At 61.2% G+C, this 57,671-nt stretch carries 52 protein-coding genes and 1 tRNA gene (1 of these 53 running past the window's edge); 23 read left to right on the top strand and 30 right to left on the bottom strand.

Features of this window, described 5'->3' with window-relative positions; translation table 11 throughout:
• Positions 1-219: 219 nt before the first annotated feature.
• The 5 genes from BXY39_RS18410 to BXY39_RS18430 all read left to right on the top strand — a co-directional run bounded on the left by BXY39_RS18410 (position 220) and on the right by BXY39_RS18430 (position 3,784).
• Positions 220-1,101, top strand: coding sequence for a class I SAM-dependent methyltransferase (locus BXY39_RS18410; RefSeq protein WP_147453640.1), 882 nt, complete (start codon positions 220-222; stop codon positions 1,099-1,101).
• A gap of 30 nt (positions 1,102-1,131) precedes the next feature.
• Positions 1,132-1,692: a SixA phosphatase family protein gene (locus BXY39_RS18415; RefSeq protein WP_121940383.1), complete on the top strand. Its 561-nt coding sequence runs from the start codon at positions 1,132-1,134 to the stop codon at positions 1,690-1,692.
• Positions 1,693-1,785: 93 nt separating this feature from the next.
• Positions 1,786-2,334: a tetratricopeptide repeat protein gene (locus tag BXY39_RS18420; protein WP_121940384.1), complete on the top strand. Its 549-nt coding sequence runs from the start codon at positions 1,786-1,788 to the stop codon at positions 2,332-2,334.
• A gap of 247 nt (positions 2,335-2,581) precedes the next feature.
• Positions 2,582-3,208 carry a hypothetical protein gene (locus BXY39_RS18425; protein ID WP_147453641.1) on the top strand — a complete coding sequence of 209 codons (627 nt, stop codon included), beginning with the start codon at positions 2,582-2,584 and terminating at the stop codon, positions 3,206-3,208.
• Positions 3,209-3,319: 111 nt separating this feature from the next.
• Entirely contained in the window at positions 3,320-3,784 is a 465-nt protein-coding gene (locus tag BXY39_RS18430) for a PAS domain-containing protein (RefSeq protein ID WP_121940386.1), read from the top strand.
• A 62-nt stretch (positions 3,785-3,846) separates the two neighbouring features.
• Here the strand turns inward: BXY39_RS18430 and BXY39_RS18435 are convergent, their stop codons facing one another.
• The 4 genes from BXY39_RS18435 to tsaD all read right to left on the bottom strand — a co-directional run bounded on the left by BXY39_RS18435 (position 3,847) and on the right by tsaD (position 6,829).
• Positions 3,847-4,227 carry a Rieske (2Fe-2S) protein gene (locus tag BXY39_RS18435; RefSeq protein ID WP_121940387.1) on the bottom strand — a complete coding sequence of 127 codons (381 nt, stop codon included), beginning with the start codon at positions 4,225-4,227 and terminating at the stop codon, positions 3,847-3,849.
• A 24-nt stretch (positions 4,228-4,251) separates the two neighbouring features.
• Entirely contained in the window at positions 4,252-4,560 is a 309-nt protein-coding gene (locus tag BXY39_RS18440) for a YciI family protein (RefSeq protein WP_121940388.1), read from the bottom strand.
• Between the two features lie 15 nt (positions 4,561-4,575).
• Positions 4,576-5,568 carry an NAD(P)H-dependent glycerol-3-phosphate dehydrogenase gene (locus BXY39_RS18445; protein ID WP_121940389.1) on the bottom strand — a complete coding sequence of 331 codons (993 nt, stop codon included), beginning with the start codon at positions 5,566-5,568 and terminating at the stop codon, positions 4,576-4,578.
• Positions 5,569-5,677: 109 nt separating this feature from the next.
• Positions 5,678-6,829: a tRNA (adenosine(37)-N6)-threonylcarbamoyltransferase complex transferase subunit TsaD gene (gene tsaD, locus BXY39_RS18450; protein ID WP_121940390.1), complete on the bottom strand. Its 1,152-nt coding sequence runs from the start codon at positions 6,827-6,829 to the stop codon at positions 5,678-5,680.
• Between the two features lie 122 nt (positions 6,830-6,951).
• On the opposite strand from tsaD, the gene hemC reads away from it, so the two are divergent.
• From hemC to BXY39_RS18480, 6 genes are all read left to right on the top strand, one after another.
• Complete coding sequence (hemC, locus tag BXY39_RS18455; RefSeq protein ID WP_121940391.1) at positions 6,952-7,908, top strand: hydroxymethylbilane synthase; 957 nt, start codon at positions 6,952-6,954, stop codon at positions 7,906-7,908.
• Entirely contained in the window at positions 7,905-8,603 is a 699-nt protein-coding gene (locus BXY39_RS18460; RefSeq protein WP_121940392.1) for a uroporphyrinogen-III synthase, read from the top strand. The genes hemC and BXY39_RS18460 overlap by 4 nt, the downstream gene beginning before the upstream one ends.
• 86 nt (positions 8,604-8,689) lie before the next feature.
• Positions 8,690-10,009 (top strand): COG4223 family protein, encoded by a 1,320-nt coding sequence (locus tag BXY39_RS18465; RefSeq protein WP_121940393.1) that lies wholly within the window; start codon positions 8,690-8,692, stop codon positions 10,007-10,009.
• The gene (locus BXY39_RS18470; protein ID WP_121940394.1) at positions 10,006-11,391 is read left to right on the top strand and encodes a tetratricopeptide repeat protein; all 1,386 of its coding nucleotides are present in this window, start codon (positions 10,006-10,008) and stop codon (positions 11,389-11,391) included. The genes BXY39_RS18465 and BXY39_RS18470 overlap by 4 nt, the downstream gene beginning before the upstream one ends.
• Positions 11,392-11,525: 134 nt before the next feature.
• A tRNA-Thr gene (locus BXY39_RS18475) sits at positions 11,526-11,601 on the top strand.
• A gap of 22 nt (positions 11,602-11,623) precedes the next feature.
• A complete protein-coding gene (locus BXY39_RS18480; RefSeq protein ID WP_121940395.1) occupies positions 11,624-12,412 on the top strand; it encodes an AbiJ-NTD4 domain-containing protein in 789 nt (262 codons plus the stop codon).
• A 217-nt stretch (positions 12,413-12,629) separates the two neighbouring features.
• Here BXY39_RS18480 and BXY39_RS18485 read toward each other — a convergent pair whose 3' ends face one another.
• Both BXY39_RS18485 and BXY39_RS18490 read right to left on the bottom strand, forming a co-directional pair.
• Complete coding sequence (locus BXY39_RS18485; protein ID WP_121940396.1) at positions 12,630-13,421, bottom strand: HAD-IIA family hydrolase; 792 nt, start codon at positions 13,419-13,421, stop codon at positions 12,630-12,632.
• Positions 13,418-14,230, bottom strand: coding sequence for a phosphodiesterase (locus BXY39_RS18490; RefSeq protein ID WP_121940397.1), 813 nt, complete (start codon positions 14,228-14,230; stop codon positions 13,418-13,420). Before BXY39_RS18490 ends, BXY39_RS18485 begins: the two co-directional genes overlap by 4 nt.
• A gap of 221 nt (positions 14,231-14,451) precedes the next feature.
• Between BXY39_RS18490 and BXY39_RS18495 the strand changes: the two genes are divergently transcribed.
• Entirely contained in the window at positions 14,452-15,285 is an 834-nt protein-coding gene (locus BXY39_RS18495; protein WP_121940498.1) for an SIS domain-containing protein, read from the top strand.
• A gap of 28 nt (positions 15,286-15,313) precedes the next feature.
• Here the strand turns inward: BXY39_RS18495 and BXY39_RS18500 are convergent, their stop codons facing one another.
• The 15 genes from BXY39_RS18500 to BXY39_RS18570 form a co-directional block, all read right to left on the bottom strand.
• Positions 15,314-16,804 (bottom strand): alanine/glycine:cation symporter family protein, encoded by a 1,491-nt coding sequence (locus BXY39_RS18500; RefSeq protein ID WP_121940398.1) that lies wholly within the window; start codon positions 16,802-16,804, stop codon positions 15,314-15,316.
• Between the two features lie 269 nt (positions 16,805-17,073).
• Positions 17,074-18,738, bottom strand: coding sequence for a sulfotransferase family protein (locus tag BXY39_RS18505; protein WP_121940399.1), 1,665 nt, complete (start codon positions 18,736-18,738; stop codon positions 17,074-17,076).
• A 2-nt stretch (positions 18,739-18,740) separates the two neighbouring features.
• A complete protein-coding gene (locus BXY39_RS18510) occupies positions 18,741-19,592 on the bottom strand; it encodes a phosphocholine cytidylyltransferase family protein (protein ID WP_121940400.1) in 852 nt (283 codons plus the stop codon).
• Positions 19,589-20,206, bottom strand: coding sequence for a gamma-glutamyl-gamma-aminobutyrate hydrolase family protein (locus BXY39_RS18515; protein WP_121940401.1), 618 nt, complete (start codon positions 20,204-20,206; stop codon positions 19,589-19,591). Before BXY39_RS18515 ends, BXY39_RS18510 begins: the two co-directional genes overlap by 4 nt.
• A complete protein-coding gene (locus BXY39_RS18520; protein WP_121940402.1) occupies positions 20,175-22,577 on the bottom strand; it encodes a PEP/pyruvate-binding domain-containing protein in 2,403 nt (800 codons plus the stop codon). Before BXY39_RS18520 ends, BXY39_RS18515 begins: the two co-directional genes overlap by 32 nt.
• 13 nt (positions 22,578-22,590) lie before the next feature.
• Positions 22,591-23,367, bottom strand: a complete 777-nt coding sequence (locus BXY39_RS18525) for a class I SAM-dependent methyltransferase (protein ID WP_121940403.1) — start codon at positions 23,365-23,367, stop codon at positions 22,591-22,593.
• Entirely contained in the window at positions 23,364-23,948 is a 585-nt protein-coding gene (locus tag BXY39_RS18530; protein WP_170163961.1) for an adenylyl-sulfate kinase, read from the bottom strand. Before BXY39_RS18530 ends, BXY39_RS18525 begins: the two co-directional genes overlap by 4 nt.
• A 406-nt stretch (positions 23,949-24,354) precedes the next feature.
• Entirely contained in the window at positions 24,355-25,002 is a 648-nt protein-coding gene (locus BXY39_RS18535) for a GntR family transcriptional regulator (RefSeq protein ID WP_147453642.1), read from the bottom strand.
• Positions 25,003-25,572: 570 nt separating this feature from the next.
• The gene (locus BXY39_RS18540; RefSeq protein ID WP_121940499.1) at positions 25,573-25,899 is read right to left on the bottom strand and encodes a HesB/IscA family protein; all 327 of its coding nucleotides are present in this window, start codon (positions 25,897-25,899) and stop codon (positions 25,573-25,575) included.
• A 35-nt stretch (positions 25,900-25,934) separates the two neighbouring features.
• Positions 25,935-26,507: an SUF system Fe-S cluster assembly protein gene (locus BXY39_RS18545; protein ID WP_211332343.1), complete on the bottom strand. Its 573-nt coding sequence runs from the start codon at positions 26,505-26,507 to the stop codon at positions 25,935-25,937.
• Between the two features lie 15 nt (positions 26,508-26,522).
• Entirely contained in the window at positions 26,523-27,779 is a 1,257-nt protein-coding gene (locus BXY39_RS18550; protein ID WP_121940406.1) for a cysteine desulfurase, read from the bottom strand.
• A gap of 3 nt (positions 27,780-27,782) precedes the next feature.
• Complete coding sequence (gene sufD / locus BXY39_RS18555) at positions 27,783-29,108, bottom strand: Fe-S cluster assembly protein SufD (RefSeq protein ID WP_121940407.1); 1,326 nt, start codon at positions 29,106-29,108, stop codon at positions 27,783-27,785.
• Between the two features lie 112 nt (positions 29,109-29,220).
• Positions 29,221-29,958, bottom strand: coding sequence for a Fe-S cluster assembly ATPase SufC (sufC, locus tag BXY39_RS18560; protein ID WP_121940408.1), 738 nt, complete (start codon positions 29,956-29,958; stop codon positions 29,221-29,223).
• A gap of 28 nt (positions 29,959-29,986) precedes the next feature.
• Positions 29,987-31,456 carry a Fe-S cluster assembly protein SufB gene (gene sufB, locus BXY39_RS18565; RefSeq protein ID WP_121940409.1) on the bottom strand — a complete coding sequence of 490 codons (1,470 nt, stop codon included), beginning with the start codon at positions 31,454-31,456 and terminating at the stop codon, positions 29,987-29,989.
• A gap of 75 nt (positions 31,457-31,531) precedes the next feature.
• Entirely contained in the window at positions 31,532-32,050 is a 519-nt protein-coding gene (locus BXY39_RS18570; RefSeq protein ID WP_211332344.1) for an SUF system Fe-S cluster assembly regulator, read from the bottom strand.
• A gap of 375 nt (positions 32,051-32,425) precedes the next feature.
• On the opposite strand from BXY39_RS18570, the gene BXY39_RS18575 reads away from it, so the two are divergent.
• Genes BXY39_RS18575 through BXY39_RS18585 form a run of 3 tightly spaced genes read left to right on the top strand, consistent with a single transcriptional unit; the run spans position 32,426 to position 35,088 of the window.
• Positions 32,426-33,385 carry a thiamine pyrophosphate-dependent enzyme gene (locus BXY39_RS18575; protein WP_121940410.1) on the top strand — a complete coding sequence of 320 codons (960 nt, stop codon included), beginning with the start codon at positions 32,426-32,428 and terminating at the stop codon, positions 33,383-33,385.
• Positions 33,386-33,393: 8 nt separating this feature from the next.
• Entirely contained in the window at positions 33,394-34,380 is a 987-nt protein-coding gene (locus BXY39_RS18580) for an alpha-ketoacid dehydrogenase subunit beta (protein ID WP_211332345.1), read from the top strand.
• An 18-nt stretch (positions 34,381-34,398) separates the two neighbouring features.
• Positions 34,399-35,088 carry a cytochrome b/b6 domain-containing protein gene (locus BXY39_RS18585; RefSeq protein WP_121940412.1) on the top strand — a complete coding sequence of 230 codons (690 nt, stop codon included), beginning with the start codon at positions 34,399-34,401 and terminating at the stop codon, positions 35,086-35,088.
• A 61-nt stretch (positions 35,089-35,149) separates the two neighbouring features.
• Here BXY39_RS18585 and BXY39_RS18590 read toward each other — a convergent pair whose 3' ends face one another.
• On the bottom strand, positions 35,150-35,623 hold the full coding sequence (locus BXY39_RS18590) for a c-type cytochrome (RefSeq protein ID WP_121940413.1): 474 nt from the start codon (positions 35,621-35,623) through the stop codon (positions 35,150-35,152).
• Positions 35,624-35,807: 184 nt separating this feature from the next.
• Positions 35,808-36,224 carry a GcrA family cell cycle regulator gene (locus tag BXY39_RS18595; protein WP_121940414.1) on the bottom strand — a complete coding sequence of 139 codons (417 nt, stop codon included), beginning with the start codon at positions 36,222-36,224 and terminating at the stop codon, positions 35,808-35,810.
• Between the two features lie 471 nt (positions 36,225-36,695).
• Here BXY39_RS18595 and BXY39_RS18605 point away from each other — a divergent pair, with 471 nt between their 5' ends.
• The 5 genes from BXY39_RS18605 to BXY39_RS18625 are packed head-to-tail and all read left to right on the top strand — an operon-like array spanning position 36,696 to position 41,981.
• The gene (locus BXY39_RS18605; protein WP_211332346.1) at positions 36,696-37,532 is read left to right on the top strand and encodes an ABC transporter permease; all 837 of its coding nucleotides are present in this window, start codon (positions 36,696-36,698) and stop codon (positions 37,530-37,532) included.
• A 52-nt stretch (positions 37,533-37,584) separates the two neighbouring features.
• Positions 37,585-38,778: an aspartate aminotransferase family protein gene (locus BXY39_RS18610; RefSeq protein ID WP_121940416.1), complete on the top strand. Its 1,194-nt coding sequence runs from the start codon at positions 37,585-37,587 to the stop codon at positions 38,776-38,778.
• A gap of 41 nt (positions 38,779-38,819) precedes the next feature.
• A complete protein-coding gene (gene argF, locus BXY39_RS18615) occupies positions 38,820-39,758 on the top strand; it encodes an ornithine carbamoyltransferase (protein WP_121940417.1) in 939 nt (312 codons plus the stop codon).
• A 60-nt stretch (positions 39,759-39,818) separates the two neighbouring features.
• Positions 39,819-40,826 carry an Hsp33 family molecular chaperone HslO gene (locus BXY39_RS18620; protein WP_121940418.1) on the top strand — a complete coding sequence of 336 codons (1,008 nt, stop codon included), beginning with the start codon at positions 39,819-39,821 and terminating at the stop codon, positions 40,824-40,826.
• 18 nt (positions 40,827-40,844) lie between these two features.
• Positions 40,845-41,981 (top strand): glycosyltransferase, encoded by a 1,137-nt coding sequence (locus BXY39_RS18625; RefSeq protein WP_121940419.1) that lies wholly within the window; start codon positions 40,845-40,847, stop codon positions 41,979-41,981.
• A 47-nt stretch (positions 41,982-42,028) separates the two neighbouring features.
• On the opposite strand, the gene BXY39_RS18630 is transcribed toward BXY39_RS18625, so the two are convergent.
• The 7 genes from BXY39_RS18630 to BXY39_RS18660 all read right to left on the bottom strand — a co-directional run bounded on the left by BXY39_RS18630 (position 42,029) and on the right by BXY39_RS18660 (position 51,756).
• The gene (locus tag BXY39_RS18630) at positions 42,029-42,340 is read right to left on the bottom strand and encodes a hypothetical protein (RefSeq protein WP_121940420.1); all 312 of its coding nucleotides are present in this window, start codon (positions 42,338-42,340) and stop codon (positions 42,029-42,031) included.
• A 98-nt stretch (positions 42,341-42,438) separates the two neighbouring features.
• Positions 42,439-43,809: a hypothetical protein gene (locus BXY39_RS18635; RefSeq protein WP_147453643.1), complete on the bottom strand. Its 1,371-nt coding sequence runs from the start codon at positions 43,807-43,809 to the stop codon at positions 42,439-42,441.
• An 87-nt stretch (positions 43,810-43,896) separates the two neighbouring features.
• Entirely contained in the window at positions 43,897-47,076 is a 3,180-nt protein-coding gene (locus BXY39_RS18640; protein ID WP_121940422.1) for a TonB-dependent receptor, read from the bottom strand.
• Positions 47,077-47,179: 103 nt separating this feature from the next.
• Positions 47,180-48,187, bottom strand: a complete 1,008-nt coding sequence (locus BXY39_RS18645) for a FecR family protein (protein ID WP_170163962.1) — start codon at positions 48,185-48,187, stop codon at positions 47,180-47,182.
• Positions 48,168-48,680 carry an RNA polymerase sigma factor gene (locus tag BXY39_RS18650; protein ID WP_170163963.1) on the bottom strand — a complete coding sequence of 171 codons (513 nt, stop codon included), beginning with the start codon at positions 48,678-48,680 and terminating at the stop codon, positions 48,168-48,170. The genes BXY39_RS18645 and BXY39_RS18650 overlap by 20 nt, the downstream gene beginning before the upstream one ends.
• Positions 48,681-48,926: 246 nt before the next feature.
• Positions 48,927-49,556, bottom strand: coding sequence for a M15 family metallopeptidase (locus tag BXY39_RS18655; protein WP_245999507.1), 630 nt, complete (start codon positions 49,554-49,556; stop codon positions 48,927-48,929).
• A gap of 235 nt (positions 49,557-49,791) precedes the next feature.
• A complete protein-coding gene (locus tag BXY39_RS18660) occupies positions 49,792-51,756 on the bottom strand; it encodes a carboxylesterase family protein (RefSeq protein ID WP_147453644.1) in 1,965 nt (654 codons plus the stop codon).
• 882 nt (positions 51,757-52,638) lie between these two features.
• On the opposite strand from BXY39_RS18660, the gene BXY39_RS18665 reads away from it, so the two are divergent.
• The 3 genes from BXY39_RS18665 to BXY39_RS18675 form a co-directional block, all read left to right on the top strand.
• Entirely contained in the window at positions 52,639-53,439 is an 801-nt protein-coding gene (locus tag BXY39_RS18665) for a hypothetical protein (protein ID WP_121940426.1), read from the top strand.
• Between the two features lie 554 nt (positions 53,440-53,993).
• On the top strand, positions 53,994-55,766 hold the full coding sequence (locus tag BXY39_RS18670) for an N-acyl-D-amino-acid deacylase family protein (RefSeq protein ID WP_211332347.1): 1,773 nt from the start codon (positions 53,994-53,996) through the stop codon (positions 55,764-55,766).
• A gap of 66 nt (positions 55,767-55,832) precedes the next feature.
• Positions 55,833-57,671, top strand: the 5' portion of a protein-coding gene (locus BXY39_RS18675; RefSeq protein ID WP_121940428.1) for a serine hydrolase domain-containing protein. The gene runs 222 nt beyond the window's last position; only the first 1,839 of its 2,061 coding nucleotides appear in the window; it begins with the start codon at positions 55,833-55,835; the stop codon falls past the right edge of the window.

Consider the following 57,671-nt stretch of genomic DNA (forward strand, 5'->3'; position numbering starts at 1 on the left):
GACAAGCTGCAGTTCACGCCCGGCCTGCCGAAGACCCGCTCCGGCAAGATCATGCGCCGCATCCTGCGCAAAATCGCCGAGAACAGCTTCGACACACTCGGTGACACATCAACCCTCGCAGACCCAAGCGTCGTTGACACGCTCATCGCAAACAGATTGAATCGGTGAAATGATATGTGGCCGGGCCAACCTGCTCCCGGCCTGATGGAGTGTGACCATATGGTATTGTCCCGATCCGGATTGTTGTCATCAAAAAGCTATGGCCGTTTTTTTGCGCTTGTTCTCATAGGGAGCCTGCTGGCGCTGTCCGTTGCCTCGGTACCGCGCGGGGTGTCGGCGGAAGAGGGTGATGCCGTCTGGCGGGCCGTGCACCGCAACACCTTCCGTGAACCCGAGGATGCCGCGCGCGACAGTCACCGCCATCCGGAAGACGTACTGCGGTTTTTCGGCATTGATGAGACCATGACCGTGGTTGAGGTCAACCCGGGTGGCGGATGGTACAGCCGTATTCTCGCCCCCCTGTTGAAAGACAGCGGACTGTATGTCGGTCTTGAGCACCACCCAAACCTGTATGAGGGCTATACCTATGCGGACCGGCTGCGGGCCTATCCGGAGACAATCGATTCCAATCGTGCGCTCTATGGGTCGAGGGCCGTTGCCGGATGGATCGGCAATGCCGGGGATACACCGCAACCGGCGGAAAGTGTCGATGTGGTTCTGGTCGTTCGTGCCATGCATAACTGGGTGCGGCGGGGCTTTTTCGATCACGCGATCGGGCAGTCCTGGGATATGCTGAAACCGGACGGTGTTCTGGCCGTGGTACAGCACCGCGCGGACCCTGACGCCCATGGTGATCGTCATGCGACAACGCGGCGCGGGCGGTGGAAACAGGCGGAACTGATTGCCGCTGTCGAGGCTTACGGTTTCAGGCTTGAGGCCGCATCGGACATCAATGCCAATCCGAAGGATGCCAAAAATTACTCACAAGGGGTGTGGACCTTGCCGCCCGTTCTGGCCGCGGGTGATGAAAACCGTGCAGCCATGCGCGCCATTGGCGAGTCGGACCGCATGACATTGAAATTCGTCAAGGTGGTGCCCTAAGCGCCGCCTGATCCGGCGGGGAGACCGCCCATGCTGCGTCTTTATCTTTTGCGCCATGCCAAATCGGCCTGGGACGATCCCGGTCTTGATGACCATGACAGGCCGCTGAATGCACGTGGACGGACGGCCGCGGCTCTGATGGGCCGTCATATGGCCGGGCTTATCGCCTGTGGCGACATGGACAGGCCTACGGTCATCTGCTCCAGTGCGCGGCGGGCCCGCGAAACCTGGAAAAGGGTGGCCCGTGCGGGGAAGCTGGACTGGCCGGTGCTTGAGGAACCGGCTCTTTACATGGCCGGTACCGGCAGTCTTGTCGGCATACTGAAGGCCCTGCCGACAGAGCTGTCATCTGTTATGCTGGTGGGCCATAATCCCGGCATGCAGGACCTGGCCCTGCTTCTGGCGGGCAGCGGTCCGCAGGCGATGCGTGCGCGCCTTCAGCGCAAGTTGCCAACCGGTTCCCTGCTTGAGATCGGTTTCAATCTGGACAGGTTTGCGCGGATTGCCCCGTCATCCGGGCGTCTGATCCGGTTTGACAGGCCCAAGGGACTGATGGCGGATACCGGCCTTTCAACATCCTGTGATGACTGATCGGCTGACAAGATACGCAACATTGTGCTAGCCTTGTGCCAAGGATAGGCAATAAAGCATCTTGTGCGAAGGGGGCAATGAAGGAGGATTGTCATGCGTTTTTTGAGCGCGGTTGCTGCGATGGCTTTCATTTTCTCCGTAGCGAGCGGTGGTATGGGAGCATATGCGGGTGAGCTTGCCAAACGCATGGGTATTGAGACCGGCCCCAAGCTGGAGGTGATTTTCCAGACGCCTGATATTCTGCGTCAGGCGCGTGAGGCCATTATCTATGGCGAGGTGGAAAAGGCACGCGAGCTTTACGGTCGGGCCCTGACCCGCGACCTGAGCGAAAACCAGCGGGCACGGTCGCACAATGGCATGTGTGTCGTGCATATTCTCGAGCGTGCTTTCGACGATGCGTTGGAACATTGCAATATGGCGATCCGCATTCGTCCCAACGATTGGCGCTTCTACAACAATCGTGGCAATATCTATCTGGAAACCGGCGCCCTTGAGGCTGCTATCGGCGAATATGAGCGTGGTCTGAAGCTGTCGCCGCAATCCGAGGTTATCCGCCGCAATCTGGCTTTAGCCAACAACCGGGTTCAGCCGGGTATGATGCCGGAAGCCGGCGGGGCGGGACTGGAAAAGAAAAATATCTAGATTCTGTCGATAGTTGCACCAAACGAAAGTTGACGTGCACAAGCCTTTCTCCAGTCTTCCCCCACCTGTGTGCAGGTGCTAAAAGCAATGGGGCGGGGGGCGCGCCATTCAGGTTGTTCCCAGGCGGTGGAACGAGTGTGATTGTATGACCACCGATGGGGACCATGGTTTCGGCGTGAACAGGCTTGGGAAGCGAAAGAAGGTGTCAGCCGTGCAGCGGGTGGTCCTTGCAGTCTTGACACTTTTTATGACGGCCTGTGACCCGGCGACGCGTCTGCCAGCCGAGCCGACCGCGCAAATCGGCACGCGCGCCCTGATCAAGCGGCACGGTCAGGAACTGGTTGCCGAGGTGACCAGGGTCCGTGGCAAGCTGGTTACGACCGAATTCAACTGGCGCGGCGAGCAGGTGGCCAAGCGCCGATACTATCGCGGTCTGTATCCGATCAGCGGCACGGAATACGGCTACCAGTTCGAGCTGGATTTCGACGACAGCCTGCTTGAGCAGATTTTTCCGCTTCGGGTCGGCAATCATGCCAGTTTTGACGGCAATCTGAAAATTATTGATCGAGGCACGGCAGTTGACGTTTTGGTGGACATGGTCGTCGTGGCTGAAAAAACCATCGACCTGTCCGAGAGCGCACATCGTGTTTTCGTGGTTGAGATCGAAACCGAGTATCGTTCGGCGGCGGGTGTCAAGCGCAAGAACAATACGGTTTATTACGCGCCGGACCTGTCGATGGTGCTGAAATCTGTCATGCATGAAGAAGGGCAACAGACTTTCTGGCGCGTGATTTCGGTTGAGCGTCCGGGCGCTGGCGGCAAGGTCAAATCACCAACCCTGCGGCAGCGCCGTTCCGGTACGGTGATGATCTGAAAGCTTGCCGCTTTTCGCGGCAGCGCTTCATGCCTGCGTATCGCTGTGCCTGACAGATTTATGTTCCCCCGTTATAGTTCCCGAGGATCATCCTGGGGACAATCGGTCTTTATGCAATTTATAAAACAGGCTGCGGACATACCGTGGGACGCGGCAGCCTCTCTTTACAGATGCTGGGACAGCAAGCGTCATGACCGCCGCTGGCCCGCTTACGGTGATTTTTCGGCCATTGACCTTGTGCCCTGGCTTTCGCGTCTCCTGGTGGTGGAGCGTGATCCCGCTGCGCCCGATATCTTTCAGTTCCGCATTATCGGTACCATGCTGACGGCAATTATGGAGTATGACCCGACAGGTTCCGATGTCCGCGGTATTGCCGGTGGCCGGGTTTATAACGCGCATTTGCTCGAAGCGGCCGAAAAGGGAGACCCCTATATCATTCCGGATCAGCCTTCGGCGTTTGCCCGCAAGGACTATCGCCGGTACAGGGCCATCAGTTTGCCCTTGTCCGACGACGGGGCATGGGTGAGCGGCCTGATGGTCATGATGGATTATCTGCCCAGGGCCGATCAGTCCTGATGGGCCAGCAGTCGTGGTGGACCAGTCCTGACCGACTCCCGGACAGGGGCGCCCCCTGTATTTCAGGCACTGACAATGCTGTCCCCGTCAATGTCTATGGCGATGCGGCGCAAATACTGACCTTTGCAGGGGCCGCGCCGGCATTGGCCGTCCGTGGGCTCGAAAAGGGCGCCGTGGGTGCGGCACAGCAACAGTTTTCCCGACTGGTTGAAAAAATCGGGACCATACAGGTTAAGCGGCGTGCCTGCATGCGGACACCGGTTTTCATATGCCAATATCTCATCACCGTGGACGATCAGGAATATCCTGACCTGATGGTCGCCACTGCGGAAGGTGATGTCCTGAGCACCCTTTTTTCTAAGGTCCTCCAGCGTCGCCAGCCGCGTCCCGGGCTCCGGACCCGCCATGGTGTCTTCAAGATGTAGGGGGGGCGGTGCGGCCATGGCGCGCGGGTCCTGTTTCTGATTTCAGCGATCGGTCTCTTTCGGGGCCCAGTCGCCAAGGACGGGGCGCCAGGGGTGAATGTCCACACGCTCGAAAACACCGGCCCTGGCGTAAGGATCGTTCTCGGCAAACAGTTTCACGGCGGCTTCGCTGGCGGCATCAATCAGGATCATGCTGCCGATAGGCTTGGGGTCATCCCCCGGGCACAGCAAGGGGCCGGCCAGCTTCACCCGTGTGCCCGCGTCGCGCAGATAGGCCAGATGCTCGTCGCGGACGCGGGCCCTGATGGCGCCACCGTCCGGCCCATCGTAACAAAAAAGGGTATAAAGCATTGGGTATCTCCAGTGTTAAGCGATTTCGCGGGTGAAAGGCCGTTCAAGCAGGTCCCGCACCACTTCGTTGACAGCGGCACCATCCTTCAGAATACGGAAAACCGAATGGGCGATGGGCATGCTGATGCCATGGTCCCGGGCGATGGTCTCAACCACTTCAACCGTGTGCGCGCCCTCGGCGACAGACCGCCGTTCCGCCATGATATCCTCGAAGCGCCGTCCTTCCCCCAGGGCCTTGCCAAGGGACATGTTGCGCGATTGCAGGCTGGAACAGGTCAGAATCAGATCCCCCAGGCCGGACAGTCCCATCAGGGTTTCCCGCCTGGCGTCAAAGGCCTGACCGAAACGCATCATTTCGGCAAGACCCCGGGTGATCACGGCGGCCCGGGCGTTTTCTCCAAGCTGCAGGCCCGCCACCATGCCGCTGGCAATCGCCATGACATTCTTGATCGCCCCGCCGATCTGGGCGCCGGGAACATCCGTGCTCGAATACAGCCGGAAGGTGGGCTGGCCCAGGCTGGCCGTGATCTGATCGGCAAGGGTCTCATCCGCGATGGCAAGCGTCAGGGCGCACGGCAGGCCGCGCGCCACCTCGCCGGCAAAGGTCGGGCCCGACAGGATGGCCGGAACGGCATCCGGAAGCGTATCCGCGATAACCACGCTCATCAGCTTGCCGGTTGCGACCTCGATCCCTTTTGAACAGATCAGTGCGGGTATACCGGGCGATACATGCTGGCGCAGGCGTTCGGTCACTGCCCGCATGTGCTGTGCCGGCGCGACCAGCAGCAGGGCTTCGCACACGGCCAGATCGGCCATGTCATGGGTGGCGGTAATCTCTTCACGCAGATGAATACCGGGCAGGAAGATGCTGTTCAGCCGGTGCCGATTGATATCGGTCGCAACATCGGGCTCATGGGCCCAAAGCGTGACCTGTCGTCCCGCCCTTGCGGCGGCATTGGCCAGGGCTGTTCCCCAGGCTCCTGCACCGACAACTCCGATCCTCTGCACGGCCGCCTCTCCATATTTGTTTAAGGTCCGATTTTTTTAAGGCTTGGTCGACTTTGGCCTTAAACCCAAGACCTTGGCAAGTCATCGCTGGGGGCGGCCGGTTGGACCTTCAGGCCTTTACACCCTTTTTGCCGCTGCCGATCCGTGCCGGCGCCCTGTCGTCCAGCGGCCAGCGCGGTCGCGCGCCGACGGCCATGTCGTCCCTGGCCGGGTCGGTTTTCAGGATTTCGACGCCGGCCCAGGCGATCATCGCGCCATTGTCCGTGCAGTATTCAAGCGGGGGCGCATGAAAGACCATATGCGCGGATGTCGCAACGTCTGTCAGGCGTCTGCGGATTGCCGTGTTCGCGGCCACACCGCCGGCGACCACAAGCGGGGCCGGTTTTGCGCGAAAGTCCGGATAGTCTTCCTGAAAGCGGGCAACGGCGTGGCCGACACGGTCCGCCAGACAGTCCGTGACCGCGGCCTGAAATCCGGCGCACAGGTCGGCCCTGTCCGCCGTATCCATGGCGCCCTTTTCGGCGACCAGCGCTTCGGCCGTCTGACGCACGGCGGTCTTCAGCCCGGAAAAGGAGAAATCGCAGCCGGGCGTCCCCATCAGGGGGCGCGGCAGTTTGAAGCGGTCGGGATTTCCCCGGCCGGCTTCCCGTTCGACCGCCGGCCCGCCGGGGTAGCCGAGGCCCAGCAGCTTTGCCGTTTTGTCAAAGGCCTCTCCCGCCGCATCGTCAATGGTGCTGCCATACCGTCTGTATCGGCCGACCCCTTCCACCGCCAGGATCTGGCAATGCCCGCCTGACATCAGAACGAGCAGATAGGGAAACGCGATCTCTTCCGTCAGGCGCGCCGACAGGGCGTGCCCTTCCAGATGATTGACCGCAATGAAGGGCAGGCCGGTGGCCGCCGCCATGGCCTTTGCCGTCATCACGCCGACAATCAGCCCGCCGATCAGGCCGGGACCGCTGGTTGCTGCAATGGCGTCAAGGGCGTCAAAACCGATCTTCGCATCGTCCAGGGTTTTGCGGATCAATCCGTCCAGGTGTTGAATATGCTGGCGCGCGGCCACTTCCGGAACCACGCCGCCATAGTCCGCGTGGGCCTGTACCTGGCTCAGCACGTGATGCGCCCGCACATGGCCGGCACCGTCAACCACGGCAACAGCGGTTTCATCGCAGCTTGTCTCCAGCCCCAGTACAAGCGGCGGATCGCCACGGTTTGTGCCGCCCGGTTTTCGGATTGGGTTTTCTGTTTTGGGATCAGCCATGATTGTCTATATAACCAGCCTGTAAGAAAGACATTTTCCTCACCCATGGCCGGCAGGTTCGTTAGTCCCGCCGGTGATTTTACCGCTGCCATATCCATGGGGCCTTATCATTGGGAGACACCGTGCCGCAAGCAGACATCGTCATTGGAACGCGGGGCAGCCCGCTTGCCCTGGCGCAGGCGAATCAGGTCCGTGACCGTCTGGTTGCCGCCCATGATGACCTGGAGGCTGACAGCATCCGCATTGAGGTGATCAAGACCACGGGCGACCGGATTCTCGACCGCAGTCTGATGACGGCGGGCGGCAAGGGCCTGTTTACCAAGGAAATCGAAGACGCGCTGCTGGATGGCTGTATCGACTGCGCGGTTCATTCGGCAAAGGACATGCCGACCGCCCTGCCGGACGGGCTGATGCTGGCGGCCTTTCTGGTGCGTGAGGACGTTCGCGACGCGTTTATCAGCCCGGTGGCTGACTGTTTTGAAAACCTGCCCGAGGGTGCTGTGCTCGGTACGGCATCCCTGCGGCGCCGGGCGCTGGCGCTCAGCCGCAGACCCGACCTGAGGGTCGTCACCTTTCGCGGTAATGTGCAGACGCGCCTGAAAAAGCTGGCGGCGGGCGAGGCACACGCCACATTTCTCGCCCAGGCCGGTCTGAACCGGCTGGGCGAAGCCGCCACCGCCACCGAAACACTGCCGCTCGAAGATTTTCTACCCGCCCCGGCACAAGGGGCGATCACGGTCGAATGCCGCGAAAACGATACGGCCATGCGTGCGCGTCTTACCCCTCTGCACCATGAAAAGACGGCTGTCTGCGTTCGTGCCGAGCGGGCGTTTCTGTCCGCGCTGGACGGATCGTGCCGCACGCCGATCGCAGCCCATGCCCACCTGCAAGGGACGGACCTGCATCTTGACGGTTTGCTGCTGTCTCTTGACGGACGGCATGTCATCCGCGATCAAGGGAACGCACCGGCGGAAGATGCCGGACCGCTGGGCGACGGACTTGGCCGTTCCATAAGGCAGACGGCCGGGGCCGGCTTCTTCGCGCAACTGGAAAAAGATATCGAGGCATTGCTGTTATGACCCGTGTGCTTGTCACGCGACCGCAGGATGAAGCGGAAAACACCGCCACCCTTCTCACAAAAATGGGGTTCGATGTTGAAATCTGCTCCATGATCAGGGTGATGCCTGTTTCCTTCGCCTTTCCCCACCCGTCGCGGTCGATCATCGTGACCAGCAAAAATGGCGTGCGTCACGGTCTGACCAATCTGCCGGACCGCGACAGGTCCATTTTTGCCGTCGGCGAAGCCACGGCGGCGGAAGCCCGGGCACTGGGCTACAAGAATGTCACCATTGGCCCCGGTACGGTGAAGGAACTGATGCCGATGCTGACTGAATGCGGTCTCGACCTGAAGCGGGCTTTTGCCTATCTGGCCGGTGAGGATATTTCTTACGACATCACCGGTGCCCTGCAAAATCAGGGTATCGATGCCGATACCGTCACCGTCTATCAGACGCGCCCGCTGGAGGCCTTGCCGCCGGCGATCATCGACCAGTTTGCCGCCGGTGAAATCCAGGTTGCCCTCTTTTATTCACCCCGCGCAGCCTCTATCTTTGAAGAGCTGCTGGCGGAAATCGGCAAATCCTACTGGCTTGAAAAGGTCGATGCGTACGGACTGTCAAGCCGGGTGACGCAGATGCTGCTTGGCAAATGGCACAGTGTTCAGCACCCCCTCATGCCGATGGAAAAGGCCATGCTGGCGATGTTGGCCCCCTGAACAGCCGCCGGGACACTTTTCCGGGCGGGGGGTGCGTGAAACTGGACGTTCGATGACCCAAAGCTTTCAATGATCAAGGGCTTGCAATGACCACCACGTCCGGCCCCGAAAAAACCGACCCGGCATCCTCTCCGGGCGATACGCCCGACAATGACGATGTTCTGGACGCGGAGGTCATCGCCGAGGAGACACCCGCACCCTCTCGCGGCGGTATCCGTGATACGGAAAAGCCCGGGGAGGAACGGCAGCGCCGGCGTGGCCCGGTCGGCCTGATCGCCTGGGGGCTGGTGCTCCTGATGGGCGGTGGTCTTGCCGGGGTTTACTTCGCTCCTGACTTTGACGCGGGATTGCAGCGGCTTGGCCTGCGGCAGGCGCCGGGGGCCGGTGATGCCGCCAGGGCGGAACGTGCCCGCCTTGAAGACCGTATCGCCCGGCTTGAAACCGTATCCGGCCGTCTGACCCGTGCACTGGCGGCGCTGGACGACGAAATGTCCGCCATGGGCCCGCGCCTGGACACGCTGGAAGCGCGGCCCGCGACCGGCGCCGGTGCTACTGCCGGAGCTACCCCCGGCGCCATATCACGGGTGGATGAGACGGCGCTGCGTGATACCGCGGCAGGTGTTGACCGTCTGGACACCGCGCTGACGGATGTCCGTGACCGGCTGGGCACCCTATCCGCCGATGTGGATAAGCTGCTGCCCCGTATCCAGCGGGTTGAAACCGTCACGGGCCGTGCCCTGGAAGAGCGGGCCGTTCTGGCCCGCCAGGTCGACGGCCTTTCAGGCACGCTGAATGCCCTCACGACCGAGATACGGCAACCGGCCGGCCTGTCCGCGCGTCCCGAGGGCCGCATGTCCCTCAGCCTTATCGCCCTGCAGGGCACGGCCCTTTCCGGCCGGGAGTATGGCGCCGCGCTTGATACCTTCCGTGCTGCCCTGTCCGACCTGCCGTCCCCCCGTGCCGACGGATTTGCCCGGTTTGTCGAGGTATTGTCCACCCACAGGCAGGGCGTTTTGCCCTTTGACAGGCTGGCGGCGGATTTTGACGGTGTCGCCAACGCCATCGTCGCCGCCCGCGACAAAACCGAAGGGCGCTTTCTGGCCGGCCTGTTTTCCGTTCGCAGAACGGATGCCGCCGCCGAAGGGCTGGATGCCACGCTGCGCGATGCCGAACGGCAGCTTGGCCGGGGCGATCTGAAAGGGGCGGTGGGCACCATTGCCGCTCTTGATCCTGCGGTGCGCAAGCCCGCGCAGGACTGGCTGGCAGCGGCGCGCGATCATATGGCGGTCAAACAGGCGCTGGACGGCCTTGCCGCCGAACTGGCCGTGGCCGCGCAAGCGGACGTTTCCGAGCCTGCCTTGCCGGCAATGGACCCGGAAACAGATAACGAAAGCAGCCTGCCGTGACACGTCTTGTCATCAGCCTGGCTCTGATCCTGCTCCTGGCGGCTCTGAGTGCCTGGCTGGTCGATCTGCCCGGTTCGGTCACCATGACGGTGGCGGGAAGGGTGGTGCAGACCAGTGTCGCCGGCCTTGCCCTGCTGGCCCTTTTGCTGGTGACGGTCGCGGGTGGGACTGTATGGCTGGTCGGCTGGTTGCGTCAGTGGGCACCGCTTATCGGGCGCGAGGCGGTTTTGAAACGCCAGCGCCGGGGCCTAAAGCGGCTGAATGAATCACTGGTTGCCCTGGCGGCGGGGGATCACAGCCTCGCCGGCCGGCTTGTGGAAGAAGCGGAAATTCTGCTGCCCAGCCAGCCCATGTTGCATCTTGTAGCTGCCGAAGCCGCCCTCAGGTCCGGCGATCACACCAGCGCCGCATCGCGCTACCGCGCCCTCAGCGACAGTGCGGATGGCCGGCTCGTCGGTCTGCGCGGTCTGATCGGGGAGGCACGCCATCAGGGGCGTGCGGCGGAAGCCCTGCGCCTTGCCCGCGAGGCGCTGCGGGAAAACCGGAAAAGCCCGTGGGTTCTGGAAACGCTTTTTGAACTGGAAGTCGCCGCGGGCGAATGGCTGTCCGCGCGGGCCACGCTGAAGAAGCGTCTGGACATGGGTTTTGTGGACAGGGATCAGTCGGCCCGCCACAGCGGCGCCCTGCATTTTGCCCAGGCGCAGGAAGCCCGCCTGCGCGGCGATATGGCGGCGGCGCGCAAAGGTTTTCGCGCCTCCCTGTCCGAGCGGACGGATTTTATCCCCGCCATTGCCGCCCTCGCCCGCCTCGATATGGAAGAGGGTAAGGCATCGCGTGCGGAAAAGCATTTGTCCGAGGCCTGGGCCAAAGCCCCCCACCCCGGCCTTGCCCGGGCCTGGGCCCGCCTTGATGAAGCAGAGTCACGCGCCGACTGGCTGAAGCGCGTGCGGCGCCTGATTGCGCGCAATGCGGACCATCTTGAATCCCGCCTGCTGCTGGCGACCGCCCTGACCCAGGCCGGTGACCTGGAGGACGCGCGCGGTCTTCTCGACCGGTTGACGGCGGAAAGCCCCTCCAGGCGTATGTGGTCGGCACGGCTGGCCCTGGCCAGGATGGCGGGTGAGCCCACAGCCTCTTTCGAGGCCGCGATGGACGGCGCGGCGCAGGCGGCCGTCTGGATATGCGGACGCTGCGGCGGCGCTATGGAGGCCTGGGCCCCGTCCTGCACCCATTGCGGCGGCTTCGATACACTGGACTGGGAGCCCGCACTGGCCATGCAGTCCGGTCTGGGCCCGCGTGCGCACACTTTACCGCAAGCCGACACCATCACCCTGATTGCCGGTGGCGCCCAGGCGGCGCCGTCCGATATCCTCACCCGTTAGGCTGCCAGTGGATGGCCGCATCCGCTACGGTATCCAAAAGGGCTTGTCGTTGCGCCCTTGCTCGGCTATAGAACGCCGGCACGCGGGGTCTGCCGTTTTATGACGGATCACCCGTGCCACCACACCGTGGCCATGCCGCACTAGCTCAGTTGGTAGAGCATCTCATTCGTAATGAGGGGGTCGCTGGTTCGAGTCCGGCGTGCGGCACCATCCTTCCAAATCGTTGGCGCGCATGACTTTCTCCAAACGGCACAATTTTGCGAAAACGCCTCAGATCACCGTCAGGACGGATGCGCCCGATGGTCTTCGCTATGCCGTCATTCAGAACGCCTACGACTGCGTACCGAGCTACAACGAGATTCGTTCTGTGGTCTGCCGTGTCCTGCTGGGCGCACCTGATCCGAACAACTGGAGCGAAGTTCCAAACATCCGCGACGAGGTACTCTACGACATTCGTCACTGCGATTGGTACAAGGTCTACGACGTTGCGGAGGCTCTGCTTGCCCATATCGAGAACACTCGCGGGTATGACAACGCGGTTCAGTACGCCCAGGCGATGAATGACTTCTTCATCGGCGCAGGTATCGGCTGGCAGTTCGCTCCGAACGAGGGAATCGTCTACCGAGGCGATGAGACCTTTCAGGTCGCAACTGCCGAAGCGGCCAAGACCCTTGATGCCACTGGGCGTAAGAATGCCGCGACTGAAATTGAAGAAGCTATCCGGGACATCTCGCGGCGTCCCGACCCCGACATTACAGGAGCGGTTTCGCACTCGATGGCAGCGGTTGAGTGCGTTGCTCAAGACGTGCTCGGCAGCGAGCAGACCCTTGGTCAGATCGTCGGGAACCTGAACCTGCCAAAGCCATTGGACGAGGCGGTGAGCAAACTCTACGGCTTTGCGTCTCAGCATGGACGGCACGTCAGCGAGCAGAGCAGGCCTGCGCCCGAGGATGCCGAACTGCTCGTCCAAGTCTCCTGCGCCGTCTGCACTTACCTTGCAAAAAGGACCGGCGGAGCTTAACGGGTTCTTGCAATATCCTTGCAACGTGACTCTACCACATCGAAAAACACTTATTTTTCAAGTAGGTTACAGCCTAGCCCTACGCATTCGTAATGAGGAGGTCGCTGGTTTGAGTCCGGCGTGCAGCATCACTTTTTTTTGCATCTTATAAATCATCGGATAGGAAATGGTGCAGCCGGCCTATGGTTTGAGGGACAGCGATACTGATGCCGCCAACCTAGGCCAGTGCTTGTCCTCCCACGAGGGGAGCTGCCATTTCCGTGATGCTGTTGATGCTCACCTCGCTGTTCCGGTCGACAAGAATGGACTGCAGACCGGCCGTTCGGGCGCCCTGAATATCGGTATCGGGGGAATCCCCGATCATGACAACCTCATCGGGACGGGCCCGGCATTTTGCCAGGGCCAGATCGAACAGCAGGCCGTGTGGTTTGCCGATGACTTCCAGCTTGGGCGTTCCTTTGGGCAGGCAGGCGGTTATGGCAGCCAGGAGGGCGCCGGTTTCCGGGGTCAGCACGCTGTTCTGTCCGGGATGTGTCCGGTCCGGATTGGCCACCAGCAAGGGGACCCCGGCGGCCACCAGATTGACCGCCGTGGTCAGCTTGTCATACGTCAGGGTGGTGTCGCGCAACAGTATCACCGCATCGGGTGTTTCCGCCGTCAGCGTCAGCCCGATACCATGGGCAAAGGCATGCATCTGCTGATTGCCCAGCAGGAAAACCTTGCTGTAGCGGGTACGTGCCTGGGTGATAGCACAGTGCCCGGCAAGAAAAATCCGGTTGACGGGGATATGGATACCCCGACGGTCGAGAAACGCACAGAGATCCTGCGGCAGGCGGGTCGAATTGTTCGACATGATATGGACCTTGCCGCCATAGGTCGCCAGAAATCTGCGGGCGCCGGGCAACAGATCGTTGCCCGCGGCAAGGCAGCCGTCCCAGTCGACGAAAAGGGCCTTCGCGCTGTCCACACGGGCAGCGGCATCCAACAGGGAAAGGGTTTGTACCGTCATCCGTCATGCTCCATGGACCGGGTGTCGAAAAAGCCCTGTGTGGTCAGCGCGAATGACGTGACCTGACCGGCGTTGACGTGGTGCAGGCTCAACCCCGGGGGTTCCATGGCCAGACTGGCCGTAGCGCCCGGTGCCAGGTCCAGATGAACCTGATGCGCTGTCGCGGCGGACGTTGTGCAGACGATGCCGGCCTGTTTTGTGGTGATGGTCCGGTGGACATGGCCGCTGATCACTTGCATCACATGGGGGGCCTGTCCCAGACAGGGCATCAGATCCGTCCACCAGGGCGGGTCTGACGGATCAAGCCAGCCGATGCCGGTATGAAACGGCGGATGGTGGGTGGCGATCAGCAGCGGCGTGTCGGTCGCCGCGACCTGTTCTTCCACCCAGGCAAGGCGTTTGCCGCAGAACCGGCCATGCCCCTCGCCTTCCCCGACCGTGTCCAGCATCAGGATCCGAAAAGTCTTGCAATCGATTGCATACTGCAGAAAAGGGTCTGGCCCGGTATCTTGCCCGGCATCTTGGAGACCGGGCGCGAATGCCGCCTTGAAGCTATCGCGCCTGTCATGATTGCCCATCAGTGGAAAGACCGGCATGGCAAGTGTTTCAAGCACGGATCGCAGGGCGCCATATTCCTCTGTCGCCCCATTTTGCGTCAGATCGCCTGTTGCAAGAACCAGGTCTGGACGGGGTTTCAGCCGGTTCAAAAGGGCGATCACAGCTTTCAGGCGCGGCAGCGGGTCCACATGCCCGTACGCCAGGGTTCTGGGGGCGGTGATATGACAATCAGTGATTTGGGCAATAATCATGAGACTTGTTCATTTGCAGGTTCGGCGGCTAGGTTTGCGGCCGTGACCATTGTGGATGGGCAGTGGGGCCGTTTCGTGTGTCCGACAGGGCCATAATCGGGAAAAACGGTTCCAACAACCGGGAGGGTGCCATGTCGGCCCGCATCAACAAGACAGGGGTATCCGGGGCCGCTTCGCCCCCTGCGCGGCGGGGACGGCGGCGTCACAAACCGGTTGAAGGTGTGCTGTCCCGCCTTCAGGCCGGTCTCGACAGTCTGAGCCCCACGTCCCGGCGTATTGCCGCCCATATCGTTGCCCACGCGCATGACGTGGTGCAGATGTCCATCACCGAGCTTGCCGACACCGTCGGCGCCAGTGAAGGCGCGGTTGTCAAACTGTGCCAGCAGATCGGCACCACCGGCTTCCAGCAGCTTAAACTGTCGCTGGCGCAGGATCTGGTCAATCCGACGCAATATATCCACGAGGATCTTGACCCCCGGGACACCACCGGGCGGGTTATTGAAAAGATTTTTGCCAGCGGTATGCAGGCGATGCAGGACACGTTGCGGGTTCTCGACCCTGATGAAATGGGCAAGGCGGTTGACGCGCTTCTGGCCGCTGACCGGGTGGAGCTGTATGGCATTGGTAGCGCGGCGCCCATTGCGGAAGATGCCTATTACAGGATGCTGCGCATCGGTATGAATTGCCGCCTTGCCGTTGATTCGCACGCCCAGGCCATTTGCGCATCCCTGACGGATGAGCGTGTCGCCGTGCTGACCGTATCGCATTCCGGCAGTACGCAGGAAACCATTGCCGCGACCCGTCTGGCGAAGGAAGCGGGTGCCAAAACCATCGTCATTACCAATTTCGGCAAATCGCCGATCCAGCGTCATGCCGACGTGGTGCTGCAGACGATGGCCCGCGAGACCCGGTTCCGTACCGAGGCCATGACAAGCCGTCTGGTGCAGCTGGCAATCGTCGACGCGCTGATTGCCTGTCTCGCGCTGGCCAATCATGATGATGCGGTTGAAACCCTGCGCCACACCTTTGATGTGTTGTCCACAAAGCGGATCTGACCGTGCGTTCATGGCGATACCTTCGCGGTCACGGCGCTTGTCGTTCCGCCAGGCGGCGGGCGGCGGCGGGCCGTGATGCGCCCGTGCCGTCTGTGCCGTGTGCGCGGACCTTCGCCCAATAGGCTTTCAGGTCGGCTGCGATCTCGCCCGAGAAAAGATACAGCGCGCAGATATTCGGAAAGGCCATGGCGAAAATCATCGCATCGAGAAAGCGGATCGCCTCGATAATGCTGAATGTGGGGGCGACGGCCACGATGCTGAGGAAAAGCGCCTTGAACAGAAGCCGCCGCCGCGGGGTTTCCCCGAACAGATAGCCCCAGGCCCGTTCGCCATAATAGGCCCAGGCGATCAGGGTCGATATGGCGAACAGGACGATCGTCAGCGCCAGCAGGGGCGGAAACCACGGAAACACGTTGGCAAAGGCGGCGGAGGCGATTTCAATGCCCTCCAGATCGCTTGCGGTGTGCAGACCGGTCGACACGATGACAAGGGCCGTCAGGCTGCAGACGACAACGGTATCGAAAAAGGGTTCGAGAAGGGCGACAAACCCCTGGGCAATGGGGTCCGATGTGCGTGCGGCCGAATGGGCGATCGCGGCGGACCCCAGGCCGGCCTCACCGGAATAGGCCGCGCGCTGGAAGCCGATGATCAGGCTGCCGACAAACCCACCGCCCACAGCGCCGAGGGAAAAGGCGTCCGCAAGGATAATGCCGACGACACCGGGCAGGTCGGCAGCGTGCGACAGGATCACGGCCAGCGCCGCCAGGATATAGCTGCCGCACATGATCGGCACCAGAATACCGGTGACTTTGGCAATGCTTCTGATGCCGCCGATGATCACCAGCCCGACCAGAACCGCAATGACAATGCCGAAGGCCAGGCCCCCTTCAAGACCGCTGACATATGAGAATTGCACATAGGCCTGATTGATGGGGAAAAGACTTGTCGAGCCGAATACGGTTGCCACGGCGAAGAAGCCCGCGGCGGCCACGCCGGCCCGGCGCAGACCCAGTTTGGAAAACGCGATCGGCAGAAAATACATCGGCCCGCCGGAAAAGCTGCCGTCCGCATTGCGCCGGCGGTATTTGACCGCCAGCGTGCACTCGACAAATTTGGTCGTCATGCCTAGAAAGCCGGCCACCACCATCCAGAATGCCGCCCCCGGCCCGCCCAGGGAAATGGCCAGCGCCACACCGGCGACATTGCCGACACCGACGGTGCCGGACAGGGCGGTTGAAAGGGCACCCCAGTGGGAGACATCGCCCTCGGCCGTGGCTTGCGAATAATCGCCGCGCACAAGCCTGACCGCATGGCCGAAGCCGCGCAGATTGATGAAACCAAGCCTTATGGTGAAGAAAACAGCCGCGCCGATCAGCCAGATAACGACGAAAGGCAGGGCGACCGTGCCGATTTCAACCGAAAAGAAAACAGTGTCATATATGACCCCGGTGATGGGGCCAAGGACCGCGTTTATCGCCGTTTCAATGGCCACAATTTCCCCCTCTGTTTCAATCGGCATGCAGCGTGTGTGGGTATCCGCAGGCCCTGCTTTCCGTCTTTCCCGTGGCCGTCATGAACGGTTGTCGCGGTGTTCGCTGCGATTGGCCGGCCCCTGCCTTTTATCGGGTTATGAGATTTATTCAATATTACATATAATATAAATGAGACAATTTTCTTTCAGGCATACATAAATCCTGCAGCCGCTTGCCCGGGGTAGGCTGGAACACTCATATCCACCATTTCAAAAAGAGAGCTTATCGATCTCCGCCGTGTCCGGCGGGCACCATATCAGGCGTCGGGTATCCGGGTCGATATGTCGCCCTCAGCCGGGTGCGGTGCCATATGGGGCAGTGTGTCCGCGATCCGTCTGCGCGACAGGATATGGGCTTTCATGGTCAGCCAGCGGACACTGATATAATCGGATACCGCCAGACAAAGCCGGGCGATGTCATAGAGGCCCGGCACCGGTCTTTGCCGCTCTGAAACGGCGGGGTTGATAACTTCGTCATCGAACCAGACACCGATTTCATCCCGCGCTGATTCCGTTCCCGATACCGGCAGGTCCTCATAGATCCTGCCTTTGTAGCCGTCTTCCTCAGGGCTCGTTTTATACAGGACGATCAGGCAGCGCACCGGATTGTGCTGGTCTTCCGGTTTCATGGCGCTTCGCAGTGTTTCCGTACCCCTCTGATAACTCAGATAGGTGAAACGGGTGGTCTCTCGTGTCATGTCTTCGTCGACGCGGGCGCGCAAGTCCGGCGGCAGCAGTTTCCTGACGCGCGACAGCATGTCCACAATCCGGTGTGCGGACGGTCGTTCCCGCCATTCCTGCCGCCAGGGCACCCACAGTGTTGTGTAAAAGGCGGTGGTGTACAGCGCGCTTTTCAGTGTTGACCGTTTGTCTTTTTCATACCCCCATTTCAGCCGTTTCGGTCTGGCGATTTCGCGCACGCGGAAACGGTCCAGCCTGGACAGGCAGGTGGTGACATTGCGTGACAGGTGCGTTGTCTGGAACCCTTTCAGGCGTGGGCTTTCCGGTCGGTTCCACCAGATCTTGCCGTCAAAGGTGCTTTCCAGCAGACAGGGGTGCCATGCAAGGCCAAGCCAGCCCGCAACCGTTTTCATCATATCCTGCGGCGCGGTGTGCAGGTCTTCCAGCCGGATGGCGCAGACCTGACCGTTCTCCGCCAGGCCTTTGTCGTAAGCGAAATCATTGTGCAGGGTGAAGCCCTTCTCCAGCGACCTTGCGGCATATTGCATGCGCAGGACGGACCAGACGGAAGGGTGCTTGTAAGTGCGGTTGGTGCCGCGCAGATGCGCGATGCTTGAGGCGAAATTGGCCACCGGTTCCCGCAATGTATGGATAAATCGGCTGTCGGGAAAATCCTCCAGCAGGGTGTCGGCGACCTTACGGCCGCGCCCGTGTACAGGGTAGAGGATCCACAAATCATCCCCCAGGTCGCCGCCGCGCCCCAGGGCAAGGGCATAGGCCAGATGCGCACCGATGAACAGAGTTCGGCGCGTCATCGCGTTCTTCTTGAAAAAGGCCGTAAGATACTGCGCGAACAGGTCCCGGTTCACACCGGCCACCTGATTCTGGTCCGGGCCTAGCCGGTGCAGTCCGGCGGTATGGTCCACAAGCGCCGGGTCGAACCACTGGCGGAACTTTTCCATGAAAGTTGCAGTTTTTTCCGGATCCGCCTTTTCCGCCAGCGCGTTTTCCCATATTTCAAAATAGGCGCGCGAATAGAAATTCGGTGTGCTCACAATATTCGGATGATTGTCCAGAAGGCTTTGCAGAAAGGTGGACCCGGACCGGCCCCAATTCTGTACCGCAACCACATTGATCACCCGGTAGCGATGGATGATATCCGGATCGATTGCGCCGGTGCCCGTCTTTTCCGTTTGTTTTTTCGCCGGGGTTTTCAAAGGCATGGTGTCGCCGTCGGCCATGATTACGATCCTTCCATAAGATGTGCGGGTCGGGACCCGGCGCCGGACCCTGTATCGGATTGCCTGCCGTTGACGGACGCAGTGCCGGCCGTGGGTCCGCCCAGCGGCAGCGCACCCTGCCGGACCATGGTTTCCGCCAGGTCCAGATCGCGTGCCTCATCGATTTCCATCCAGCCGCCCGTATAGGGCTGTCCGCTGATGGCAAGCCCGCCGCGGATCAAAAGGTCGAGTGCCCCGGTCATGTCCGTGCGATGCCGGCGCGCCTCGGGCAGGTCCGCCAGGGCAGTGAACAGTCTTTCCCGTGTCTTTGCCGTCAACCTGAAAAGACCGATGAAGCGGCCATCGATCGCCTCGCCCGCGATCGGCGGCCCGCTCAGGCCGGTGATGCGCCCGTGCCGGTCCAGGGCGAACCGCTCCACATCCGCGTCCGGGTCCTCCAGGCGCCGCTGCCACAGGTCGCGCCAGTTGGGGTCGTAAAGGATGGCGGCATCCGGTGCGGGCGTATCCAGCAGGGCCCGCACGGCGGCGGCCGGGTACAGAATATCGGCATAGCTGACCACGCAGTCCGTATCGCCCAGCCATGTTTGCGCCGCATACAGTGACATGGGCATTTCGCTATGGGCCCAGTCGGGGTTGTCGATACAGGTCACCGTGCCGGGCACGCTGTGAGGGTTCAGGCAGGCACCGGCATGGCCGCGCACCACGGCGATATCGTCAAGGCCCGCCTGCCGCAGGGCCTCCAGCTGCCATGCGATAAGGGATCTGCCCGCAACGGTCAGCAGGCATTTGGGACGCTCCGCCGTCAACCGGCCCAGCCGGCTGCCGCGCCCGGCGGCCAGTATCACGGCTTTCATGGCCGTTCTCCAAAAACATGGTCGAACAGGCGTATGTCGGATGTGCGGAAGGGGCTGATCCGTTCCGGGTGCCACATGATGCCGATGACGCAGCGGCTTTGATGACGCACCGCCTTGATAACGCCGTCATCCGCTATGGCCCAGGCTTCCAGGGGCGGCCGTGTTTCGACGGCGCCGTACTGGTGATAACTGTTGACCTGCTGCCGTGTGCCGGCAATGTCGATGTCCTGAAGGGCGGTGACATGCCCCTCCACCGTCTCCAGCGGGTTGTCGAAAAACTGCTGTATCATCTGCATGCCCCGGCAGACACCGATCACGGGCAGGGCCCGATCCAGGGCCGTGGTGATGAGACAGGTTTCCGTCCGGTCGCGTTCGGGCGCACCGCCGCCCAGCCCGTGCAGATCGTTGCCGCCGGTCAACAGCAGGCCCCGACAGCCTGTTTCGGTCAACAACGACACCGCCACGGCCGGATCGTTCGGCATGGCCACACCGAGACAGTCGCACGCTTTCAGGAACGCCGGCCAGCGCTGGTCGAGCGCATCGCGCCGTTCGCCGGTGGCGCCGTCCACGGTCACCCGCTGACTAACCGCGATGCGTTTGAGTGGAGCCGGCATGGGGCAGAACCGAAACAATATGATTGGCGCAGTCGATCCTCAGCATGGAGGCCCGGGACCATGTGTCGAACAGCCGCTCGCCGGCCCCGATCACGGCGGGCAGATCAAGTTCGCTGGCGCGGATGGCCATGTGCGAATTGGCCCCGCCATAGGCGGTGACAAGGGCGGCGATGCGGTGTGTGAAAAGCCAGTCAAAGCCCGGATCCGCATTGGGCAGCATGACGATGGCGCCGTCCAGTGGGCCCTGATCCGGTTCGGTCACGACGGGACCGACGGCCTGGTTTCTGGAGATATAGTTGGGCGTTGCCACCGGCAGCGTGAAGGTGCGCACGTCGTCAGGGCCGGCGATCAGCGGCGGCAGAACGGTTTGTGCCGTAATGGCGAAACGCTTGCGCCCCCTCAGGATACTGTCATGAAAAAGCGCCACCGGATCTTCGGCCGAGGCATGGCAGCGTGTGACCACATCAATATCGGCAAAGCTCAGATCCTCTGCCGTCAGGCCGACCGTCTCGCCCCAGTGGCGCAGCAGCGCAAGGGCGTCCGACAGGTTGCGCGTGAATTCGAACTTGGCCCATTCACGGTCGCGGATCGCTTTGGCCATGATGTCGAACAGTGTGGCCGTGTCCAGGTCCAGCCCCGCATCCCGCAACCGGTTGTCGATAAGACGTCCCTGTTCAGCCGACAGATTGACGCCGTGCGCGCCAAGGGGTGCGGAACGGACCGTCCGCCCGGTTTCGCCACCCTTGTCATCATTGAAATAAAGCTCCGGTGCTTCGTCATAGCGCGGCGACAGAATATCGTATGACCCGGGACGCAGATGCCCGTACCGTCGCAGAAAATCATGACGGCTCAGCGCTGTGAAATCCTGCTGCAGCTGGCTTGAAACAGTGTGCAGGTCCATCATGAAGGTCCGGTGATCTTCCGGACTGATCAGGCCGGCGGTCATAAGGGACCGCAGCATCTGCTGGGCGATGAAGCCCATCCGGGCAAGTCCGGCAAAGGGACGCGTACCCATGCGCCGGCAGTCGGCGATCAGCCAGTACACCCTGTCCAGGGGGCCAAGCGCATTGTCACCCATCACCTGCCGTCTGCGGTCATTCAGGCCCAGCAGGGCGGCTCGGTCCCTGTCCCACGGCCTGTCGGTTCCTTCCAGATTCCGCTTGGTCAGGGACAGAAGGCCGTTGCCGATCGCGTCCCTTTCCCGCGTTGTAAAGCCGGCATAGTCCAGCGCGGCAAGCCGGTCGCCCAGATCGAAGGTGAAACAGGACAACACAATGTCGAATTCCACTTTGTCATGCAGATCGGGGCATTCCAGAAGACGTTCCATGTAATGCTCGGCCAGCCGGGTGGCGGCCGCTGTATCCAGATCGGCGGGGATAAAGGATTCGAAACAGGCGCGAATATCCACGAAAGGCTGGCCGGCCAGATCCACCATCAGCGGAAACCCCCGCAGATCGCGGTAGCCATAGTCCCTGCGCTGCTGCGCCCAGACCTCGTCCATCACCAGCGTACGGTACAGCGAGAATGCCAGCGGTCGTGGCCGGGTGCCTATGATTTCCGCCGGGTTCCAGTCCGGCATGACCCCGAGCGCGGACCGCCGTCCCAGTGCCAGCGGATGCGCGGCGGTCAGGCGCGCCACCTTTTCCTGTACCCTGTGAAGGGTACGGTTGTGCTCTGCCGTGGCGACGCTGTGGCGTGGACAGTTGGCTATGGGGCGGGCCTGCAACAGGACGGGCAGGCGTTCGTCAGTGGTAAAGGCGAATTCGATATCGACGGCATTGCTGCCGGTCAGTTGCTCCACGTCCTGCAGCAGGCGGATCACCGCGCCAATCCGGCCTTCGGGCATTTCCACACTGCCGCGGAAATGATAGACGACCTTGGTATCGCCTGTGCGGCCGCCGGTGACGGCGGCAGAGTCGCCGTTCTCACAGTAATTGATCACATAATACGGGCGGCCGCTGCCGTGTTCACGGCTGACGGCCACGCCCGACAGCAGAACGCCGTTCAGCATGGGTTGGATCAGAACATGCTCATTGCCCTGCGTGGTGTCGCCGTAGGATGCAAAGACCGCCTCTATGGCGTCCGCCAGGGCTTGCCGGCCGCGCACGTCCGGCGCCGAATGAAACCGCCCGGCCAGCGACTGGGATGCCTGATCCTCAGCCGCCGCGCTGGAGCGGACGATCAGGCTTTTATCGCCCCAGGGCAGGGCCAGCACCTCGTCCAGACGTTCCCCCGGATCCGCCTGCCAGTCATCCAGTCTCAATGTCGCCTGATCAAGAATAATGCCTGATCGCAAGACCGGCGCCAGCCGTGCAAGGGTCCGGGATTTTTCTGCGAAAGCAACGGTGACGACGGTTTGGTGCAGGGTCATGAGCGGCTGTCCTTCAATCCTGTCTACGTACGGTCCAGGCGCGTGTGCGGTAGCGGACCATGATGGTGTCCCGCCCTGCCGTTTCTGTCTCCAGCATGCCCAGGATGTCGTTCCAGCGGTCTTCGCCCGCCTGCACCTGGATGTCGTTCACCGACTTCCAGACGCCCAGATAGCGTTCTCGCGACATGTTTTCTTCATGCGGGGCCTCAATGAACAGCAGGTCGCCGAAAAGTCCGTCGGCCAGAAGCGTATCTTCCAGTCCTTCCGTCCATTCCGGCCCCCCCGATGACCGCCGCTTCATATTCGGGATTTGCCGCCGGATCTCGCTGTCGATCCGGTTCTGCAGGGCATCCTTGTGGAGATCGCGCGGGTTCCACAGCACGGTCAGATAGCCCCCCGGGCGCAGAATACGGTGAAATTCCTTCAAGGCCGTCTCGCTGTCCGTCCAGTGAAAGGAGGAAGCCATCAGCACCCAGTCGACGGATTGGTCCTCAAGCCCGGTTTGTTCAGCCGAACCGGCCTGCCACTGGAAATCCGGTTCGACGCCTGCTGTCCGCCGGCCTTCTTCGCGCATGGCATCGTTGGGCTCCACGGCCACACCGTGCAGCTTCAGCCCGGCCAGCACTTCCGTCAGTTTGCCGGTGCCCGCACCGACATCCGCCACTGTGAACTCTGCTTCACGCGGCCCATAGGCGCCCGCATGCCGGGCAAGGCAGCCAAGGGCGTCCCGGGAATATCCGGGGCGATGCCGGTAATGACGCGCCAGCGCCGTGAAATCACCGTGTTTCATGCTGTATCTCCTGACGGTTCTGGGGTTCTGTCCTTGCAATCCGGCGCCGGCCAGTGGGCAAAAAAACACGCCACCGCATCCGATACCGATAGGGTGCCGTCATCATCGATGATCAGGTCGGGGTTGGCCGGTTCTTCCACCGCTTGGTCCATGCCGGGGATATGGGACGGGCTGCCGGTCCCTGCCCCGCCCTTGGCCGCGCCGTAAAGATTGTCGGGGTGCCTGCGCCTGCGAACCGCGACAGGAACGCGCAGATATATTTCGCGGTAGAGCGGAAGGTGCTGGCGGTTGGATCGCCGCACATCCTCGAACATCGACACGGTGGCGCAGACAACATCCAGCCCCTGGCCGCTCAGCTCCCGGCACAGGCCTGCATATGACATGGCCATGGCGTGCCGGTCCCGTCGGTCATAGCCATGGCGTTGTCCGAAGATGCCGCGCAGGCGGTCTCCGTCCAGGAAAACGGCGGGGCGTCCTTCCAGTCTGAGCCTCGCCCAGACACGGGCTGCCAGGGTGGTTTTGCCGGCACCCGGCAGCCCGGTGATCCAATAGACGCAGCCGGGCGGTATCTCCGACGACATGTCCCGGGGTATTTTCCGGGGCAGGCCCTGTGGATTTGCTTTCGGCTCAGCCGCCGTGACAGCTGGTGATCCTGCGGCGGCGATATCGCCCGAAGGCTCTTTCCGGGCTGTCGATCCATTTATACCCTTGATAGTATTCTGAGACCCGAAATCGTTCATGGCTAACTGTCTCTTTCCGTCGACAATAAAGGCTCAAATCCCAGAATATCTCGAAAAATCAAGGGTCCACAAATGATACTGTAAATTATATTTTTGCTTATTTTCCCCTAGGCCTGTTTCGGAAATAGGCAACTTTTATAATTTAAAGTTGTAATTAATATGCTAGGGACTATGCGCCGGCTCGGGGGTCGGCGTCATTCGGGGTGCCAGTGCACACCGTGGAACGGCTGTCTGACCGTCTTGTCCGTTATCCGGTATGAAGACGGTTGTAGAGCTCTTTCAAAAGAGCCGGAATATGATCGATGCGCCGCGTATGATAGCTGCTCAAACAGGCCCGCAGGTCATCATGTGTGCCGTCATGTATCGTCCGCGCCAGTGTCAGCAGTTCGCCTGTGATATCCGGCAATGCGGTCGCCTCGACCTTGCGGATACAATGTAGCTGGTCGCTGATGTTACCGATTGTGGCGTTGAACGGGCCGGCGTTGAAACCGGCGGCAATGCCGTGAAACAGCATTTCAGTATAGGAGACAATGGCCTCCGGCACGGGTGGGCGGCAGCGTTCCAGATGGGCGATCAGCCCTGTCAGACAGGTCTTTTGACGCGCTGAAAAGGCGAGGGACTCGGCAGCTAGTTTCAAAAGCCCTTCATTGATGGTGTACAGTTCTTCCAATTCGCTGTGCGACAGAATCTTCGGTGTGAAACCGCGCCTTGGCCCGGTTTCAATAAGCGCTTCGCTGGACAGGCGAATAAGCGCTTCGCGAACCGGGGTGATGCTGACGCCGATCATATCGGCGATTTCCGCCGCATGAAGGGGGACTGTCGGACGGACCCGGAAAGCAAACAGGCGGTTCTTGATCTGGCTGTAAGCGCGGCCTGCCGCAAAACTTTTCGTCATATCGTCGTCTACCAGGTCCACTTGGGCAGCCGTGGCGCACGCACTGTGCCACGAAGCACGGTTTCTTCACGGTATCCATATATCGGCGGCAATGCCGGCTGACGGGAAGGGACACGGGACCAGGTCCGGCACTATCGTACCGATGTGTATTGAAACCTGATCAGGTTTCAACCATGTCGGGTTTTCCGATTGACGGTCATTGCGGTTCAAGCTTGCTGGAAGCGATCCGGCGTTGAAAACCCGTAAGAATACGCGGTGTTGAAAAATGATTAAAAAGCAATGGATTATGTGAGATTCATGCTCAATAAGACAGCTCTGCAAAAAATGAGAAAAGAGTCTGGCCCGATTGGAATCGGAAGCGACAACAGTACGATCCACAACGTGGATCGTCCCAATTAAAACCTGAAAGTGTAATAATCTTATCTCTTCGTGTCATGACAGACACAAGAAACAGCCGGTGTGCTGTCTGGCCCTTGTGGCACAAGGGGATCATCCCGTCACATGGTGCTTGGGCATCGCCTTGGACAGCAGCGGCCAAGGCAGGCGAAATTTTACCGGTCGTGCTTCCATTCAGACGTGGAAGCTTTCGCCGCAGCCGCAGCGGCCCTTTTCATTCGGGTTGGAAAAGGTAAAGCCCGTGCTGAACAGCCCGTCTTCCCAGTCCATTCTGGTACCCAGCAGAAACAACAGGGACTTGCGGTCCACATATACCTTGCAGCCCTTGTCTTCGACCATTTCATCATCCGGATCGATCTCGGTGACCAGATCGACGGTATAGCCCAGACCTGAACATCCGTATTTGCTGGTGCCCAGGCGAATGCCCACCGCAGTGTCATCCTTGGCGATCAGGGCCTTGATGTGACCGGCCGCCTTATCGGTGATCTCTATGGCTGTCATGGTTTCCATCCTTGCATAACACAGTGAATGTGGGCTCACAGCATGCCGAGTTCAAGCCTGGCCTCGTCGCTCATCCGGTTCATGTCCCACGGCGGGTCCCAGACCAGATTGACCTCGGCCCCGTTCACGCCGGGAACCGAACAGACTTTCAGCTCCACTTCGCCGGGCATGGACTCGGCGACGGGGCAGTGCGGTGTGGTCAGTGTCATGGTCACGGTGACGCGGGCGGCATCGTCCACGTCCACCTCGTATACCAGACCCAATTCGTAGATATTGACCGGGATTTCCGGGTCGTAGATTTCGCGTAATGCTGCAATCACATCGGCCTCCAGATCGCCGCTGCTGGCGGTGGCGGGCTGAGGCTGATGGCGGATGTCGTCGCCGGTATTCGTCGTCGTCGGCGGTGCCGCGTCATGCGTGTCCTGCGGTTCTTCATCCGCACCGTCCAGAAACTTGTTCAGGAAATAGGTGCCTTCCTCCGCGTCCGAGACCACGGGACGGGCCGGTTTCGCCGGACTGGCATGCAGGGGCGTGTCGCTCTGATACGACGATGTCTGCGTATCCGTGCCGGGGGTGATGATGTCGCGTTTTTCGGTGCCGTCGGTCATGTCTGATCCCATGTCCTATCCAAACAGCTCAATCACTTTTTGCAGGCCGTCGGCCAGCTGGTCCACGTCCTTGCGTGTGTTGTAAAGGCCGAAACTGACCCGTACCGTGCCCGGTATGCCGAAACGGTCCATGACCGGCTGCGCGCAGTGATGACCCGCGCGCACCGCAACGCCCTGCCGGTCCAGAATGGTACCGATGTCATGGGGATGGGCGCATTCCATGACAAAGCTGATCAGGGCGCCTTTTTGCGTCCCTGTCAGCGGGTCCGGGCCGATAATTCGCAGCGAATTGAAACTGCTCAGCTTTTCCGTCGCATAATTGAGCAGATCCATCTCGTGGGCGTGCAGGGCGTCAAAATCCAGCTGCTTCAGATACTCGATCGCGGCGCCAAAGGCGATACCGCCGGCGATATTCGGGGTGCCGGCCTCGAACTTGTAAGGCAGATCGTTGTAGGTGGTGCCTTCAAAGCTAACGGTGGAGATCATATCCCCACCGCCCTGCCAGGGCGGCATGGCGTCCAACAGGGCCTCCTTGCCGTAGAGCACGCCGATACCCGTGGGACCATACATCTTATGGGCGGAAAAGGCATAGAAATCCGCCTCCAGGGCCTGCATATCAAGCCGCATATGCGGTGCGGCCTGGCAGCCGTCAATCAGGGTGACCGCCCCGGCGCTATGCGCCAGATCGATCATCTCCCCGACCGGCAGAACCGTACCGATGGAGTTGGAAATATGCGCCACCGCGACAAGTTTCGTACGCTCGTTCAGCAGGGCGCGGTAGGCATCCATATCCACGGTGCCGTCATCCATGAGGGGCACGACCCGGATCACTGCGCCTTTTTCCTCTGCCAGCATCTGCCAGGGGACGATGTTAGAGTGATGTTCCAGCCATGTCAGGATGATTTCGTCGCCGGCACCGATATTCTGACGGCCCCATGTCTGCGCCACCAGATTGATTCCCTCGGTCGCACCGCGCACGAACAGGCATTCGCTGGCTGAACGTGCGTTGATAAAGGCCCGTGCCTTTTCCCGTGCTCCTTCATAGGCCTCTGTGGCGTCCTGGCTGAACTTGTAAACGCCCCTGTGAATGTTGGCGTAACTGTGTTCATACAAATCCACTTCCGCCGCAATGACGGAGCGTGGTTTCTGCGCGCTGGCCGCGGAATCCAGAAAGCTCAGTCGTTTGCCGTAAACGGTTTCCGACAGGATCGGAAAATCCCGGCGGGCGGCTTCCACGTCAAAGGGCATGAATCTGGTCTGCGGCGCAGTCATGGTTTAGTGTGTCTCCTCTGGCGCGTCTTCGGGTGTATCATCCGCCTTTGGAATCGGCCGGTCGTGACGCGCCGCCATCCACGCCTCGATCCGGTCGCGGATCAGGGCGGCAAGGCCCGCGGGCGCTGTGCGGACAAGGGCATCGGCGGTAAAGGCTTCGACAAGCATTTGCCGGGCCGTGACCGGGGCGACCCCGCGCGAGGTCAGGTAAAAAAGCGCCTTTTCATCCAGCTGTCCGACCGTGGCGCCGTGACCGCATTTCACATCGTCGGCGAAGATTTCCAATTCCGGTTTCGCGTTGGCTTCGCCCGTCCGGTCGAAAACAAGCGCCTTGAAGGACTGGTTGGCATCCGTGCCCTGTGCGTCCCGGTCCACGCGAACCTTGCCCTGAAAGGCGGTCTTGCCGCGGCTGTCGGCGATGGCCCGCACCACTTGGTCGCTGGTGGCGTTGGGGACGGCATGCGTCACCCGTGTGATCATGTCATGGACCTGCCCTGTGGCAGCCAGCGTGATGCCGTCAATGGTGGCATCGGCCTCTTCGCCCAGAAGACGGACATGCGCCTCGAACCGGGCGGCCTTTCCGCCAAGGGAAACGGCCATCGACCGATAGGCGCCTTCCGCGTCGACGGAAACATGGATCTGTCCGGTGTGGAGGGCATTGGGACCGTCTTCGACAAAATGGGTATGGGTCAGGACCGCACCCTCTGAAACACGCGCCTGAAGAACACTGTTCGTCCAGTAGGCATCATCGTCACCGCTGAAATGTTCGATCACATTCAGTGTCGATCCTTCGCCCAGTTCGATGACATGGCGCGGATGAACGGCCGTGCGCCCGCTTTGCGTCATGATGTGGTGGATGAGCACCGGTTCCTCGATCTCGACCCCGGCCGGGATCGACAGCACCATGCCGTCGCGCATCAGCGCGGTGTTGAGCAGGGTGACGGCATCATTGCCGCGCATCAGTTCGCCGACGCGGGCTTCGTTGCTCATGAAATGATTGACCAGCGGGCGGATGCTCGCTGCCTGCCACAGGTCGCCGAGATCGCTCAGATCTTCGGAATAGCGCCCGTTGACAAAGACAAGACGCGCGGCAGCCTCGTCCACCAGCGGCGGGATGGCCGGTGCGTGGGCTGCTGGTTTGGCGGGGTCAAAAGCCGCCTCGCGAACCGGTGACAGGTCCATATAGCGCCAATCCTCGCTGCGGACCGACGGCAGGCCGATGGCGCGGATGGTTTTGAAGGCCTGCTGCCGCAGGGTATCGGCGCCGGGCACGATACCGTGCAGATCGGCGATTTGCTTTTCATAAGCGGTAAACACGGAATCTGGCATAAGTCGTCTTCTTCATTCTGATCATGGAAACCCTGGGCGCACGCCCCACCGCCGGCCGGGAGGCCCCGCCACGGATCGGCGGGCCGGTAAAGCGATGGTGTCGCGTACAGCTTCAGGCTACCGCCGCGTACCCTTTTTCTTCCAGTTCCAAGGCCAGGTCCTTGCCACCCGAACGCACAATGCGACCGTTCGCCATGACATGCACCCGGTCCGGCTGTACGTAGTCCAGCAGGCGTTGATAATGGGTGATCAGCAGAATGCAAGTATCGTCCCGCCGCTGGGCGTTGATGCCGCCGGCAACGACTTTCAGGGCGTCGATGTCAAGCCCCGAATCGGTTTCATCCAGAACGGCGAAGGCCGGATCCAGAACAGCCATCTGCACCATTTCATTGCGCTTTTTCTCGCCGCCGGAAAAGCCGACATTGACGAACCGTTTCAGCATCTCGGGGTCCATCTGAAGGTCCGCGGCCTTGGCGCGGATCAGCTTCATGAAATCGGCGGCCGACATGTCGTCCTCGCCGCGATACTTTCGTACCGAATTCAAAGCCGTGCGCATGAAGTTCAGGTTGGAGACACCGGGAATTTCCACCGGATACTGGAAGCCGAGAAACAGTCCTTCGCCGACACGCTCATGCGGTTCCAGATCCAGCAGGTCCTTGCCTTTGAACGTGATGCTTCCGTCCGTTATTTCATAGCCGTCGCGGCCCGCGATGGCCGCCGCCAGAGTGGATTTGCCGGCACCGTTCGGCCCCATGATGGCGTGGACTTCGCCCGCATTCATCTCAAGGCTCAATCCCTTCAGGATGGCCTTGCCGTCCACGGCCACATGCAGATTATCGATTTTCAACATCGCTCTTCAGTCCTTAAAACAATCAAAATCAGCCGACGCTGCCTTCAAGGCTGATGCCCAGCAGCTTTTGCGCCTCGACGGCGAATTCCATCGGAAGATGCTGCATCACATCCTTGCAGAAGCCATTGACGATCATGGCGACGGCTTCTTCCTCGTCCAGCCCGCGCGCGCGGGCATAGAACAGTTGGTCTTCCGAAATTTTCGAAGTGGTGGCTTCGTGCTCGATCTGGGCGGACGGATTCTTCACCTCGATATAGGGGACGGTGTGGGCGCCGCTGTCCGATGACACAAGAAGGGAATCACACTGTGTATAATTGCGCACATTGTCCGCGCCCGACATCACCTTGACCAGGCCGCGATAGGTATTGTCGGAGCGTCCGGCCGAAATCCCTTTCGAAATGATGGTCGAGCGGGTGTTTTTGCCCTGATGGATCATCTTGGTGCCGGTGTCGGCCTGCTGCAAATTGTTGGTGACCGCGACCGAGTAAAACTCGCCCACAGAATTGTCGCCGGCCAGGACGCAGGACGGATATTTCCAGGTGATCGCCGATCCGGTTTCCACCTGCGTCCAGCTGATCTTGGAATTGTCACCCTTGCACAGGCCGCGCTTGGTGACGAAGTTGTAAATCCCGCCCTTGCCGTCCTTGTCGCCGGGGTACCAATTCTGGACGGTGGAATATTTGATTTCCGCGTCACCCATGGCGACCAGTTCGACAACGGCCGCATGCAGCTGGTTTTCATCGCGCATGGGGGCCGTGCAGCCCTCCAGATAGGACACATAAGAGCCTTCATCGGCCACGATCAGGGTGCGCTCGAACTGGCCGGTATTTTCCGCATTGATACGGAAATAGGTGGACAGTTCCATCGGGCAGCGCACGCCCTTCGGCACATAGACGAAGGTTCCATCGGAGAAAACGGCGCAGTTGAGGGCGGCGAAATAATTGTCCCGTACCGGCACGACGGAGCCGAGATATTTTTTAACCAGATCGGGATACTCGCGCACGGCCTCTGAGATCGACATGAAAATCACGCCGGCCTTCTCCAGTTCCTTGCGGAAGGTGGTCGCGACCGAGACGGAATCGAACACGGCGTCAACGGCGACCTTTGCCGCGCCTTCGACACCGGCCAGCACTTCCTGTTCGGCGAGCGGAATGCCCAGTTTTTCATAGGTTCTCAGCAGCTCGGGGTCGACTTCGTCCAGGCTTTTGGGCTTGTCCTGGGTTTTCGGCGCCGCATAATAATAAATATCGTCATAGTCGATCTTCGGATAGTGCAGCTTGGCCCATTCCGGCTCTTTCATTTTCAGCCACTGGCGATAGGCTTTCAGGCGCCAGTCCAGCATCCAGGCGGGCTCATCCTTTTTCTCTGAAATGAAGCGGACGATGTCCTCGTTCAGCCCTTTCGGGGCCATCTCGATCTCGATATCGGTGACAAAACCGTACTTATATTCGCCGGTTGCCTCATCGATCTGCTGGCGGGCTTCTGCCGTTGCGGCCATGATCCATTTACTCCTTCAAAGTTCCGTGCCCGACCTTGACGGCCTGCACCGGATCACTGGAAATACAGTGCAAAATCACCGGGGCCCTGCGGCTCCGTTCTCCACCCCGTCGTCACTGTCCGGTGTGTTCGGTGCGGGCTGCCCCGCAGCGGGCATCGCCTCGAACATGGCCGGCGCAAAGGTGCCGGGCGCCGGGGGTGCCATCACATCCTTCAGCTTGACGGTATCAAGTGCGGTCCGGATGGCTGTGTTGATATGCTGCCAATGCGGCCTGACCTGGCAGAAACTGTCATAACAGCAGTCGTTCGAACTGGTGTCGGAACAGTTGGTCAGCGCGATGGGACCGTCAATCGCCTCGACAATATCGGCCAGCGAAATGGTGTCCGTCCCGCGTGTCAGTGAAAACCCGCCTTTCAGACCGCGATGCGACGTCAGAAGATCGGCGCGGCTGAGGGCATTCAATATTTTTGAAACCGTTGTCACAGGCATGCGGCTTGCCTCTGCCAGAGACTGCGCGTTGACACGCACATCGCTCCTGGCCACCTCGACCATGAGGACAACGGCATAATCGGCAAGATTGGTCAGCCGGATCAACTGGTTGCTCCCATTGTATCGCTTCCTGTGCCCGCAGTTTATCGCTCGCGGCAAAAAGCATTGTTTTCAGCCCGAAAATTCGGTGCTGGCTTAAACATGACTTGTTTAGTCGGAATTCATATGGTCGCTTCGCCGCCCAGAGTCAAACCTTTTGGCTTTTGAAGCCCGAAAAAAGGTTATGTCCGGAAATAGCGCGACGTGCTGCCGCAGAGCCCGCATCCATGCGGCTGTACCGTTGACCTTGGCCCGGTCAATCGATCAGTCTACACCCTGTCGGGGCGGACTGTCTGCCATGGCCCCGGCCAGCATGGCGGAAGACCGTATAAACAGGTGCCGCAGGCATGGCAAGGCATCGGATCGGGGGGGGGCCGGCGAATGGACGACAATCTTAGTCTGTACGAGAAGGCATATTTCCTGCGGGCGTTCGAAATGGCCGTTGCATCCGCCTTTGATGCAGGCCGTGTGCCCGGACTTGTTCATCTGTCCAACGGGTCGGAATTCCTGGCCCTGGCGGTTGCCGCCGCCCTGGACCGGAACACGGACCGGGTGACGGCGTCCCACCGCTGCCATGCCATTGCCCTGGCGCTGGGTGCCGATCCGCTGCGCGTGGCGTGTGAGATCCTTGGCCGGGCGGACGGTCTGTCCGGTGGCCTGGCGGGGACCCAGCACCTGATTGCGCCTGAAACCGGCCTGCTGGCTGCCAATGGTATCGTCGGCGGCCAGGTGCCGCTGGCCGCCGGCGCGGCGCTGGCCGCGAAAACCCGGAAGACAGGCGGTATGGCGGCGGTGCTTTTCGGCGATGGGGCGGCCAATCAGGGTGCCGTGATGGAAACCATGAATCTGGCCGCCGCGCTGCGGTTGCCGCTTCTGTTCATTCTGGAGAATAACGGCATTGCCCAGGCGACATCGGCGACCGCTGCCACGGGAGGGCGCAGCCTGACCGCGCGGGCACGTGGATTTTCCATGGCCGTCGAACAGGCGGACGGCACTCAGCCGGACCGGCTTGTGCAGATTGTCGAACGTCTGGCGGGCTATTGCCGTACCACACTGGAACCGGCTTTTCTGGAAGTCCACGTGCCGCGCCTGACAGGGCACTATCACGGGGCTTCATCCGTGGTGGCGGAGGCATCTGAGGAGCGCGGGTGTCCAGCGGATCCGCTGACAATGTTCAGGGAGCGCTTGCCGGGCCCGGACAGGTCCGAGGCCGACCTGTTGGCCCTGGAAGAGCGTATATCCGCCCGCGCCCGCGCGGTTCTCGACGATGCCTGCCGCCGGCCCCCGGCGGAGCCTGGCGCCCTGACACGCTGGCAGGCGACGCTGGAACCCGTGCAATGAGCGCGCCCATGAGCGATACGGCACCGACAATCCGTACGGCCTTGAACGACGCACTGCATGCCCATATGCGGCGTGATCCCGACATTGTTCTGATCGGCGAGGATATCGGTGCCGGCGGCGGTGTTTTCGGGGTGAGCGCAGGCCTTCTGGACAGTTTCGGACCCACCCGCGTGATGGACATGCCCATCAGTGAAAGCGCTTTTGTCGGTATGGCTGTGGGGGCGTCCGCCTGCGGCCTGAAGCCGGTGGTTGAGATCATGTTTTGCGATTTCATGGGCGTGTGCTTTGACCAGATACTCAACCAGGCCGCCAAAATGCGCTTCCTGTCGGATGGGCGGCTGTCTTTGCCGCTGGTGATCCGGACCACGATGGGGGCCGGCGATGGGTCGGCCGCCATGCACAGCCAGTCTCTGCACGGCCTGGTGGCCCAGATTCCGGGTCTGCGTGTTGCCTGCCCGGCGACGTCCGGCGATGCGGTTACAGCACTTGCGGCGGGTCTGCACGGTCCCGATCCGCTCGTGATGTTCGAACATCGCGGCCTTTATGACAGTCCGGGGTATGCGGTGGCGGCTGATGCGGCCGATTTGCCCTTTGGCGCGGCACGTGTGGCCCGGCACGGCGAGGATGTGACAGTGGTGGCCCTGTCGGCGATGGTGGCGGAAAGCCTGGCGGCGGCTGACTGTCTGGAAGGTGACGGCATTTCCGCCGAAGTCATCGACCTGCGCACCGCAAGCCCGATTGACGGCACAACCGTCGTCGATAGTGTGGGACGCACAGGACGCTTGCTCGTGGTTGACGGGGGGGCCGCCTTCGGCGGGGTGGCGGATGCGGTGGTCAGTCTTGTGGCACGCAGGGCATTCGCGGCCCTCAAGGCACCGCCGGCCACGCTGACGCCCCCGCACACGCCGGTGCCCTATGCCCGTGAGCTTGAGGCGGCCTGGCTGCCCTCGGCTGATGCGGTTTCCGCTGCCGTCCGGGCACTGATGGCGGACTGAAGGACAGGGAGGTATGGGATGATGCCGCACACACAGGCAGGAACGAACGTACAGGGCAAAAAGATACGTGTCTGGGATTTGCCCACACGACTGTTTCACTGGTCCCTGGCGGTGCTGTTCTGCATTTCGGCCTATTCCGGCTTTCAGGACAAATTCGACGGATATGACCGCATCCATTCATGGAGCGGCGTGGCCATCCTGTGCCTTCTGGCCTGGCGCCTGGTTTGGGGGCTTGTCGGCAGCGATACGGCGCGGTTTTCCCGCTTTGTCACCGGTCCGCGCGCGGTCGTGCGGTATCTGAAATCGCTAGGTCGTCCAGGCCATGATATTGTCGGACACAGTCCGCTTGCGGCCTGCTCCGTGCTGTTGATGCTGATCCTGCTGACGTCGCAGGCGGTGATGGGCCTCTTCGCCACGGACGGCATGTTTTTCGACGGTCCGCTCGCGGGTGAGGTGTCGTCCAAACTGCGCGGGGACCTGACCGGTCTGCACCGCACGCTGGGGGTTGTCCTGATCGGCTTGGCGTGCGTTCACGTGGCCGCTGTTCTGTTGTATCTGATTGTCAAAAGAACCGATCTGATCAGCCCGATGATCACGGGCAAAAAGCGGACGGGGCCGGAAAAAACGCCGCCCCGGATGATCAGTCCCTGGGCGGCGCTGGTGATTTTTGTGCCGATTGCCCTCGCCCTGACACGCTGGCTGCTATAGCGCGCCGGGGTATCGATGTCGGCTGACAGTGGAGAGGCTATCGCCCGGATCAGTCTCGGCGTCAGTCTTTCCGGTACTCGTCATGACAACTTTTGCAGCTGCCGCCCACCTTTTTGAAGGCCGCCGCAATGGCCGCTCTGTCGCCGCTTTGTGCCGCTTCGGCCAGGGCGGCGGTGTCCGCTTCGAATGTGGCAAGACGCGCGGAAAAATCGCTCCAGTTTTCCCAGACGGCATCCCTGGCGTCGGTTGCGCCGTCCTCTCCGCGTGTGTCCTTTTCAAATGCGCCTGCCGCCATGCTGGCTGCGGTGGCCAGCGCTTCCGCGTGGCCGGCAATCTGATCCGCAGGGGCGGAAACCTCACCGCGCAGGTTCAACATGACATTCAGGAAGGAATATTTCACCACTTCCATAAGGTTATGCCGGTACTGGCCCTGTGGTGACCGCTCCTTGTCGTTGCCGTCGGCGATGGTGGCGACAGGTGCGGCGAGAAGCAGGACGCCGGCGGCGCCGGCAAGAAGATGCTTGCGTGTCAGCATGATTGGTCCCCTTTTGGCTGAAATGGCTGGAAACGGGAAATATGGTGTTCTGACAAATACAGAGGCCGCGTGTGATACAAACGGCAGAGCGCAGTGTAACTCAACAGCATATTTAGGCCAGCAGGGATTTTTGACCAGCCGGGCACGGTATTTTGCCGGCCGTAAGTATTATTATCAGCGCAGTCTAGCCGATGGGAGGGCGTGGTGTCTGGCGGCGGTCGCGGCGCGGCGGCTGGGCTTGATAGGCTTCCGCGCAATGCGTCGCGCAGTAAGGCATGCCGGGTTCCGCCGGGCGACCGCAAAAATGGAAATCCGGGTCTCCGGGGTGGCCGATGGGCCATTTACACATACGATCCGTCAGATCGAGAAGCGTGACGAATTTCTTCGCCTCCTTCTTGGCGGCTTTTTTGGCAGGGGCCTTGGCCTTTGTCTTGTCCGACTTGACGGGTGACGGGCGTGATTTCAGTCCCAGGCGGTGTGCCTTGCCGATTACGGCATTGCGGGTGACACCTTCTCCCAGTTCCTTGGCAATCTGACTGGCGCTCAGACCTTCATCCCACAGTTTCTTGAGCTGTTCGATTCGCTCGTCGGTCCAGGCCATGATCGCTCCTTGCAACTGTCTTACGCGCCCAATTCCAACCCCGGTTTCATCCCTTTTCCAATGCCGGCAAGTCCCTTTGCCGTAAGGGCTTTGCCGCTGGACTTGTCGGGATGGTCCTGTATCCGGTGCGACCCTTGCACATCTGTTTGCGCAGGCTTCGACTCGCGATCCGGGTTGAGAGTCGGCTCCTGCCCCTTTATACGCCGCCGCGCACCATCTTGCCAAGGGGGGACCGCCCAGGGGATACACGATAGATGCAATAGAGGCATATTATAGGGCCTTCCTGCACAGTGCCCCTTGTCATCGGGTGGGGGCCTCCCTTATTTAAAGGCCTTGTGCCGCCTTCTATGCGGCCATTTTGAATTCCGGCAGACAAAATCCCGGTGGCCGCACAGCAGGTCTCCGCGGATTTTTGCTGCACTTCCGCAGAGCAATCCGGCACGACCGTATCGTTGAAGGAGACATGCCGTTGTGAGCAATCTTTCCCAAGTACAGCGGCAGGAGGGGTATCCCGCCCTCGGGTCCCGTGTCATCGGGCGTGTCAACTGGCTGGGTCTTTACACGCTTTACAGCCGGGAAACCCGTCGGTTCATAAAGGTCTGGGCGCAGACCCTGGCGGCGCCGGCCGTAACCACAATTCTGTTCATGGTCATTTTCACCCTGGCGCTCGGCGGACGGGGCCGCATGGTCGCGGATATGCCCTATGCCCAGTTTCTGGCGCCCGGGCTGATGGTCATGGCCATGTTGCAGAATGCCTTTGCCAATACATCCTCTTCATTGCTGATCTCCAAGGTGCAGGGCAATATCGTCGATACCCTGATGCCGCCGCTTTCCGCGACGGAACTGACGCTCGGATATGTCGCCGGCGGGGTAACGCGCGGTCTTGCGGTCGGTGCGTCCGTGGGACTGGCGTTCATGTTCATGCCGGATGTTGATCTCGGCCCCGCCAATGTCTGGGCCGTCATCTATTTTGCCCTGACCGCGTGTGTGATGCTGTCTCTTCTCGGGGTGCTGACGGGGGTCTGGGCTGAAAAGTTCGATCATGCGGCCGCGATCACGAATTTCGTCATTGCCCCTTTGAGCCTGCTATCGGGGACATTTTATTCCATTTCACGGCTGAGCGAGAACTGGCAGGCTTTTTCCAAGGCCAACCCTTTCTTTTACATGATTGATGGTTTCCGCTACGGCCTGATCGGTGTGGCTGACAGCGATCTCATGACGGGGGTGGTGTATACCTTTGCCATCAATCTGGTGTTGGCGATTGTCGTCTACAGGGTCTTCAAGACAGGGTACCGCCTCAAGGCCTGAGTATATGGTCGTTACGTTCGATCAATGCCCCTGATTTAACGGAGAAGTTTTTGTGATTACGCCGCTATTGCCTACCTACCGCCGTATGCAGGTCGCGTTTGAGCGTGGCGACGGCATGTATCTTTTCGACCGCGACGGCAAACGGTATCTGGATTTTTACTCCGGCATCGGCGTTGTCGCGCTCGGCCATTGCCATCCCCATCTGGTCAGGGCCCTTCAGGCACAGGCGGAAAAGCTGTGGCATGTGTCCAACCTGTACGAGATTCCGGGCCAGACGCGTCTGGCCGAACGCCTGGTGGCCGCCACTTTTGCCGATACGGTCTTTTTCACCAATTCCGGTGCGGAATCGATCGAATGCGCCATCAAGATGGTGCGTAAATACCATCATGATAAAGGCGACAAGGGACGGTACCGGCTGATCACCATGTCCAGTGCCTTTCATGGCCGCACCCTGGCGGGCATTGCCGCCGCCGGTCAGGAAAAGCTGACGCACGGATTTGAACCCCTGCCCGATGGTTTCGATGTGGTGCCCTTTGGCGATTTGCAGGCGGTGGAGGCGGCGATCGGCCCCGAGACCGGCGGCATCATGGTTGAACCCATTCAGGGTGAGGGCGGCATCAAGCCGGTCCCGGATGACGTCATGCGCGGGCTGCGCCGGCTGGCCGATGATCACGGCCTTCTGCTGGTCTTTGACGAAATCCAGTGCGGCATGGGCCGGACGGGCAAGCTGTTTGCCTATGAATGGTCCGGTGTGACACCCGATATCGTCACCAGTGCCAAGGGGATCGGCGGCGGGTTTCCGCTGGGGGCATGCCTGGCGACGGAGGACGCCGCCAGCGGCATGACCGCCGGCACGCATGGAACGACCTATGGCGGTAACCCGCTGGCCATGGCTGTCGGCAACGCGGTACTCGATATCCTTCTGGAGCCCGGTTTTCTAAACCGTGTCACAGAAATGGGCGATGCGCTGCATGCCCGGCTCGCCGCCCTGCAACAGCGTTTTCCGGAGCACATCGCCGAGGTGCGCGGCCACGGTCTGATGGCCGGTCTGCGCGTTCCCGGTGTGGAACCGCGCGCTGCTGTCCCAGACCTGGTCGGCCGGGGCCTGTGTCCGGCGCCGGCCGGCGACAATGTCATCCGTATGCTGCCGCCATTGATCATTGAAAACAGCCACATCGACGAGGCGGTCGATATCTACGAGGCGGCCTTTTCCGACTGGTCGGCGGGCGGCCCGCCCGCACCCTGATACCCCGGTTTCAGGGACAGACCCGTTTTCGAGGAAACCTTATGAGCGGTACCCCCAGACATTTCCTGGATCTGAAGGATTTTGACGGCGCCACCCTGCGTCTCATTCTGGATACGGCCCGCCTGTGGCGCGATGCCAGGGACGGCCGACCCAAAGGCGCGGTGGATGACGGTGCCCCGCTGGCAGGGCGCGCGCTGGCCATGATCTTTGAAAAGGCCTCGACCCGGACGCGGATCAGTTTTGACATGGCGATGCGGCAGCTGGGCGGGACGTCGCTCGTCCTGGAAAGCGGTGCGATGCAGTTGGGACGCGGGGAAACCGTGGCCGATACCGCCCGGGTGATGAGCCGTTATGTCGATGTCATCATGATCCGCGCCAATGTTCACAGCATGGTCGAGGAACTGGCCGCCCATGCCGGCGTTCCGGTGATCAACGGTCTGACGGATCGGTCCCATCCCTGTCAGCTCATGGCGGACATGATGACGTTTGAGGACCATCGCGGTCCCATTGCCGGACGCCGTGTGGCCTGGGTCGGGGATGGCAACAATGTGGCCGTATCCCTGATCGAGGCGGCTGTCCGGCTGGATTTTGCCCTGACCATGGCCTGTCCGCCGGCCCTTGCCCCGCCCGACGGGGTCATGCAATGGGCGCAAAGCCAGGGCGGGTCGGTCACCCTGACGGATGATCCCGCAGCGGCTGTCGCGGGTGTGGATGCGGTCTTTACCGATACCTGGGTTTCCATGGGTGACGCCCGTGACAACGCGCGTTTGCAGGCGCTGGCGCCGTTTCAGGTGGATAAAGCCCTGATGAACCGTGCGGCGGCGGATGCGATCTTCATGCACTGCCTGCCGGCGCACCGGGGCGAGGAAGTAACCGACGATGTCATCGACGGACCCGGATCGGTCGTTTGGGATGAGGCGGAAAATCGGCTCCATGCCCAGAAAGCCGTTCTGGCCTGGTGCCTTGGCGCGATCGGATGAGAATGCACAGGTGAGAACGCAGAGGGCCGTGCCGCCCGGCGGCAGCGTGGGAAAACAGTGATGAGCATCAGCGACAGCGGGTCCGAACACCCCATCGTCATCGAAGACCCGGTGACAAGCCGTGACAATGAGGTCCGTCCTTTCCGGATCGAGGGCATGGATGTCCGCGGCCGTGCCGTCCGCCTTGGCACCGTGGCCCAGCAGATCATCGCCGCCCATGACTATCCCGATCCGGTCGCGCGCATTCTCGGGGAATTTCTCGCTCTGGCCGCCTTGCTCGGGTCGATCATCAAATATGACGGTATCGTTACCCTGCAGGCCAAATCCGCCGGGCCGCTTCCGATGATCGTAACGGACTTCACCCGTGTTCAGGAGGGCATCGGCCATCTGCGCGGCTATATGAGCGTGGATGAAACCAAGCTGGCGCACTATGGCAAGGACCCCAGTTTTCACGGCCTCATCGGGTCCAAGGAAGGCGGCTATCTGGCGATGACCATCGATCAGGGCTCTGACATGGAACGGTATCAGGGCATCGTGGATCTGAAAGGGGAAACCCTGAGCGATATCGCCCGCACCTATTTCAAAAGCTCGGAACAGACACCGACGGAAATTCGCCTGACCAGTGACCGGGATCCGGTGACCGGCCATTGGCGGGCCGGGGGGATCATGGTGCAGTATCTGGCCCACGGCGAGGAAGGGCGCGAGCGCACATTTGTTCGTGAAACGGATGACGAATGGGGCCGTGCCAGCATCCTGATGCACAGTGTTACCAAGGAAGAACTGCTCGATCCCGCCCTGGACCTGGACCGTCTGCTATATCGCCTGTTCAACGAGGATGGTGTGCGCGTCTTCGACCCCTGGCGCCTGATTGCCCAGTGCCGCTGCGACCGAGGCCGTTTGCTCGGTGTATTGCGCCAGTTTTCCGCGGACGATATCGACCATATGACCGAGAACGGGAAAATCTCCGTCAATTGTCAGTTCTGCAACAAAACTTATGAATTCGACCCGGATGACCTGTCCGGGGATGCCGATACCGGGCCCGGTCCGTCAGCCGGCGCCGTGCACTGAACGGGCGGGGCCCTTGCGATGAAACTGGCGATTTTCGGCAAGCACCCGGTCCCGCAAGGGGGCTTTGACGGGGTGATGAGCCTGTTTGAAGCCATCGGTTTCAGCCGGCTCGGCTATGATGTCAGCCTTCTGATCGCGTTCCCCGACAGCGCGACGCATGACGCGGTTCTTGCCAGGCTGGATATTGAAGACCTGAATGCCCTGCCGAAATTCGGCGGGCGTTTCGATATCGTGCCCGTTTATCCCGATGGCCGTGGATTTCAGGAAGTCGATGTTCTGATCTATCAATCCTGCCGCCCGGAGGATTGGGATACATATGGTGCCCTGTGTCAGGATCACGCCGGGCTGCTCACCAAGAATTTCCCCAAATTCGTTCCCGATCATGATTTCGAGCGGGAGCCGTCCGTGATCGGACAGTTCGCCAATTTCGATCTGATTGCCTGCGCGCTCAGGTCCGATCTGGATATTTTCCGCGCCAATCCCGCCTTCTGGCAGGAGCATGGTCACCGCCTTGCCCATGTGCCCCGCGGTGCCGATCCGGCCCTGCTGCATGCCGGCTACAAGACGGCGACGGCGCCGATTATCGGTCTCGACATGCCGTCAGGTGACGATGCGCGTGCCTATATGGCCTATGTCGGGCCGATCAAACGTCTCAGGCGGGATTATCCGGGCCTGAAGGTTCTGACCATCGGCAAACCCATCCCGGAATTGGAGTCGACCGCCATTCCATACGGTCGCTTTGACCGCCTTTATGACCGTTTCTTCAATCTGATCTGGGTCTATTGTACCATCGACTACCGGTTCAGCCCGGCCCATCTTCAGGCCGAGATACACAAACGCGATAGCGGTTGGGGCCCCCGCGCCGTGTTCGAGGTCCAGAATATCGAAGCCCAGATGAGCGGCGCCCCCATTCTGGGCCGGCGTGCCTGCATGATCGATGAACTGTATGAACCGGGGGTCACCGGCTTCAATTACCGCGATCAGGGGTCCGAGCCGCAGATTTACCGGACCCTGTCCCGCATTATCGCCGACATGGCCCATTACCGCACCGAAACCCGGAAGTGGGCGCTGCGTCATTTCACATGGGAAAGCTGTATCGCGCGCTGGCACGAGGCCATTCAGGCCTGCCGCCGCGCGACCGGGCAACTCCGCTGAGGGTCGGGGCATTCTTGGACGGTACAGAACCGCTCTTGGGCGGCCGGTCAGTCTTTCGCCCGGACCGCCACCGGCGCCGGGGCGGCAAACAGGCGGTACAGCCAGCGGACACGACCGCCTTTGCCGCCCTTGTCCCCATCATCGCGCAGCAGCATCACGGCAAACCCCATCTGGGCGCTGCTGAGGGTCAGGCCCATGAAAACCGTCAGAATGACAAGCCCGACAATGCCCATATCCGACCCGGATGCCAGCGTGCCCAGATTGGCGATATCGGCCCACACCATGAGGCCGACGGCAATCACCGCAAGGCCGAATCCGACGGCGGCGTGATGGATAAGAAATTTGACCAGGTTTGACATCCTCGTTTCCCGATTGTTGCCTTGACTGATTCGATCCATCCAGTATCGCCGATTTTTGCTTTCCTTGCAGCCGGCATTTCGCCGCATGTGCTGCCGCTTTACGGAGCAGATGTCAGGCCCACCCTGTGGCCGTCGAAACGCAGAATTGTCCCGGCATCGGGTGACAGTTCACGGGACCAGCTCATTTCGGCATCGGGTTCGCCGGGGGACGGGTCGGTGATCGCGGCCCCAAGTCCGATATACAGGTCGCCATTATACAGGGCAAAGGACCGTGCCGGTCCCCCCGCCGTGAATGTGGCGGCAATATCCCATTTTGTCTGGCTCCGTTTCGTCTGCGATATGTTCCGGCTTTTCAGGATACCGGCTTCGAACCGGTTTTCCGCAAGCCTGCGGTTGGCCAGGACATATAGGGTGCCGTCATGGACCAGCAGGTCATGGGGCAGAAACCCCTCCGGCAGGCGCATCCGACTTACCGTGTCGATGTCCGTTGCGGCAAAAAGCCCGAACGGCCGCCACTGATGATCGTTATGCACCCAGGCGCCGATATAGATCGTGACAGGGCCGGCGTGGGCGTCGCGGGCGACAATCGGGATCGTCGTGTCGCCACTGTCCGTCATGTGACGATCAATCCCGGGAAAAAGCATAACGCTTTCCGCCGTGAAGGCAGCGCGGTGCGGTGCGGGCACCGTGGCCGGGTGCAGGGTCACGGGGCGGAAACCCTGCCGTCCGTCGAACGCGAACAGGGTTGCCGTCATTGGCGGGCGGTCCCAGCCCTCGGCGGGTTCAAGCGGCGCTGCCGCGCTGGCGTAGAGCGTCCCGGCGATGTCAAACAATGTGTACAGCCGGCCGTAGAAACCATTGCCGACCAGGCGCTTGAAAACCCCGCCCGGATTGGCCGGTGTGGCAAAGGCCGGATTGGGCAGCAGGTCTGCGGCATGCCATGTGGCGCCGTCATCCCGCGAAATCCAGCCGTCGATGGGTTGGTTATAGGCGCCGCCCGCAGCGACAAGGCGCCCGGCGAACCTATGAATGTCATAGACATGCAGCCCGTGCGGGACGGTGCGGAATTTTCGCCACCCCGTGTCGTCAAGCCGGTAGACATTGCCGAAGTCCCAGCCTTCCGTCGTGTCATGACCCGGTATGTACAGGTGCCCCCCGGCATGGTGAAAGACGGCCAGCTGTTCTTCGTCCAGCGTCAACTCGCGGCGGAAACCGTGACGGCCGTAAGAGATCACCGGCACCGGCCCCGCATTTGGCGAGGGACCGATGTTCGAACTGTTGCCCGCACCGAAATAAAGGCGGTTGTTATGGACCGTCATGCTCCAGATGTTGCGGGCATATGGGGCGTCCGGCCAGATATCGGCAAAGGGCCGACCGACGATTTCAGGGGTCGGTCCGGCCTGCGCATGCCCCGCATCGATGCCGGCGGCGCCTGTCAGCAGCAGCATGAAGATTTGAGCGAATTTCATCCCGGACACCTTGTTTTATCTGTGAAATGCGGCCGACGGTCCCCCGTGTTTGGGGGGCCGCCGGCAGGAGGGTTCTCTGGCACCGGTTCAGAAGCGCGCCTGGACGCCGGCAAAGAAGAAACGGCCGATATTATCGTACCGCACGGCCCCGTTCTGGCCCGGGCCGCCGCCAAGATAACTCGATGCGGAAAACGGCGGTTCAATGTCGAGGGCATTGTTGATCCCGATATTGAAACGGTATCTGTCGTCCACATCATAGCCGAAGATAAAATCGGTGTAGACGCGGGCGCTGACATCGGGAATGTCGAAGGCCTCGGGGCCGGCCTGCGCATCGATTTCGGCGCTGCTGATGAAATCGTTTTCCATCGTGATCGACCACGGCCCTTGGGAATAGGCGGTGACAAACCGCATCCGCATTCTGGGATTGGCGATTTCCCCGTCATCCACGACCAGGGTATTCGGGTCGCTCGGATCGGCCTGACGTTCCAGTTCCAGAAGATAGGTTCCGACCAGGTTCAGCTGCATGCGCCCCTTGGCGAACAGGGGAAAACCGTAATCGACGCTGAAGTCGATCCCGCTGACGGTTTGTTCCGCCACATTGATGATGCTGGCATTGATGGCCGACAGGCTGCCGTCCCCGCCGATGGTAATCGCCTCGCAGAACGGATTGTCGATAGAGGCCGCATCGACGCACCGCTCGGCGATTTCCGTCGCGCCGAAACCCGAAACCGCGTCTTCGATGTCGATCATGAAATAATCGACCGAAAGGGACAGGCCGGGCAGGAAACCGGGTGTCGCCACCATACCGACCGAAAAGGTGTCGGACGTTTCCTCGCGCAGGTCCGGGTTGCCGCCGCTGGTCACCAGCGTACCGACGAATGTGTCGGTGAAATCGGCGGGCACGCCCAGTGCGGCACAGTTGGCCGCCCGATTGGCGTTTTCCGGCACACGCGTCACATCACAGGGGTCGATAAAGTTGGTGATGCTGGTGTTTTGCGGTCCGAACAGTTCCACAAGATTGGGGGCCCTGACGCTTCTGGCGCGGGACACCCGCAGGCGCAGGTCCTCGTGCGGTGACCAGTTGGCGGCGATGTTCCAGGCGGTGGTGCCGCCGATCGTGTCATAGTCGGAATAGCGGAACGCCCCCTCCAGATCCAACGCATGGGCAAAGGGCATATCTTTCAGAAGCGGGACCCGTGTTTCCACATAGCCCTCGGTGACATCGAACTGTTCGTCGATCGGCGGGCGCGGATTGGCAAGACCCAGAAAGGATATCTCCCCCGCCAGCGATAACCCGTCGTCGCGTGTTCTCAGGGTCTCGATACGGTGTTCGGCCCCGGCTGCGAACGCCAGCGGACCGGCGGGTAGGGTGACGAGATCCCCGGTGATCTGCCCGACGATGGTTTCCTGCGTGTTGCGGACATTCTGTATGCGGTCATGGACGAAATACGCCCGTTGTTCCGGCGTCAGCGGCCCCCGTGCGAACAGATTGTACGGCACGCACCCGTCGGCCTGCGCCGCCGCGCTGCGGCAGACCGGCTGCCCGTCGGCGCCCGCGACCACATCGACCGCATTCAGGAAGTTTTCTCCGATGATGAGGTTGGTGTTGGTGATGTTATCCCGGTACTCCCCGTACTGATAGGATGCCTCCCACCCCCAGCCGTTGGGCAGAGCGCCGTCAAAGCCGGCGACGGCGGAAAATGTGCGCCGCTCGTGCCTGTTTTCCAGATCGCCGAAATCGTTGAAGGACCGGCGGACGGGCAGTTCGGTCAGGGCATTGGCGTCCATCAGGGCGGCCACTTCGTCCGGCAGGAAGAGATTGTCGCGCTGGATGCGCGGGCCGCCATTGCCGCTCAGCCAGAAACCCCGTTCGTCAAAGCGGAAATATTGCGTCAGGTTTGAGGAATCCGTTGCCGAAAACTCCCCTTCGGCGAAAAAGGAAATGGAATCGCCGATGATATAGCGCATGTCGCTGCGGACGGAGAAAACCTCGGTCGGTGCCCGCAGTTCGAACCAGTCCAGAAAAGTCGCCCCCACATCGCCGATGACGGCACCAAGCGGGCCGGGCCGTACCACTTCGCCCGTGACCGTATCCAGGCCGTTGTCCCCGAAGGTATAGGTCACGCCGTCGATAAAGAAGTTGGCGTCATAGGTCGTGTAGGTGTCATTGAAATTCCGCAGCGTGACCCGGTCCGGTATGCCGTCACCGGGCCCGGTATTGTCCGGATTGCCCACCGAGACCACGCGTTCCTGGCCGAAATCGCGATCGCGGGCGCGGAGCTGGCCGCTGCTGTTGTACACCGCGCCGAAATTGATATAGCCCCGTTTTTCGGCGAAATTCGTCCCCCCGAAGAAGCCGGCGGAAATATTGTCGGCACCGCCATGCTGGCTCAGGCCGCCATTGACCGACAGTTCCAGCCCGTCGAAATCCGTGCGCGTGATGATGTTGACGACACCGCTGACCGCGTCGGCACCGTACACGGCCGAGGCGCCGCCGGTGATCACCTCGACCCGTTCGATCATCGCCGCCGGGATGGTATTGATGTCGACGGCCGACGATGTGCTGGACCCTGAGACCCGCCTGCGGCCGTTGATCAGTGTCAGACTGCGGTTGGTGCCCAGCCCCCGCAGATTGACGAAGGCGGCGCCGGCATCGCTGCTGCGGAACGTGTTGGCGGCTCCGAGCCCCACGCCGATGGCGGGGAAATCCTCAAGAATGTCGGCAATATTGACGAAGCCGGAATTTGCGATGGTCGGCGCGTCGACAACCGTGGTCGGGACCGGCGTTTCAAATCCCGTCCGCGCGATGCGCGAGCCCGTGATGATGACTTCCTCCACATATCCGGGCGCTTCCGCCACGGGCCGGCGCGACGGTGCGGGCGTGGTTGCCGTCTCGGGTGCCGGCGTGCTGTCCGGCCCGATGTCCACCGTCATGACCGCGACGGCATTCTCCGACAGATACTGGTATGTCAGGCCGGTTCCTTGCAGGATTGCGCGCAGAACCGTTTCCGGTTCGGCGTCCCCGCGAAATCCTTGCGTTGTCTTGCCCGCGATGGCTTGCGGGGCGTACAGGATGTTCAGCCCTGTTTCACGGCGCACGACGCGCAGCGCCGCCGCCAGATTTTGCGCCTCGATCGTATAGGGTTTCCGCACACCTTGTGCGGCAACCGGCGCGGCCACGGTGACCGCCATGGCACTGCCCGCCAGCAGTGCACCCGCCAGCAGGGATTTTTGTCCCGAGAAATACATGTCTGCCCCCGATTTCATCAGTCATGAAGATGGATCGTGCAGCGGGCTCCATGCGTGGTGTCCCGCTCCCCCTCCAAGACCGGGGCAGACGGAAAGTGTGCGGTGCGTCAAAAAAAATTCATCAATGCGGATCGGTGGCGGCGTCTTCGATCCAGATCAGACCGGGCGGCGAGGATTCGCGGATACGCGCGCCCGTCAGGGTGTGCACAGCAGTCAGGAACGCCGCCTGTTCGGTGACGTCGAAGGCACCCGACAGGCGGAAGGACCGCAACGCCGGATCGGCGATTTTGATTTTCGTTTCGCTGTATCGGTTGAATTCGCTCACCGCGTCTTCAAGGGTTTCATCGTCGAATTCGATCCGGCCTTCCAGCCATGCGGGCGTGGTGGCCGACTTCAGGGGCCGGGGGGCCGGTGTTGCCGCACGCGGGACGATATCGACAAATTCGCCCGGGGTGACATTGGCACTGGCAAAGGCGGCGCTTTCCTGGGCAACCTCCACCAGGCCTTCATGCACGGCCACGCGGACCGTCCGGTTTTTCTTGTGCACTTCGAATGCGGTGCCAAGGGCTTTGGCGTGTATGTCGTTCACCGTGACGATGAAGGGTTTGTCCGGATTGTGCGCGACATCGACAAACACCTGGCCCCGGTCCAGCTGGACGCGGCGGTCCCACAGCGAATAATCGACCCGTACGCGCGTTCCCGTGTTCAGATACAGACCGGAAGCATCCGCCAGGCGGATTTCCCGGATCTCGCCGACAGCTGTTTCGTAAATCGCCGGGGGTCTCAGCCGTGCGTCATAAAGCAGGATGCCGGCCGCCAGAACCACCATTGCCGCAAGGGCCATGCCTGCGACCCTGCGGACAAGCCGCGGCGGCTGAACCGGACGGGGTTTCGCGCGGCGGGCATCCGCCCTGGCCGCCGCGATGGTCGGCGACGCGGCGGCATATCCGGATTGCTGCCATGCGGACTGCACCTCCTCGAAGGCGCGGCGGTTGGCCGGGGTTTCCGCCAGCCATGCCTCCAGCGCTTTCCGCGTTTGTCCGGACGGCGCGTTTTGCAGCGCAAGCAGCCATTCTGCCGCTTTTTCAAGACGGGTCACCATATTTCCGTCAGTCGGCCGTGTGTTCATATGTCTGTCGCCGGTGTAATGCGATGCCAACAATCGCTTTCTTGATATGCGCGCGGACCATGCTGACCGAAAGATCAAGCTGCCGCGCGATGGCCGCATAGGACCTGTTCTCGAAACGGTGCAGCAGAAAAACCTGTCGCGTCACGGGCGGCAGTGCCATCAGGGCCTCGGTGATTGTGCGCAATTCCTGACGGTTTGCAATCACATGTTCCGGATCGGCGGCAGGGGTGTCACAGGCGAAAGCGTCGACATCCTCGACCGTGGATATCAGTGACGGTGCCTTGCGGGCCAGCCGGTCCGATATGACGTTGGCGGCGGCTGCTTTCAGAAAGGCCATGGGGTTCCGAATGGCCCTGCCGTTGCAGTATTTCACCAGTTTCAGAAAAACGTCCTGGATGACGTCTTCCACATCCGCCGGGTCCATCCGGCGGGCCTGCAGATGTGTGCGCAGGCGCAGGCGGTATTTCCGGTAAATGGTATCCAGTTCATTCATGACAGGCATACCCATCAGCTTGCGCGCCGCCCTGATCGGGAGACGCCCGGCGCCCCAAAAAGCCGGCTTCATTGGCCGGCAGGCACGGGTGTTTCATGATGTTGTGTCCCGTGCCTTGGCAAAACGCTGTCAGAAAAATTTTTCAGAAAAGCGACACTGCCCCATCTTCAACCCTTCCCTGTGACCTTTCCCGTTGGGGTGAAGGTCATGAAAACCCTGTGGGGAACCGCACGATCCTGGCGTGTCTCACCGGATCGGGAAATCGAAATAGGTGTCGGGATAGGGTTCCGTCTTCAGTGTGAAATGCCACCATTCTTTCGGGTAATTCCGAAAGCCGTGCTTTTCCAGAACCTGTTTCAGCAGCAACCGGTTGGCCCGGGCCTGCGGGGCGATGGCGCGGTGGGCCGTGTGCGAGGTTTCGTCGAAATAATCGAAAGGCCCGCCCATGGACAGGCCGTCAATCGTCAGGTCAAGCGTGCTGCCGCGTGAGTGGCCCGATTGTTCCGCGATATAGCCTTGCGGAAACAGATCGGCCTTGGACAGTCTGGGATAATAGGCCGTTTTGGTACCCGTATCCTCCGCGTCCCGCGACCACCGCACAAAATGATCGACGGCCCGCTGCGGCCGGTAACAGTCAAACACTTTCAGGCGCAGTCCGAAGGCGTCCAGTGCCCGCTGTGCTTTTGCCAGCGCGGTTGCCGCCTCTGTCGTCAGGATGCAGCGCCCGCTGTCGTATCCGTCAACCCGCGTGCCCGTGAAATTATTGTCGGTGGCATAGCGCATATCGACCAGAATATCCGGCGCCACATCATGGATGTCGACGAACCCGGCGGGCAGGGCGGAATTGACGGCAACAGCGATCAATAGGGCTTTCATGGCCGCAAGCATGCCATAAAGCGCCACAGCCGTGGATAAAAATGCCAGCCCTGACGAAAAAGCCGGGTCTGCTTTGCCCCCATGGGCGCGGTCGCGCGGGCCGGGCGAAGACACTGATCGGACCAGCCTGCGGGGTACTGGTCTCCGCAAGTGCCGGCCGGCGTGACTGACTGGTCAGTCACGCCGTTTCGCGCGTTGGCCTGCCGCGACGCCGGCGGCGGTTAGTCGGCCTTTATTATCTGTCGTTGACGCAGGATGCCCGCAGCCGCCCTTTGCCGCTGGCGGCGGCGACGCTGTTCCACAATGTCGGGCAGTTGGCGTGGGCCGGCAATGTCTGCGACCAGCCGGAGGGCGGCCCGAACACTTCAAGCGTTTTGGCGTCGCCCGGTTTCCAGGCCGCCCACGGCGGCGACGTGGGCGCAACGGCGAAAGCACGCCAGGCCGTTGCCATCCGGGCTGAAACCGCGCGGTCGTCCGCCGTCCCGCCGTCCTCGTTCAGAAGCGGCGACTGGAAGACATACAGCAGTTCGGCGCCGTGGCAGACCAGTCCGTTCTCAGGGGCGCAGGTCGGGTTGGGATTGCCGTTCATGTCCCTGGGATACAGATTGACGGGCGGAACCTTGGTGAACAGATAGGCATAGTCATTGTCGGCGGCATTGGCGGCCGCATTGGTATTGCCGCAGTAAAAGGCGAAATCGGTGATCACATTGGCAAGGGTGCCGGCCACATCCGCCGTGTCTTTGTAATAGGTCGGGAAATTCTGATCCTTGGGTGCGTATGGCTGGTGTGTGGACGGCGGCGGGTTGTCATTGTTTTTGCAGGCCTCGATGGCGTCTTTGTGCACTGGGCTCAGGCCTCGCAGCAGCCATCCGTAATTTGTCTTGTTCAGTTTGCTGCCGGCCCCGGCCTGCGCCATGGAGGCGAAGATCGCGCCCTCATCCCTGTTCACCCCGAAGATAAAGGGCACCTTGGTGAAACTGCCGTGCTGATAGGCTTCATAAGGCTGGTGGGTGACCGCGATGGGGTCGGACGCCGTGCCGGTGACCGTCGGCGTCCAGGGCAGAAACATCTTGACCAGATTGTTGCCGATGGGCAGGGCGTTTGCATTCGGTAAGGCCGTCGCGCCCGCTTTCGGCACGGCGCCGCCGGGCGTCACCGTCAGCAGATTGGTCGGCAGGGTCGGCCCTGTTTCGGATGCGTCCCCCAGAACGCCCCCCGGCACCTGATATGTGACGATATCCTCATAAGATGCGTCGGCCAGTGCCTTGGCCTTTTGCGCCGATGTGCATCTTTTGCGTCCCGTTGTTCCCTTGCACAGCCTTTCGGCGAAGCTGTCGCCGCTGGACCGTGCGTTGCGCAAATTCCGGTACACATAATTCATCGGATTGCTTTCCATGATGCCGGCGCGGAACTTGCCCTGTGCCTGCGGTACGGTGAACATGTGCAGGCCGACGGACATGGCGCCGGCGCTTTCGCCGAATATGGTGATCCGGTCCGGGTCGCCGCCGAATGCGCGGATATTCCGCCGCACCCAGTTCAGGGCCAGAAGCTGGTCATGCAGTCCCTGATTGCCGTTATATCTGGTCTTCCGGTCCAGGTTGACGGCCAGAAACCCGAGCGCGCCGAGCCGGTAATTCAGTGTGACGACGATCACCTCGCCCGTCGCGGCCAGCGGACCGCCGTCATACAGATAGGAATCCTCCGATGCCTTGACGCTGCTGGAGCCCGCGATGAAGGCCCCGCCATGGATGAACACCATCACCGGCAGGCTGTCGCCGGACGGATCGCCGGGGGTGAAGACATTGACGAACAGACAATCCTCACTCATCTCCAGCGCCGTGCCGGCTTGCGGGCAGGACGGGCCGAAATCGGTGGCCTGATAGGGATTGTCGGCGGTGTGTTGTTTCGGGTCGTAACTGTAGGGTGTCGCATAGCGCCAGCGCTGCGACCGGGCATAGCGGATGCCCAGGTGGCGTACGGTGGATGTGGTCTTCGGGGTGCCGGACGGCGGGGTGTAATATGTGGTGGCGGCATCCCGGCCGCAGATCACGGCCCCATTGTCCAGCATGATTTCCGTCCCCGCCATGCAGGCCGGCTTCAGCGGTGCCTGCTGCGCGGTGCCTGCCGCCGGCACCGCCAGCATCAGGCCGGCCGCTGTCAGGCAGCCGAATATCCAGGTGCGTGTCTTATCTCCGTGCATATGCTTATCCCCCTTGAAAAATCCGCAGGCATTGCGGGACCCCTCCTCGATCCCGCCGGAAATTTCTCCGAACCGGAAAACGCCGGCCGTGCCTGTGTGCCGGCGTCTCGGCAGCTTTCCACCGCCATGACGAAATATACAATTATTAAGATTATATATCACGATCATACCTGTTTATCGTGTTTTTAATACAAGATATGGCAAATAGCGGCCCTCTGGACCGGAAAGCTGTCTGTCGGATGGGGTGCCCGTGTTGGTGGAGGCCGCCCCGGACCGCGATCTTGCCCTCAGCGGCGCTTGCGGTAAAAGCTGACTGACCAGTCAGTCAGACGGCTTTCTACAATGTCGGAAAATAAACGAAACCATTGCATGGCATGGCCAGGGCCATGTTTCCCGTTGCCTATATGGCCGTCAGGGATCGCGGGGTACAATCCACATCTGTCAGAACAGCGGTCTGCGGGCGGTACGGCCACAATGCCCGCTCCATATGACACGCTGTTAAATGCTGACACCGTATGGTGGTTTCGAAATATTGCCATTCTATAATGTAGTAAAAACACTTTTTAAGTGTTCTTTGATGGTTTTTCATGCAGTTGCGACCATTCAAAATATATTTTTGATTATATTCGGGCTTAAACAGGCCACCCTTTCACAGCGGAGGACTGCGGGATCACCACGGCGGCGTATGCGATATGGCGTTCACAGGTTTTTGCTTTTGAGTTTCATTAGAATAATATTTACTACTTTTAATAAGTAAAAATTCGCATAAATGACTCTTAATAGTTGAATTTTCATGATAAAAAATCCCCGCAACTCGGAAATTCCCGCGGTAGGGGTATTTCTCCACATCAACCCTAGAAACTTGTTCTGAAAGGACACGTCATGGACGATCTACAGAAGGTTGTGAGCGACCTGGAGCAATTGGATACGGCAACTGTTTGGGACAGTGGTGCGCTTGTAACCCTTTCCGGAACCAAGCAATTTATCTGCAGTGACGTTCTGGCCCAGCCTATGCTGCTGGTTCTCTACAATGCGTCGCAGACGGATGAGGATATAGCGGTCAGCGTGCAGTTGAATAATGCCAAATTCGGCAGTTTCAACGTACCGGGCACCACCGGGAATCAGGGGCTGGCAACGGCTATCGGCATTGACGGCGCCAAGGGCCTTGGCAACGGTACGAAAGTGGACAACATCACCATCCAGCTTGATCTTGGCGCTGATCCGCAGGCAGAAATCAACGCCTATCTTCTCAGCGCCGGGTACCCGCGCGACGGATTGCAGCCGCCGTCGCCCTCAAACTTCATGAACACGGAAATTACGCGGCAGGACTATCAGAGCGCGACAAAGCTGCCATTCCAGACGAATTTTGAACGGTTTTTCTTTGTGCCGCCAAGCCGTTCCGGCCAGATTTTGGTCGGCGCCGGCGCGCAGGATGCGTTCCCTTACTACATGTACCAGTCCGGCGGGTTTATCATTCAGCAGCTGAATGCGCCTCAAGGATCGCAGGGCCCTAGGTATGAGCCTTTCGACGACGACAACAAAATTAACGTGACCAGAAGCGCCGCGTCCAGCTCGTCGAAGCTTTTCAATCGCTTCGGTGACGGCACGCAGATCGTCATTGGAAACGGTGCCAGCGCCCAGGATGTCTCTGGCGGCGGTTTCTTTGTACAGGCCCGTTTCTAAGGGCGGTTCCTGACCCCTCTGTCCATCACCCTCCGGACAGGCAGTCATATCCGGATGGTGGTGGAGCAAGCCTTCCGGAGCGCGGCGCATGCCGCGCTCCGGTTCCCGCCGTGATGCTATCGGTTTTCGCACAGAGCGCGGAACAGAGGGCACATATGCCTGGGCGGATGGTGTGTGTGCACAGTGTGCGGTGCCGGGTCCCTGAAAACATGGGCGACTGCCCTTTATATTCCTTGTACTTCATCCGGTGTCGAGCGGTGTTCGGCCAATAAAGCTGTACTAAAATGAATAAAGACAGCCAAAATTGACACCCGATAGACACCTGGGGTAGCATCCCGCCATCAGTGTGCGTCTGCGTGCGGCCTGTTTCCGTGTCTTGCGGGGACTGCGCCGCCGGATTTTGCGGCGCGCCGCGATGCGGGGGGTTTTGCCGGCCTGTCTGTTTCTCGCCGATGGATATTATCCGTGAATATCCTGCGTTCATATTGCCCCCATTGGACTCCGCGCCGCGAACCGGCGGTTTGAAACGGAATCCGTACCGGGGGGAACGGCATATGGGCGATTGTGGAAAAGCACCTGTTTTCAAGATGGCCGGATGGTCTGTTTTCAGAACGCTTGTTTGCGGTCTGTTTCTGTTGCTCGCCGGGTGTGGCGACGGTGACAGCGGTGGTGCCGGCCGGTCTCCGGAACCGGTTTACGACATTCTGATCACCGGCGGCGTCCTCTATGACGGGTCCGGCGGGCCGGGTTTCGAGGCGGATCTGGCCGTCACCGGGGACCGCATCGCCGCCATCGGCGATTTGGCCGGGGCGTCGGCCACCCTTGAAATCGACGCGCGCGGCCGTGCCGTATCGCCCGGTTTCGTCAATATGCTCAGCTGGGCGCCCGGCGCCCTGATGATGGACGGGCGCGGCCTCAGCGATGTGGTCCAGGGCGTCACGCTCGAAGTGTTCGGCGAGGGCTGGTCCATGGGGCCGCTGTCGGACCGGTCGCGGGCGGCGATTGCCGGCATCGTACCGGACGCCGATGCCTTTGCCGGCCAGTGGACGACACTGGGTGAATATCTGGACTGGCTGACGGCGCGCGGTGTGTCGCCGAATGTGGCCTCATTCGTCGGCGCGACCACGGTACGCATCAACCATATCGGGTTCGAGGACCGCCCGCCGACCGCTGCCGAACTGGACGCCATGCGGGCCGAGGTGGCGTTGGCCATGGAAGAAGGCGCCATGGGCGTCGGTTCGTCCCTGATTTATCCCCCGGCCTTCTATGCCGATACGGCGGAGCTGATCGCCCTGGCTGAAGTCGCCGGGCGCCATGGCGGCATCTATACCTCGCACATGCGCTCGGAAGCGGGGCGGTTGCTTGAATCGGTCGATGAACTGATCGCTATCGCCCGCGCGGCGCGCGTTCCCGCCAATATCTACCATCTGAAGGCGGCTGGCCGGGCCAATTGGGACAAGCTTGACGCCGTCTTCGCCAGGATCGAGGCGGCGCGCGCCGAAGGCCTGCGGATCACGGCGGACATGTATCCCTATATTGCCGGGGCGACCGGCCTGACGGCAACGGCACCGCCATGGGCGCAGGAAGGTGGGCTCGCCGCCTTTATCGCCCGTATCCGGGACCCTGAGACACGGGCCCGGATCATTGCCGACATGCGCACGCCGACCCCGGACTGGGAACAGATGCTAACGCTTGCCGACGGGGACGGCATCATCCTGCTCGGCTTTGAAAAGGCGGCGCTGAAACCGCTGACCGGCAAAACCCTGGCGGCGGTCGCGGCAGAACGCGGCACAAGTCTTGAGGACACGGCCCTCGATCTGATCGCCGAGGATGAAAGCCGCGTCGCCGCCGCCTATTTCATGATGTCGGAGGACAATGTCGCCAGGCAACTGACCCGGCCCTGGGTGGCCGTCAACAGCGATGCGGAAGCCTCCGCCCCCGAAGGCGCGTTTCTGGAACGCAGCACCCATCCGCGCGCCTATGGCACCTTTGCCCGCATCCTTGCCAAATATGTCCGCGAGGACGGTGTCCTGACCCTGCCGGATGCCGTTCACCGCATGACGGCGTTGCCCGCCGGCAACCTCGGTATCCGTGACCGTGGCCGGCTGGCCGAGGGCTTTCATGCCGATATTGTGGTCTTCGATCCCGCCAGCGTGCAGGATCATGCCACATTCACGCAGCCGTTCCAGCTGGCGACCGGTGTTGATCATGTGTTCATCAACGGCGTTCAGGTCATCCGGGACGGCAGTCATACAGGCGCGCTGCCCGGCCGTGTGGTGCGCGGCCCCGGTTACCGCCCCGCCGGTGGAACGGAGACCGGCGGGTAAAGGGGACGGACCGACCCCGTCATTCTATCAAATTCTGTCACTCTACAAATCAGGAAGGATGCATTCATGACGCTGTCATCCGTGATCATCCGTGGATTGGCCCTCGCCATGTCGGTACAGGCCGTAGCCATACAGACCAACGCGTTACAAACCAGTGCACTACAGGCACAGGCGCAGCCCGCCCCGTCACAATCCACCGCGTCACAATCCGCCCCGTCTGCACCGATGGAATCCGACAGGGGTACGGCACTTGAGCGCCCTGAGGGGCTCGACCCGCTGGCCTATGAGGACACCACCCGTCTGGAAGGATATCTGGACGGCCTTGTCGCGGCGGCGATGCGGGAACACGGGATCGTCGGTGCCAGTGTCTCGGTCGTGCGCGGCGACGATATGCTGCTGTTGAAGGGATACGGCCTTGCCGACCGGGAAACGGCCGTCCCGGTCGACCCGGCGCGCCATCTGTTCCGCATCGGGTCGATTTCGAAAACCTTTACCTTCACCGCACTGATGCAACTGGTCGAGGACGGGCTTGTCGATCTGGACGCGGATGTGAACACCTATCTGACGGCCTTCAAAATTCCCGATGCTTTCGGCGCGCCGGTCCGCATCCGCGATCTGTTCACCCACCGTCCGGGGTTTGAGGAGGTTTACAAGGATCTGTTCGTCGAAACGGCGGACGCGTTTTACCCGCTTGAAGACTGGCTCGCGGCTACGGTTCCGGCCCGTGTGTTTCCCGCCGGACAGGTGACCAGCTATTCCAACTGGGGCGCCGCCCTGGCCGGCTATATCGTCCAGACCGTCTCGGGCACACGGTATGAAACCTATCTCCGGGACAGGGTGCTCGCCCCCCTCGGCATGGGGACGACAACCGCAGGCCAGCCCCTGGGCGACGGTCATCCGCAAACGATGCCCCCCCACCTCGTCAATGATCTGGCGACCGTCTATAGCTGGCGGGACGGCTATTACCGGAAACATCCTTTTGAATATATTGTCGGTGCGCCTGCCGGGTCCCTGTCATCCACGGCCCGTGACATGGCGCGCTATATGCGGGCCCATTTGTCCGGCGGAACGCTGGACGGGGTCCGCATTCTTGACCGCGCCACGGCGGAAAGGATGCGCGTGCGGCCCTATCCCGGACGCCCCAGCGCCGACTACGCCCTCGGGTTCCGGACCGCGACCATCGCCGGCTATCCCACGCTGGAACATGGCGGCGCCACGCTGACATCCTATGCCGCCATGATCATGGTGCCGGACCTGGGGCTCGGCGTTTTCATGGCCGTGAACGGCGCCGCCTCGGCCCTGGCGCCGCAGAAGACCGCCAGCCTCCTGATTGCCGAAATGATCGCGCACATGACCGGCGGGGCCAGTATACAAAAGCCCGCCGCGCTGGCGATGACGGCCGCCGACGCCGTACCCTTTTCCGGAACCTATATGACCACGCGCCGCTCCTACACCGGGTTGGCCAAGCTGTTCGCCATGCCGACCGGCGCCGCGACGGTGGCATCCTCGCCCGGCGGCGGGCTGCTTGTGGCTGGCGCCGATGGGGTGACGGACTATGTGCGCACCGGACCCACCGCCTTCCGCGCACGCGACGGGCACAGTGTCATTTCCTTTGAACTGGACGATACCGGCCGCGCCATCCGCTACTACGGCGATTACGGCCATGTGGCCATGGACAGAATGCCGTCGGATGCGAACCCGCAGACATTCTATCTCGCCATCGCTCTGGCCGGGCTGTTCGCCATGACCCAGCTGATCGCGGCCTGGAAACGCCGCGCGGACGGCACGCCTGCCTCTCCCTGGGCCGCGCGGCTGTCATGGGGCAGTGTGCTGACGGCCGGTGTTGTCCTGACGGTGCTGCTGCTTCTGATGGTCGCCACCACCGAGGCCACGGCCCTCGGCCGG

This window comes from Eilatimonas milleporae, assembly GCF_003688555.1.
GTDB classification, from domain to species: domain Bacteria; phylum Pseudomonadota; class Alphaproteobacteria; order Sphingomonadales; family Kordiimonadaceae; genus Eilatimonas; species Eilatimonas milleporae.

Excerpts from the sequence above, each read along its gene's own strand:
- BXY39_RS18410 (WP_147453640.1), top strand. The coding sequence starts at position 220 with ATGGTATTGTCCCGATCCGGATTGTTGTCATCAAAAAGCTATGGCCGT.
- BXY39_RS18415 (WP_121940383.1), top strand. The coding sequence starts at position 1,132 with ATGCTGCGTCTTTATCTTTTGCGCCATGCCAAATCGGCCTGGGACGAT.
- BXY39_RS18420 (WP_121940384.1), top strand. The coding sequence starts at position 1,786 with ATGCGTTTTTTGAGCGCGGTTGCTGCGATGGCTTTCATTTTCTCCGTA.
- BXY39_RS18425 (WP_147453641.1), top strand. The coding sequence starts at position 2,582 with ATGACGGCCTGTGACCCGGCGACGCGTCTGCCAGCCGAGCCGACCGCG.
- BXY39_RS18430 (WP_121940386.1), top strand. The coding sequence starts at position 3,320 with ATGCAATTTATAAAACAGGCTGCGGACATACCGTGGGACGCGGCAGCC.
- BXY39_RS18435 (WP_121940387.1), bottom strand. The coding sequence starts at position 4,227 with ATGGCCGCACCGCCCCCCCTACATCTTGAAGACACCATGGCGGGTCCG.
- BXY39_RS18440 (WP_121940388.1), bottom strand. The coding sequence starts at position 4,560 with ATGCTTTATACCCTTTTTTGTTACGATGGGCCGGACGGTGGCGCCATC.
- tsaD (WP_121940390.1), bottom strand. The coding sequence starts at position 6,829 with ATGGCTGATCCCAAAACAGAAAACCCAATCCGAAAACCGGGCGGCACA.
- BXY39_RS18460 (WP_121940392.1), top strand. The coding sequence starts at position 7,905 with ATGACCCGTGTGCTTGTCACGCGACCGCAGGATGAAGCGGAAAACACC.
- BXY39_RS18465 (WP_121940393.1), top strand. The coding sequence starts at position 8,690 with ATGACCACCACGTCCGGCCCCGAAAAAACCGACCCGGCATCCTCTCCG.
- BXY39_RS18480 (WP_121940395.1), top strand. The coding sequence starts at position 11,624 with ATGACTTTCTCCAAACGGCACAATTTTGCGAAAACGCCTCAGATCACC.
- BXY39_RS18485 (WP_121940396.1), bottom strand. The coding sequence starts at position 13,421 with ATGACGGTACAAACCCTTTCCCTGTTGGATGCCGCTGCCCGTGTGGAC.
- BXY39_RS18490 (WP_121940397.1), bottom strand. The coding sequence starts at position 14,230 with ATGATTATTGCCCAAATCACTGATTGTCATATCACCGCCCCCAGAACC.
- BXY39_RS18500 (WP_121940398.1), bottom strand. The coding sequence starts at position 16,804 with ATGCCGATTGAAACAGAGGGGGAAATTGTGGCCATTGAAACGGCGATA.
- BXY39_RS18505 (WP_121940399.1), bottom strand. The coding sequence starts at position 18,738 with ATGGCCGACGGCGACACCATGCCTTTGAAAACCCCGGCGAAAAAACAA.
- BXY39_RS18510 (WP_121940400.1), bottom strand. The coding sequence starts at position 19,592 with ATGAAAGCCGTGATACTGGCCGCCGGGCGCGGCAGCCGGCTGGGCCGG.
- BXY39_RS18515 (WP_121940401.1), bottom strand. The coding sequence starts at position 20,206 with ATGCCGGCTCCACTCAAACGCATCGCGGTTAGTCAGCGGGTGACCGTG.
- BXY39_RS18520 (WP_121940402.1), bottom strand. The coding sequence starts at position 22,577 with ATGACCCTGCACCAAACCGTCGTCACCGTTGCTTTCGCAGAAAAATCC.
- BXY39_RS18525 (WP_121940403.1), bottom strand. The coding sequence starts at position 23,367 with ATGAAACACGGTGATTTCACGGCGCTGGCGCGTCATTACCGGCATCGC.
- BXY39_RS18530 (WP_170163961.1), bottom strand. The coding sequence starts at position 23,948 with ATGTCGTCGGAGATACCGCCCGGCTGCGTCTATTGGATCACCGGGCTG.
- BXY39_RS18535 (WP_147453642.1), bottom strand. The coding sequence starts at position 25,002 with ATGACGAAAAGTTTTGCGGCAGGCCGCGCTTACAGCCAGATCAAGAAC.
- BXY39_RS18540 (WP_121940499.1), bottom strand. The coding sequence starts at position 25,899 with ATGACAGCCATAGAGATCACCGATAAGGCGGCCGGTCACATCAAGGCC.
- BXY39_RS18545 (WP_211332343.1), bottom strand. The coding sequence starts at position 26,507 with ATGACCGACGGCACCGAAAAACGCGACATCATCACCCCCGGCACGGAT.
- BXY39_RS18550 (WP_121940406.1), bottom strand. The coding sequence starts at position 27,779 with ATGACTGCGCCGCAGACCAGATTCATGCCCTTTGACGTGGAAGCCGCC.
- sufD (WP_121940407.1), bottom strand. The coding sequence starts at position 29,108 with ATGCCAGATTCCGTGTTTACCGCTTATGAAAAGCAAATCGCCGATCTG.
- sufC (WP_121940408.1), bottom strand. The coding sequence starts at position 29,958 with ATGTTGAAAATCGATAATCTGCATGTGGCCGTGGACGGCAAGGCCATC.
- sufB (WP_121940409.1), bottom strand. The coding sequence starts at position 31,456 with ATGGCCGCAACGGCAGAAGCCCGCCAGCAGATCGATGAGGCAACCGGC.
- BXY39_RS18575 (WP_121940410.1), top strand. The coding sequence starts at position 32,426 with ATGGACGACAATCTTAGTCTGTACGAGAAGGCATATTTCCTGCGGGCG.
- BXY39_RS18580 (WP_211332345.1), top strand. The coding sequence starts at position 33,394 with ATGAGCGATACGGCACCGACAATCCGTACGGCCTTGAACGACGCACTG.
- BXY39_RS18585 (WP_121940412.1), top strand. The coding sequence starts at position 34,399 with ATGATGCCGCACACACAGGCAGGAACGAACGTACAGGGCAAAAAGATA.
- BXY39_RS18590 (WP_121940413.1), bottom strand. The coding sequence starts at position 35,623 with ATGCTGACACGCAAGCATCTTCTTGCCGGCGCCGCCGGCGTCCTGCTT.
- BXY39_RS18595 (WP_121940414.1), bottom strand. The coding sequence starts at position 36,224 with ATGGCCTGGACCGACGAGCGAATCGAACAGCTCAAGAAACTGTGGGAT.
- argF (WP_121940417.1), top strand. The coding sequence starts at position 38,820 with ATGAGCGGTACCCCCAGACATTTCCTGGATCTGAAGGATTTTGACGGC.
- BXY39_RS18620 (WP_121940418.1), top strand. The coding sequence starts at position 39,819 with ATGAGCATCAGCGACAGCGGGTCCGAACACCCCATCGTCATCGAAGAC.
- BXY39_RS18625 (WP_121940419.1), top strand. The coding sequence starts at position 40,845 with ATGAAACTGGCGATTTTCGGCAAGCACCCGGTCCCGCAAGGGGGCTTT.
- BXY39_RS18630 (WP_121940420.1), bottom strand. The coding sequence starts at position 42,340 with ATGTCAAACCTGGTCAAATTTCTTATCCATCACGCCGCCGTCGGATTC.
- BXY39_RS18635 (WP_147453643.1), bottom strand. The coding sequence starts at position 43,809 with ATGAAATTCGCTCAAATCTTCATGCTGCTGCTGACAGGCGCCGCCGGC.
- BXY39_RS18640 (WP_121940422.1), bottom strand. The coding sequence starts at position 47,076 with ATGAAATCGGGGGCAGACATGTATTTCTCGGGACAAAAATCCCTGCTG.
- BXY39_RS18645 (WP_170163962.1), bottom strand. The coding sequence starts at position 48,187 with ATGAACACACGGCCGACTGACGGAAATATGGTGACCCGTCTTGAAAAA.
- BXY39_RS18650 (WP_170163963.1), bottom strand. The coding sequence starts at position 48,680 with ATGAATGAACTGGATACCATTTACCGGAAATACCGCCTGCGCCTGCGC.
- BXY39_RS18655 (WP_245999507.1), bottom strand. The coding sequence starts at position 49,556 with ATGAAAGCCCTATTGATCGCTGTTGCCGTCAATTCCGCCCTGCCCGCC.
- BXY39_RS18660 (WP_147453644.1), bottom strand. The coding sequence starts at position 51,756 with ATGCACGGAGATAAGACACGCACCTGGATATTCGGCTGCCTGACAGCG.
- BXY39_RS18665 (WP_121940426.1), top strand. The coding sequence starts at position 52,639 with ATGGACGATCTACAGAAGGTTGTGAGCGACCTGGAGCAATTGGATACG.
- BXY39_RS18670 (WP_211332347.1), top strand. The coding sequence starts at position 53,994 with ATGGGCGATTGTGGAAAAGCACCTGTTTTCAAGATGGCCGGATGGTCT.